The 43,665-nt window shown below is 48.9% G+C and carries 33 protein-coding genes (1 of these 33 cut by a window edge); 13 read left to right on the top strand and 20 right to left on the bottom strand.

Translation table 11 applies throughout. The annotated features are described in order from the left end of the window. From IQ268_RS15435 to IQ268_RS15425, 3 genes are all read right to left on the bottom strand, one after another. The coding region (locus tag IQ268_RS15435; protein WP_193880611.1) for a DUF4347 domain-containing protein at window positions 1-3,259 on the bottom strand (3,259 nt) is incomplete at its 3' end. A gap of 405 nt (window positions 3,260-3,664) precedes the next feature. After that, a complete protein-coding gene (locus IQ268_RS15430) occupies window positions 3,665-4,444 on the bottom strand; it encodes a peptidylprolyl isomerase (protein WP_193880607.1) in 780 nt (259 codons plus the stop codon). Window positions 4,445-4,496: 52 nt separating this feature from the next. Continuing rightward, entirely contained in the window at window positions 4,497-5,276 is a 780-nt protein-coding gene (locus tag IQ268_RS15425; protein ID WP_193880604.1) for a peptidyl-prolyl cis-trans isomerase, read from the bottom strand. A gap of 637 nt (window positions 5,277-5,913) precedes the next feature. Between IQ268_RS15425 and IQ268_RS15420 the strand changes: the two genes are divergently transcribed. Continuing rightward, window positions 5,914-12,531 (top strand): DUF4347 domain-containing protein, encoded by a 6,618-nt coding sequence (locus tag IQ268_RS15420; protein WP_228035400.1) that lies wholly within the window; start codon window positions 5,914-5,916, stop codon window positions 12,529-12,531. Window positions 12,532-12,781: 250 nt separating this feature from the next. Here IQ268_RS15420 and IQ268_RS15415 read toward each other — a convergent pair whose 3' ends face one another. Further along, entirely contained in the window at window positions 12,782-13,654 is an 873-nt protein-coding gene (locus tag IQ268_RS15415) for an ImmA/IrrE family metallo-endopeptidase (RefSeq protein WP_193880598.1), read from the bottom strand. A gap of 244 nt (window positions 13,655-13,898) precedes the next feature. Continuing rightward, window positions 13,899-14,267, bottom strand: a complete 369-nt coding sequence (locus tag IQ268_RS15410; protein WP_193880595.1) for a helix-turn-helix transcriptional regulator — start codon at window positions 14,265-14,267, stop codon at window positions 13,899-13,901. A gap of 243 nt (window positions 14,268-14,510) precedes the next feature. Here IQ268_RS15410 and IQ268_RS32920 point away from each other — a divergent pair, with 243 nt between their 5' ends. Both IQ268_RS32920 and IQ268_RS15405 read left to right on the top strand, forming a co-directional pair. Then, window positions 14,511-14,645, top strand: a complete 135-nt coding sequence (locus tag IQ268_RS32920; RefSeq protein ID WP_255527202.1) for a hypothetical protein — start codon at window positions 14,511-14,513, stop codon at window positions 14,643-14,645. A 115-nt stretch (window positions 14,646-14,760) separates the two neighbouring features. Beyond that, window positions 14,761-15,075: a hypothetical protein gene (locus IQ268_RS15405; RefSeq protein ID WP_193880592.1), complete on the top strand. Its 315-nt coding sequence runs from the start codon at window positions 14,761-14,763 to the stop codon at window positions 15,073-15,075. A 251-nt stretch (window positions 15,076-15,326) separates the two neighbouring features. On the opposite strand, the gene IQ268_RS15400 is transcribed toward IQ268_RS15405, so the two are convergent. The 3 genes from IQ268_RS15400 to IQ268_RS15390 form a co-directional block, all read right to left on the bottom strand. Then, window positions 15,327-15,530, bottom strand: coding sequence for a hypothetical protein (locus IQ268_RS15400; RefSeq protein ID WP_193880589.1), 204 nt, complete (start codon window positions 15,528-15,530; stop codon window positions 15,327-15,329). 191 nt (window positions 15,531-15,721) lie between these two features. Further along, window positions 15,722-18,931, bottom strand: coding sequence for an efflux RND transporter permease subunit (locus IQ268_RS15395; RefSeq protein ID WP_193880586.1), 3,210 nt, complete (start codon window positions 18,929-18,931; stop codon window positions 15,722-15,724). 38 nt (window positions 18,932-18,969) lie between these two features. Next, a complete protein-coding gene (locus IQ268_RS15390; RefSeq protein ID WP_193880582.1) occupies window positions 18,970-20,412 on the bottom strand; it encodes an efflux RND transporter periplasmic adaptor subunit in 1,443 nt (480 codons plus the stop codon). 975 nt (window positions 20,413-21,387) lie between these two features. Between IQ268_RS15390 and IQ268_RS15385 the strand changes: the two genes are divergently transcribed. Beyond that, a complete protein-coding gene (locus IQ268_RS15385) occupies window positions 21,388-21,663 on the top strand; it encodes a hypothetical protein (RefSeq protein ID WP_228035399.1) in 276 nt (91 codons plus the stop codon). 98 nt (window positions 21,664-21,761) lie between these two features. Here IQ268_RS15385 and IQ268_RS15380 read toward each other — a convergent pair whose 3' ends face one another. After that, window positions 21,762-22,451, bottom strand: coding sequence for a hypothetical protein (locus IQ268_RS15380; RefSeq protein ID WP_228035397.1), 690 nt, complete (start codon window positions 22,449-22,451; stop codon window positions 21,762-21,764). A gap of 76 nt (window positions 22,452-22,527) precedes the next feature. Then, on the bottom strand, window positions 22,528-23,715 hold the full coding sequence (locus IQ268_RS15375; RefSeq protein WP_193880579.1) for an AI-2E family transporter: 1,188 nt from the start codon (window positions 23,713-23,715) through the stop codon (window positions 22,528-22,530). Between the two features lie 512 nt (window positions 23,716-24,227). Here IQ268_RS15375 and IQ268_RS15370 point away from each other — a divergent pair. From IQ268_RS15370 to IQ268_RS15360, 3 genes are all read left to right on the top strand, one after another. Next, window positions 24,228-25,049, top strand: coding sequence for a hypothetical protein (locus IQ268_RS15370; RefSeq protein ID WP_193880576.1), 822 nt, complete (start codon window positions 24,228-24,230; stop codon window positions 25,047-25,049). Between the two features lie 146 nt (window positions 25,050-25,195). After that, entirely contained in the window at window positions 25,196-25,912 is a 717-nt protein-coding gene (locus IQ268_RS15365; RefSeq protein ID WP_228035394.1) for a signal transduction histidine kinase (STHK), LytS, read from the top strand. Window positions 25,913-26,180: 268 nt separating this feature from the next. Then, complete coding sequence (locus tag IQ268_RS15360) at window positions 26,181-26,462, top strand: hypothetical protein (RefSeq protein WP_193880570.1); 282 nt, start codon at window positions 26,181-26,183, stop codon at window positions 26,460-26,462. A 110-nt stretch (window positions 26,463-26,572) separates the two neighbouring features. Here IQ268_RS15360 and IQ268_RS15355 read toward each other — a convergent pair whose 3' ends face one another. Both IQ268_RS15355 and IQ268_RS32915 read right to left on the bottom strand, forming a co-directional pair. After that, window positions 26,573-27,610, bottom strand: coding sequence for a DUF2235 domain-containing protein (locus tag IQ268_RS15355; RefSeq protein ID WP_193880567.1), 1,038 nt, complete (start codon window positions 27,608-27,610; stop codon window positions 26,573-26,575). A gap of 4 nt (window positions 27,611-27,614) precedes the next feature. Continuing rightward, window positions 27,615-27,740 (bottom strand): hypothetical protein, encoded by a 126-nt coding sequence (locus IQ268_RS32915; protein WP_255527201.1) that lies wholly within the window; start codon window positions 27,738-27,740, stop codon window positions 27,615-27,617. A gap of 168 nt (window positions 27,741-27,908) precedes the next feature. Between IQ268_RS32915 and IQ268_RS15350 the strand changes: the two genes are divergently transcribed. Both IQ268_RS15350 and cax read left to right on the top strand, forming a co-directional pair. Further along, window positions 27,909-28,175, top strand: coding sequence for a hypothetical protein (locus IQ268_RS15350; protein ID WP_193880564.1), 267 nt, complete (start codon window positions 27,909-27,911; stop codon window positions 28,173-28,175). 149 nt (window positions 28,176-28,324) lie between these two features. Further along, window positions 28,325-29,419 (top strand): calcium/proton exchanger, encoded by a 1,095-nt coding sequence (cax, locus tag IQ268_RS15345; RefSeq protein ID WP_193880561.1) that lies wholly within the window; start codon window positions 28,325-28,327, stop codon window positions 29,417-29,419. 253 nt (window positions 29,420-29,672) lie between these two features. Here the strand turns inward: cax and infC are convergent, their stop codons facing one another. Continuing rightward, window positions 29,673-30,161 carry a translation initiation factor IF-3 gene (gene infC / locus IQ268_RS15340; RefSeq protein ID WP_339383344.1) on the bottom strand — a complete coding sequence of 163 codons (489 nt, stop codon included), beginning with the start codon at window positions 30,159-30,161 and terminating at the stop codon, window positions 29,673-29,675. Between the two features lie 629 nt (window positions 30,162-30,790). On the opposite strand from infC, the gene IQ268_RS15335 reads away from it, so the two are divergent. Together IQ268_RS15335 and IQ268_RS15330 are read left to right on the top strand one after the other, a co-directional pair. Beyond that, a complete protein-coding gene (locus tag IQ268_RS15335; RefSeq protein WP_193880558.1) occupies window positions 30,791-32,074 on the top strand; it encodes an MSMEG_0569 family flavin-dependent oxidoreductase in 1,284 nt (427 codons plus the stop codon). Between the two features lie 146 nt (window positions 32,075-32,220). Then, complete coding sequence (locus IQ268_RS15330; RefSeq protein ID WP_193880555.1) at window positions 32,221-32,883, top strand: class I SAM-dependent methyltransferase; 663 nt, start codon at window positions 32,221-32,223, stop codon at window positions 32,881-32,883. Window positions 32,884-32,944: 61 nt separating this feature from the next. Here the strand turns inward: IQ268_RS15330 and IQ268_RS15325 are convergent, their stop codons facing one another. The 3 genes from IQ268_RS15325 to IQ268_RS15315 all read right to left on the bottom strand — a co-directional run bounded on the left by IQ268_RS15325 (window position 32,945) and on the right by IQ268_RS15315 (window position 38,287). After that, window positions 32,945-34,732, bottom strand: a complete 1,788-nt coding sequence (locus tag IQ268_RS15325) for a diflavin flavoprotein (protein ID WP_193880552.1) — start codon at window positions 34,730-34,732, stop codon at window positions 32,945-32,947. 281 nt (window positions 34,733-35,013) lie between these two features. Beyond that, entirely contained in the window at window positions 35,014-36,741 is a 1,728-nt protein-coding gene (locus tag IQ268_RS15320; RefSeq protein WP_193880549.1) for a diflavin flavoprotein, read from the bottom strand. A 199-nt stretch (window positions 36,742-36,940) separates the two neighbouring features. After that, a complete protein-coding gene (locus IQ268_RS15315; protein WP_193880546.1) occupies window positions 36,941-38,287 on the bottom strand; it encodes an inorganic phosphate transporter in 1,347 nt (448 codons plus the stop codon). Between the two features lie 262 nt (window positions 38,288-38,549). On the opposite strand from IQ268_RS15315, the gene IQ268_RS15310 reads away from it, so the two are divergent. Both IQ268_RS15310 and IQ268_RS15305 read left to right on the top strand, forming a co-directional pair. Beyond that, a complete protein-coding gene (locus IQ268_RS15310) occupies window positions 38,550-39,452 on the top strand; it encodes an SMP-30/gluconolactonase/LRE family protein (RefSeq protein WP_193880543.1) in 903 nt (300 codons plus the stop codon). Window positions 39,453-39,609: 157 nt separating this feature from the next. After that, window positions 39,610-40,386, top strand: a complete 777-nt coding sequence (locus IQ268_RS15305; protein WP_193880540.1) for a glutamine amidotransferase — start codon at window positions 39,610-39,612, stop codon at window positions 40,384-40,386. A gap of 9 nt (window positions 40,387-40,395) precedes the next feature. Here IQ268_RS15305 and IQ268_RS15300 read toward each other — a convergent pair whose 3' ends face one another. The 4 genes from IQ268_RS15300 to IQ268_RS15285 form a co-directional block, all read right to left on the bottom strand. Continuing rightward, a complete protein-coding gene (locus IQ268_RS15300; RefSeq protein ID WP_193880537.1) occupies window positions 40,396-41,472 on the bottom strand; it encodes a DUF3616 domain-containing protein in 1,077 nt (358 codons plus the stop codon). 189 nt (window positions 41,473-41,661) lie between these two features. Beyond that, window positions 41,662-42,318: a hypothetical protein gene (locus IQ268_RS15295; protein WP_193880534.1), complete on the bottom strand. Its 657-nt coding sequence runs from the start codon at window positions 42,316-42,318 to the stop codon at window positions 41,662-41,664. 120 nt (window positions 42,319-42,438) lie between these two features. Next, on the bottom strand, window positions 42,439-43,017 hold the full coding sequence (locus tag IQ268_RS15290; RefSeq protein WP_193880532.1) for a DUF6658 family protein: 579 nt from the start codon (window positions 43,015-43,017) through the stop codon (window positions 42,439-42,441). A 506-nt stretch (window positions 43,018-43,523) separates the two neighbouring features. Further along, window positions 43,524-43,665, bottom strand: the final stretch of a protein-coding gene (locus tag IQ268_RS15285; RefSeq protein WP_193880530.1) for a low temperature-induced protein. 239 nt of this gene lie beyond the right edge of the window; 142 of the gene's 381 nt are visible here — the last part of the coding sequence; the start codon falls outside the window, past its right edge; the stop codon is at window positions 43,524-43,526.

Here is a 43,665-nt window from a genome sequence, read left to right as displayed (position 1 = left end):
TTGCTGTTGAAGTCGCACTCAGGTTGAGAGCACCTGTGTTATTGACAGAAGTATTGAGCAGATAGGCTTTCGTATCAGCTCCACCAGAGGCACCAAAGGCATCTGCAATAGCAGGGTCACCAATCAGAGCATCAACCGTATTGAACAGGATGTTCTGTGGTTGCCAGCCAATCGTATTGAAGGCAAGGGTAGCACCGATCGCTTGATCTCCAGACTTAGTAGCATTGACAACTTCCGCTGTAATTGATGCACTATTGTCAGCCGCAACCGTCGTGTCTCCCACCAATAAGCTACTATTGCTGATGGATGCTTCAGTTCCGTTCAATACAGCGTTAGTTGCAATTAACCCATTGGCAGCAAAAGAAGTACCACTTCCGAAGGGATTTCCGCCTGCTGATGCCACTTCACTGCTCAACTTTGCACTGATATCTGCTGATCCAATGGCTTGAACAACCAATGCACCGCTACTAGTCACTTCAGCATTATTAACGCTCGCAGATGCACCACTCCGAATGTCATTAAGGCTAACTAATCCTGATGCTCCAATAGAATTTGCATTGCTGAATGGAGAAACATCATTGGTTTCAGATATAGCTTTGAGAGAGACGTCTGCACTAATGCTTACATCATCTGTACCAGTAACATTGATGCCTGCTGCGTCTATAGAACGCGATACAGAACCCGCAGAGTAATCAATCGATGCATTCGCACCACTGCTGACTTTGTTTAATGCTACAACTGCGCCAAAACTTGAACCAGATGAACTTGAAGATGAGGAATTAGAAGTCAGAGCATTTTTGACAGTTGCAGAAACATTAATTTCTGACGTAGCAGCGATCGCCAACTCACCGCTAGCAACTACGCTAGTGTCTAGCATGTATGCTTTTGTATCAGCTCCCTCCTCTACACCAAAAAATGATGTTCCCAGGAGAGCATCAACACTACTGAAGATAGAATTTGCTGGATGCCAACCAATCGAATTGAACGCCGTTGAAGTTCCTATTCCCGATCCGCTGCCGCCAGTCGCTAACATCCCAGATTCAGCAGTTGCACTAATCTGGGATGTATTTTGAGCTGTGATCGAGACATCCCCAATACCTGTGGTAGTAATATTGCTATTCGCCGTGTAAGCCGTGACTTCACCACGAATATTATTAGTTGCAAGGGTATTACCACCACTTAAGGAAAATGTGCTAATCAGTGCCTCACTGGCTGTTACAGAGGTCACTTTTGAAGTAGCCCTGACCGTTGTGTCGGCTAATGCTTGAACGTTAAGTGTACCATTAGTTACAGTTACATCAGAACTGTCAACGTAAGCTTTAACACTTCGATTCAGTTCATTGACAACCTCAGCGTTCGCCAATAACAATGCAGGGGATTGTAAACCTGGCAAAATATCATCCAAATCAACAGATAAATCTGCTGACTTTGCATTAATCTCTGATGTATCTTTTGCACTAATAGAAAGATTGCCATTTCCAGTCTTAACTGCGCTGTTGAGAAGATAAGCTTGTGCGTCACCAGAGATTACATTTTTAACAGTTTGACCGATTGAAGAGTATTTTGTAGAGGTTTGTGCATTAAGGTTGAAACTTCCTACGTTGATGGTAGCGGTCTCAATTGATGCGATCGCACTTTCGACCACACTAGTTTCAACTGAGCCAGTCTGCAAAATTGATTCAAGGTTGCCACTTGTGTATGCTGAAATTCTTAGATTACTTCCAGCAGATAAGATAGCTCCATCGTATATTTTCGCAGTTGCGATCGATTCAGAAGCAACTGTTAATTCAGCCAGTGTTTGATCAAGTTGTACAAAGTTATTATCTGTTTTTGATTCAATCAGAATATTATTGAGTGCTGTGATATTTCCAGCAATTAGTAATTCTGAGTGAACACCATTATCGGAACTTAAAGCACTTGAGAAGGCTGATCCCTTAATTGAAATATCTGTTGCAGTAATACTGCTGCCTTGAGCCAAATTAACTTTAGCAACATTCAGCATTTTAGAACCGACAGAAATCGGTTGATCCTGTGCTATGGCAGTTAGGTCTACTCGTCCAGTTGCATTGATTGTTGCACCTGAGTTGATATTAATAACTTGCGCTGTGAGTAGGAAATCATCGCCAACCAGCCCAACTCCACTTAGAAGATTAACGCCATTGGCTTCAATCGCAATGTCTTGCAACCCTTGACCACCAACGTTACCTCCAATAATGAGGTTGCCGCTGACTTTGATAGTTAAGTTATCGAGTGATCCAACTCCATCACCAAGTACTTTACCCAAATTACCGATGGTTAAGTTACCCAGGACGTTCAGAACTGCATTACCACTTACGACAATATCTTCGTTAAGGGTAGTGTTGCCTGTAAACGTCTGATTGCCTGACAGTAGGATTGCTAGTACGGAATTATAGTTGGCGATCGCGCTGGCTGAGAACGCTAGTCCCGCTTCGATACTGCCCGAATTGACTTCAAATATCCAGTCGCCGCCGAGCGCGTTGCTGCCAGTGCGGTTAGTTGAAGCGGCAATATCTGCTCCTGTTAAATCACTTAATTGCTGAATGAAGGCGGTTCCTGCTTCTCCCGCTGCCAGATCACAGCCGTAAACTAAAATATCGGCATCTTTAGCTAAAGCTGTAGACCAATCCCGCAATTCATCTGCTCGTTGCACCAATTCTGCCGAAGTTAGCTGAGTGGAACCAAGCAATAGGTTTCCATTGCTACCATGTGAAACAATGTGAATCGCAGTAATGTTGTTTCTTTGGGCCAACACCTGGCTAATCTGTTGAATGCCATCTTTTGTGGAATCTAGAAGCACTACTTCAGCAGTTGAATCTGCACCCGCAAGCAAGCTCTGATAGCCTTCAACCGTGGAATCAATAAAAATGATTTCGTGAGAAAAGCGCTGCTGAGTAGGTGACACCGCAAACAGACTGTCACCCACCAATGCATCACTCGACCACTGACCTACCCACTGCTCTGATGCCTCTTTACCCGTGAGGGAATCAGCAGGAGTAGAAGAACCCTGTGGACTTACCAACAAGGAATCCGCACCCAAAAAAGTAGGTGAGCCACTCAACAAGTTTAAGGAATCTGATAAAGCCCCTGTTTCAACCGAGGAAACAAACAAATCCTCTTTGAACTGAAGTAACTGCCCCGCTTTAAGGATCTCAGGATTTGAAGTCAAGTGAAGCGGATTGCCATCCTGTGCAGAGATAGAAGGGATCAGTTGCGGTAGGTTCACTGGATTGAAATCCACGGATCAGACTCCTTGTGAGCAAAAAGTGACGTTTGGGTAGCGCTCATACCAGATACCGCTCGTGCTGTTGTTTTGGCTGGTTTAGGGCAACAGTAGATAGCGATGCCAGTATCTATTGTCACAATTATGGCATTAGGGCAAGGAAGGCTTGACTGCCCAATATACGCAAAAGACAGGTATTTCAGTAATAGAGTTCAGTATTTTCCCCGTTCAACCTGTCTTTTTTCAAGCCTATCGCTTTCCGTACACAGGATTACCAGGCTAATTCACTGCTCTGACTGCTCGATTGCCTGTGAGAACTCTGTCATACACAAAAAGCTTCTGAGCAATCCAACCTGATTACCCAGAAGCTGAAAGTTTATCCAAATTTGCTTAAATGACTTCGAAGCAGATTTAGCCTTTTACCTAGGTCATGGCGAACGCAATTGGTGCTTGCTGGATCTTCTGGTTCAGCCATTGCTTAAAGAATTCTGTTTCAAGCTGCTGCTTCAATCCACCTTCAAGTTGAGCTTCAATCACTTCCTCGACTTTGATGACCCACCAGCCTTGATCAATCTCAACGGGTCCCACAATCGAATTGGCAACGGCTCCTTCTAGTACAGCCTGGAGTTCAGGACGAATTTGAGCGCGTCGTACCGATTCCTTCTTAAAGCTAACCGTATCAGAATGGTTGAACAGCGCTTCGTTAACGCACTCACGAGCAATGTCATCAAAATTAGCTTGTCCGGCATCCATTCGAGAACGGAACTCTTCTGCTTTTTCTTTTTCGGTCGTAACTACATACGTTAGCTTAAACTCATCCAGAGCGGTGTGTTTCTCTGCAAAGTAGCTGGTTACATTCTGCTCACTCACTGCAACTCTCAGCTTCTTCAGCTTCAAAGCCTCACTTATCTGGTTGATGAATGCAGTGTAGCTCAGTCCAGAATTGGTCAGCCATTGCTCGAACGCAGATGCCTCTTGAAGCTGATTGCGATTCCGAAAATCTCGCACAGACTCTTCTAGTTCAGTTACACCAATCTCCAAATCAGTGCGGGACTGCAATTCTTGTGACAAAAGATGCTGGCTGGCAATTTCGCTTACGATCGTATCAAGCTGACCTGAGCGTTGCAGATATTGAAGCGCCTGTGCCAGAGAAATTGCCTGACCGTTGATTGTCATGAATGAAAGAGAGTTAAAGTCCGTCATAATTTTACCTGTTGTACTCAATGAATTAGCGGTGATGTTGATTGCAAATTACTTAGCCGACGGCTAACCGAATTGGCATTTGCTGAATTCGTTCATTCAACCATTGTCTAAAAAAGTCAGCTTCTAGCTGCTGCTTCAGCTCACCTTCTAGTTGAGCAGGTTGGACATCTTCAACTTTGATAATCCACCACCGTTGCTCTACCTCAATCGGACCAACCAAATCACCAGAAGATACCTGGTCGAGTGCTTGCTTTAGCTCTTGTCGCAATTGTCCACGCCGAAGGGTTTCCTTCTTCAAGCTGAGCTGATCAGATTCATGTAAGAAAACCTGATTGATACATTCGGCAGCAATTACGTCAAAGTTTGATTTTTTACGACCAATTCGCTTACGCATTTCATCTGCCACACTTTGTTCATTCGCAACGATATAAGTTAACTTGATTTGATCAAGTGCCGCACCATTACTCTCGAAGTAGGCAGATAAATTCTGTTCGCTGATGTGTGATTTCAACTTTTCAATTTTTAGCTCATCCGCAATACGAGTACAGAACGAACCATAACTCAATCCTTGACTCATAAGCCATTGCTGGAAGCGATCGGGATCAGTCAACTGCTGATTTGCACGAAATGTTTCAACGGCCTTTTCCAGTTCTGCAACTCCAACTTCCAAATCAGTGTGGGACTGAATTTCCTCAAACACCAAATGCTGACCAACAATTTCGCTCATGAACGTCATCAGTTTGCCAGAACGTTGCAGGTAGCGCAGTGCCTGACCTAACGAAATTGATCGGTTTCCAACATTCAAGAAGGCCAGCGAATCAATATCTGTCATGGACATATTCCTCATGAACTATCTGGATAAACGCAAGCGGGCTTACTAAGTCATTTACCTGAAGTCTCGCCCAAGCTTTCTAGACAGAACTACATAATAGGAATCTAATCAAATATTTCTTAGTTCCCGTCACGTTCCTGTCTCAAACGGTTTGAACAACTTCTCTTCGGAGAATGCCCAAAAAAGTTGAAGTCGAAACAGATTGTAGTGCAATCGATAGACGTTCATGATTATGAACGAAAGGCATATCCTGAGGCTTTGAATTCAGGATTATTACTGTTGTCGTTTTTTTAATTCAGTCCCATCGGCTCGGGTTTCAATATAATTACTGCATTCACTGCCAGTACACCCCAGAATATACTGAAGTTCTTTGCTAACGGCAAAAAACAGTTCTGTTTGGTGGATGTAGTGGTTTAGCAATTACTGAAATCAATCAGCATTAACAGTGCCTTGAACTTTTGATAAAGTCCTCTGCAACAGTTCGTTTCTCAGAAGTTTAGGGAATTGATAAATCAAGTGGCAAAGGAAACCCAATAGTTACGTCTGCTGATGCCACTGTGCCGTCACTATTGACACAACTGATCAGCCGTGGGCGCTTCATCTCCAGATCCCGAAAAATATGAACTCATTACAGTGTTTGTCCCAATCTGTCGGTTCAACAATCGTTTTTGTTGATGCCAATGTCGAAAATTATGATTTCTTTGTCAGCAATGTCGGCAATTTAGCAATTGTAGAAGTTCTAGTATCTGACGAAGATGGAGTGGCTCAAATTACGCGGGCTTTGGCAGGTTATAGCCAATTTGATAGCGTACATCTAGTTTGTCACGGTGCCCCCGGGCTGCTAAAATTGGGCAACTCGGAGTTGAGTCTGGGGACACTGGAGCACTATGCTTGGGATTTGCAGTCCTGGTTTGCGGCTCACTCGGCTACTGCTTCACTTGTACTCTATAGCTGCAATGCTGCCGCTGGCGACGCTGGATCTGAGTTTGTAGAACGGCTACATCAACTGACTGGGGCAACGCTTCACGCCTCAGACAAACCTGTGGGCAATACAGCTCTAGGAGGCAGTTGGTCGCTAGATGTGAAGGTCGGTTCTCAAACTAAAGCACCTGCTGTGTTCGACGCTGAAGTTCTGGCAACCTACGCCGGAATTTTGGCGACTGGCACCGATGGCAACTATCGATACATCGACTCAAAGGAAGCAGGTGGCTTTGTTGCCTTTACCGACATCAGCACTACTGGCACCAAGTATGATCTAATTGACGATGCAGAGCAAGGCATCGACTTACCCTTCACGTTTAACTTCTACAGCACCAACTCCACATCAATCACGATCGCTGATAACGGCGGTATCGTTTTCAATACCAAGACAGGCAATCTCTCACCCAATAATGGAACGATTCCCAAAAGCAGTCTGGGTGGCACAGGAACAGTGATGGGGATTTTGCCCTTCTGGACAGACTTAGCTGGTGGCCAGCTTTACACAGCAACCTTGGGAAGTGGATCGAACCGTCGCTTCATTGTGCAATGGAATAATTTACCCCACAATGATGTCAACGATGGCGTTACGTTTCAGGTTGTTTTGTATGAAGGCAGTAACAACATCGATTTCGTTTATGCAGACACCTCATTGGGTAATCCGCAATATGATAACGGTGCCGCCGCAACTATTGGGCTTAACAAGAACGGCACGACTGCGCTTCAATATTCATCTAATACATCTAGCCTCAACGGTGTCTCCTCAATTCGGTTCTTTGCGGAACCGCGCATCGTCAACAATGCTCTGACGGTTCAAGAAGGGCAAACTGTTACACTGACCAATACCAATCTACTGGCAACCGATGTCGATAGCAGCGACCCGACAAAGATTCTTTTTGCTGTCAGTGACGTTCAAAATGGGCAATTTTTAGTCAACAATTTGCCTGGAACTAGCTTTACCCAGGCTCAAGTAAATGCAGGACAGGTAAAATTTGTCCACAATGGTGGAGAACTAGCTCCCAGCTACACTGTTACCGTTTCCGATAACTTTAATACGGCTCCTTCAAAACCAGCGACCATCGACTTCACCAACATTAACGACATTCCGGTTTTGTCAGGGTTAGTAAGTTCGGTCACATTTAGTGAGAATGCGCTCAATAGCGCAGCTACACTGCTCTATAGTAATGTTACTGTTGCTGATGTTGACTCCCCAGATTTTGAGGGCGGTAGTCTCACCATCAACTACACAGGCGGTGCGAGTGCAGCAGATCAGCTTTCTATTCAAGGTTCAGGGGCAATTAGCGTCAACAACAGGAGCATTAGCTTCAATGGTAATGCGATTGGCTCAATTGATATTACCAGCAACGGTAGCAGCGGTAAGAGCCTGTTAATCAACTTCACTAGCCCAAATGCGACGCTTGCGGCTGTGAAAGCGTTAATTGAAAGTCTTACATATCAAAACACATCTGATACTCCTGTTGCCGCTCGAAGTATTTCAGTTATCGTCAACGACGGGGACGGTGGTACGAGCAGTGCAATTTCGACAGTTATCAACGTTACTGCCAGCAATGACGCTCCATTTAATACGGTTCCTCCTGCTCAAACTATTGACGAAGATACGATTCTCACCTTTGCGAACAGCACGCTGATCGCAATTGGTGATCCTGATGCAGGCGGCAGTTCGGTTCGTGTCACCCTCACTGCAACGAATGGTGTCCTAACGCTCAGCAACACTGGTGGGCTGATTTTTTCTGAAGGAAACGGAATTGCCAATTCAACGATGACCGTGACCGGGAGTATGACCTCCATCAACACGGCTCTTAACGGTATGACGTTTACTCCTACTGCAAATTTCAATGGAGCAGCATCTGTGCGGATCTTAACAGATGATCGTGGCAATACCGGTAGTGGGGGAAGCCTATCCGCAGATAACACGGTCGATATTACAGTTGCAGCCGTGAACGATGCACCAGTTAATGCAGTTCCAGGGATTCAAAGCGTTAACGAGGACACTAATCTAGTCTTCAATTCAGGCAACGGCAACGCCATTAGCATCAGCGATATAGATGCTAATGAAGGAGACGGAACTCTCCAAATCACCCTTTCTGTGACGAAAGGTGTACTCACCCTTGCCCAAACTACTGGATTGGAGTTTTCAGAGGGCACAGGTACAAGCAACAGTATTATGACCTTCAGTGGTTCTGTTGCAGCTATCAATACGGCGCTCAGTGGATTGATCTATCGAGGCAATTTAAACTTTAACGGGGCTGACACTCTAACTGTAGTGACGAGCGATCGCGACAACACAGGCAGTGGCGGTACCAAAACAGATACAGACATTGTTAGCATCACAGTCAACCCGGTTAATGACGCTCCAGTCAACACAGTTCCCAGTAGCCAAAGCATCAATGAAGATACCAATCTAGTCTTTAACACGATCGGTGGCAATCTAATCAGCGTTAGTGATCTGGATGTGAGTGAAGGAAACGGACAAGTTCAAATTACGCTGTCCGTTAATAATGGGGTGTTGTCTTTATCGCGCACGACGGGACTAACCTTTGTCAGTGGCAATGGTAGCAACAACAAAGTGATGACCTTCAAAGGTACATTAGCAAACCTCAATGCTGCTCTAGACGGTTTAACCTACCGAGGCAACCTGAATTTTAATGGTAATGATACGCTGACTGTCACAACAAATGATTTAGGTAATTTCGGTAGCGGTGGTGCAAAGGCAGACACAGATACAATCAACATCACTGTAAATCCAGTCAACGATATTCCTGTCATTACTGAGTTAGCTGGATCGGTGACGTTCAACGAAAATGAGATCAACGATGCCTTCAAGGTAATTGATGACGTTGTCACAGTTGTGGATGTAGATTCCGCTAACTTTGAAGATGGAAATCTAACGATCAGCTATACCAGCGGTGGCGGCCCCGAAGATCAGCTCTCTGTCCGTAATCAGGGCACTGGAGCCGGACAGATCGGGTTCGATGGCACAACCATAACGTTTGCCGGAACAGCAATTGGTACAATTGATGCCATCCAAGATGGGCGTAATGGCAGTGGCTTGATGCTTCAACTCAACAGTAATGCAACGGCTGCCAATGTCAAAGCTCTGATCCAAAACCTCATCTATCAGAATATCTCAGATACGCCCATTCCCAGTCGTACGATCGCGATTACACTCAACGACGGTGATGGCGGCACAAGTAATCCCGTCAGCACTATCATCAATGTTACAGCTCAAAATGATCCGCCTGTACTAGTTAACAACAGCCTCACCATTCTGGAAGGAGAGACAGTTGTTCTAAACTCTAGCAACTTTAGCGCAACGGATGTTGACAACAACGCTGCTGATTTAATCTTCACGGTCAACAATGTTCAAAATGGCAGCTTTCGGATTAATGGAATCACTGGAACTAGCTTTACTCAAGCGCAGGTAGCAGCAGGGCAAGTACGTTTTGTTCATGACGGTGGTGAAATAGCACCTTCCTATAAAGTTAGTGTCAGCGATGGCGCAGCAACCACTACAGCTCAGGCTGCAACAGTTAATTTCACCAACGTCAACGATGCCCCAGCGATCGCAGGATTAGTCAGTTTAGTTTACTTTGCTGGTACAGAAGTCAACGCAGCTCCAGCGTTAATTGACGAAAGCGTGACGGTGACAGATGTAGACTCAGCCGACTTTGACGGGGGCAACCTCAGCATCACCTATAGCAACGGCGGCAGTGCAGAAGATCAGCTTTCATTCCGCAACCAGGGCACCGGATCGGGACAGATCAGTTTTGATGGAATCAACGTAGCCTTTGGAGGCGTAACTATCGGGATGGTCGATACCGTCAACGATGGTAGCAATGGCAAGAAACTGCTTGTCAATTTCAACAACAGTGCGACACCAGCCGCTGTTAAAGCGTTGATTCAAAATTTAACCTACCGCAATACTTCAGATGTACCAATTGGTAGTCGCACCATTTCGATCACCATTGATGACGGTGATGGTGGAATCAGCAATCCAGTCAAAACCATTATTGAAGTAGCTTCAGAAAATGATCCGCCCGAGATCACGGTTCCCAACGAACAAACTATTAATGAAGATACGCCGTTTATCTTCGATAGTAACGCACGTTTGAGTATCGCTGATCCAGATGCTGGGGACAGCCTGATTCAAGCCAAGCTGACTACAACTCAAGGGACACTAACCCTCAGTCGCACAACTGGCTTAACCTTTTCGACTGGCACTGGTACAGACGATGCAGTCATCACTTTGACGGGTAACTTAACGGATATTAATGCTGCTTTGGATGGAGCATTATTCAAACCGACCACCAACTTTAATGGTAAAGCCTCTGTTCAAATTGAAGTCAACGATCTCGGTAATAACGGGAGCGGTGGCCCTAAATCTGCAATCAATCTGGTTACCATCAATGTTGATGCGATTAATGATGCACCTGTTATCGCCAGTTCCGATACACAGACCGTTGCTGAAGATACGGTCTTGAGTTTCACTGGAAACAACCGCATTTTAATCAGCGACGTTGACGCTGGTAATAATCCGCAGCTTGTCACGCTAACGGTTAACAACGGCGTATTGACCCTGGGGAACGTAGAGGGATTAACTTTCTCTCAAGGTAGCGGCAAAGCAGACATCACGATGTCCTTCTCTGGTACTCTTGCAGCCATTAATGCTGCCCTAGAGAGTCTGGCGTATCAGGGAAATGATAACTATCATGGGCTGGACAAACTTACAGTTATTGCCAGCGATCAAGGTAACAGCGGTGCTGGAGGTACGTTAACGACAAGTAAATCTGTTGGCATCTTAGTCACAGCAGTCAACGATGCGCCTATCAACTCAGTGCCGTTGGCACAGACAGTGAATGAAGACACCGATCTGGTTTTTAGCAGTATCAAAGGGAATGCAATTAGCATTAGCGACACAGATGTTGACGAAGGTACGGGTTTAGCTGAAGTAACCCTATCGGTTGCGAAAGGAACGCTGTCTCTGGCGCAAACGACAGGATTAACCTTTACTCAAGGAACATCGTCCGCTTCAATTCTTACATTTAATGGTACGATCGCTAACATCAATGCAGCATTGAATGGCTTGGTTTACCGTGGCAACCTCAACTACAACGGTAAAGATACGCTGGTCATTACTACGAACGATCGCGGCAACGCTGGTAGTGGCGGTATCCGTTCCGACAATGATGCAATTGATATTACCGTTAATGCCGTTAATGATGCTCCTACGATTACAGGAACTCCCAAACTAAGTATCGACGAGGAATTCTCCTATGAATTCATTCCATTTGCACAGGATGTTGACAGTAGCTCACTAACCTTTTCTATTCAGAACAAACCGATTTGGGCCACATTTGATCCGGCAACTGGTAAGCTGAGCGGTACTCCAGTGCAGGGGAATGCAGGGACTACTACAGACATTGTGATTAGTGTTTCTGATGGTCTAGCAAACACTAGCTTACCCGCCTTCAACTTGACAGTCATTGCCAAAGCCATCGATGGCTCCGTTCTACCGGATCAAATTATAGGACGCGAGAAAGACGATATCATCAACGGCCTGGATGGAGATGATGTTTTAACGGGCGGTGATGGAGATGATCTAATTTATGGTGGCACAGGAAACGACATCATTTCTGGCGAAAACGGAAACGATATTTTGTATGGAGAAGACGGAAATGACACGCTCTACGGTGAAAATGGCAATGATATAATGTATGGGGGTGCAGGTAACGATAAAATCTATGGCCTTGAAGGAAGGGATAAACTCTACGGCGGCAGCGGTAACGATCGGCTCTTTGGTGGGCAAGAAAATGACGAGCTTTATGGTGAAGCCGGTGATGACAAGCTCACTGGCGACAGCGGCAACGATCTACTAGTTGGAAGTGCTGGTAACGACAAGCTGATTGGCGGTATTGGCAACGATCGCTGTCTGGGTGGGCAGGGGAACGACATCTTAGTAGGTGGTAGAGGTAATGATATTCTGGATGGTGGCAAAGGCAAAAATCAGATGAGTGGCGGTGCCGGGAAAGATGTCTTCGTTTTGAACCGTCAAGGCATTGCCTTAATTCAAGACTTTGAAGATGGAGTTGATAAACTAACACTCACCGGGGTAAACGCCAAAAAGGTTTTTGGTCAGATAGAGGTAGTTCAAAATGGCAAAAATACCCTAATTGAATTCCAGAACAAAACGGTTGCCGTGTTGATAGGAACGAACTCTAACCAAATCAGTCAGGCGGACTTTGTTAGCAGAATCTGATAGTTATCCTTGCCTGATATCTTTTACCCTTCTCAACAAGAGGCAGACAAAAGAGCAATGGCTGGAAGGGCAGAGCATTAAGTTGACCACTATTGAAACCTAGCTACTGCCAGAAACCCTTGGTTCCTCAAATTTACGCAGTGCCATCACTCTGAACTGGTAGCGACAAATACCTCATATCACACACCTCAGCCAGGATGCTATTACTTGCATCCTGGCTGGCGTTTGATGAGGCAAGAGGCAGAGATATCTAATCGTTGAGGAGATGTAACAGCGAGAGTACACAATTGCTTTCTCCCATCTGCAACCGCAGCGCTTCAACATAACAGTCAATGACAGCGGAGCCTAGATGCATTCTTTCGCGATCGCTCAATGACTGCCCGGTGTCATAAACAGTGGCAATGAGAGAATCGGACGGCACCGATTTGTCTTTGGGGATGAACCCGCCTGTCCAGCCTGCTGATTGCAACCTCCACCAGATTCGCAACTTTTTGTGGGGGCGAACGTCCAAATTACCCAAAGCCTTGACTTCAGAAGGCTTCAATGCAGAACGCCACATCACTAATGCACAATCGTTTGTAGTGTATTGCACCATTCGCATCAATGTAGCTATTAGTGAGGTTTGATAGAGCGTGGCGATCGCCCGTCCTGTATTCAATGAGATTCCTAATTCATTAACCTTTGGCATAAAGGATGATTTGGGCATCAACAAATCGGCAGATCCTTGATCGCACAATCTTTCTTTGCGCTGTACTATCTCGGCAGGAAGTTTAGTGCCTGGACTGGACTGATCCAGCCCATCAAACAACAACTCCAGTAATTCGTGGCCTTCGGTGAAGCGTTGACGCACAATGGGATCATCTTCTTTGATTAAGATAATGCCAGTACGGCTATCTACCAAAATTCCTTGCTGCTCCTCTAGAGGAACTCGCAGAGGCGTAGGAATGCCAAAGTGTAGATAAATGGGCGAAAGATCAATAGGAGGCTGATCATCTAATTGAGCTGCCTGTCGCAGAAATTCCACATATTGATACACATCCTCTTCAGACTGAACGGTGCCGTAGTGCGATAGAAACGCTGCTCCCGGATGCCGATACGGTCGAGCTGAATTGACCTGATTCATAGGATTGCGTCTCGAAACCTCAAGCTATCTCTGTAGAGGCGCGTTAATACATAGGCGTTGCTGCATGGACGGATGACTTGTTGAGCGGTCATGGCTTTGCTCGCCCCCTAAATCCCCTAGAATTAACGGACTTTAACGGGTGGAACGGTTCTCAGGATGGAGGGTTGAGGAGCGAATTCATACCGTCGTTCAGCAACGCCCATTAACACATACTCCTACAAGCCAGTCTTTGAAGACCACGGTCTTATTTTCCCACAGTCATCTTAATCACGTTATAGAGAAGTTCCCATTTTTCAGGAGTAGTGGGCTGCTGTCCTCGATACTTTAAGTGAGCCAACATCAGCACATCATCAGGTGGCAAATTTGCCGCCTTGACGAACTCGGCCAGGCTAGGAGATAGAGACAGTGCTTCTGGAGCGGAATCAGGCGAGTCTTGCTTCAAGCCTAAAACAGAGGTTAGCCGTTCCATGACATGCCACGACAGATTAGTTGCCTGCCCTCGCTCAATCTGAGACAAGTAGTTGCGCGAAATGCCAACCTGTTGAGCCAATTCCTCTTGACTCAAACCTTCTCGTAAGCGGCGATCGCGTACCTGTTTACCAAAATTATCCATATCCAATCACGAAGCTGAGGCGATAAACTGAACCGCTGTCACAGACTTGGTTCGATAAGTGTCTGTAACAACTGATCTGTTATTAGGTGTGACACTTGACAACTACAGTTTACAAATCATGTCGTTCTATCTTGCACAGAACAAAGGGGGATGGTAGAGTAGTACACGTGAACTAAATGCGAACTACAGTTTGCAAACTATTCCTACTATATCAAGCAAACCATTTAGCAAGCCAGACATTGTATGCCTTATGTTGCAGCAAAAGACAGTCAAGCAGCGCTCTGGGAAGCATTTCAGCAGATTTTGGCGAAGCGACAGACGATTAAGTCAACGATCGCCACGACGGAAGAAGCGGCAAAGAAGGCTCCGAGTCAGTAGTGACTAACCGCTGGCTCAATGAGCAGATCTGGCACGATGCGGCGATCGCCAGGGTTGATTAGACTGCCGTATCCCAAACCTGCTTTTCCTATAACCATGATTGAGGAAACATTGGATGACTAGTACAGGAATGAATCACTGGACGGACACCGCTGCACGCAACACTAAACTGGCCGGACATTGGCAGCCAATGGCGGAGCCAACTCAAGTGAATCAACACCACACTAATAGGCTATGGTTACGCATTAATCTTTGTTGGCGCAGTATCAGCCACGGCCAAACCCAATACCGCTGGAACTGGAGAGCATCCTATCAAACAGGTAAGGCTACTCCCGTCAGGCTAACGCAACGTCCTCGATCCCTGCTGACCTGTTGGAAAAGAAGCAGACGGTTGCAAAACAAAGCCATGAAGTCCAACTTTAACGGGTAGACAGAAAATCCCCATGTGCGATCGCTTTAGTTTAGTCTGTGAGGCAAGTGTGCTAGAAGAGAGCAACACGACGGCTGAGGAAGTATGGCACTCGAAGCAGGTGAGCTAAACACAGCGATCGCGCTATTGGACTGATTTTGGACTGACTTAAAGACAATTGATGGTGTGAAATTACCCTCAATTTCTGGGGCTTCAAGGCTTACGCTTGAAGCCCCAAGTTGCTATTTTTCCGGCGATCGCGATATGAGATCCTACTCAGCTTCTTCCCGGTCGAGTTGACGAATGGCTTCCTGACCAGAACCGATCGCCAATCCCAGAACCGAACCGACAATGGCATAATGCCTGGGGGCTTGAGGGTTGAGATCGCCCTGATTAATCTCGGCAACCGCAACCCCTAAAACGGCACCAATCGCACAGGTGAGAATACCGGAGCAAGCAACACATCTAACGCTCATATTTGTTCTCCTGGCCGAGGCACATCCTGCTATCGGGTTATTTTCTAAAAACTATATTCGCTTGGAAGCTCAGATGCAGGTCGGGTTCACATTTTTCTACGAAGTTTAAAAAAACGCAAAAAAAGCCCCGGATTAATCCGGGGCTTTGTGATGGAGCGAGGCAAACTTTTCAACCAGCAACCGATGGTTGGCTACTCAGGACTCCCTTCAATCCGGTAGCTGCCGGTTGGGCTTTCAACTCTGGTGAGGTTGTCTTCCACCGTTTCATCTTCAACCCGTCTGGGTCGTCTGCGAGTGGGGCGGAGGCGATCGCTAAGCGACTTGATCACGATGTACAAAATCGGGACGACAAACAGACTGAGGAACGTAGCAATGAACATACCGCCAAAGACGGCTGTACCCAGCGATTGCCGACTTCCAGCACCCGCACCAACCGCAATCACCAGTGGAAAAATACCCACCAGCGTCGAGATTGCGGTCATCAAGATGGGGCGCAGACGGAGTTCAGACGCTTCCAGTGCTGCTTCAACGATCGATCGCCCCTGCTCTCGTAATTGATTGGCAAATTCCACAATCAAAATCGAGTTCTTACTAGCTAAACCGATCAACATTACCAGACCCACCTGGCAATACACATCGTTGGGCAAGCCACGCAGCATTTGAGCGGCTAACGCTCCCATAATCGCCAACGGCACCGCCAGCATAATAATGGTCGGATCGATGTAGCTCTCATACTGAGCCGCCAGCACCAGAAACACGAGAACTAATCCTAAGCCAAAGATAATCGGAGCTTGCCCACCCGATTCGATCTCTTCCAGAGAGGTGCCTGCCCACTCGTAGCCGACGCTGGCGGGTAACACTTGTGCGGCGGCTCGTTCCATTGCTGCGATCGCCTGACCCGAACTTCGCCCCGGTGCCGGGGCACCGTTAATTTCAATGGAACGAAAGAGGTTGTAGTGGTTGATTGTTTGTGCCCCAGTGGTGGGAGTAACAGTCACCAAGTTGCTCAGGGGAATCATTTCATCCAGTTCTGAGCGCACATACAGTTGGTTAATGGCTTCTGGATTTTGCCGGAACTGCTGATCGGCCTGAACATAAACGCGATAGGTTCGTTGCCCCAGATTGAAATCATTAACGTAGCGCGACCCCAGATAGGTTTGCAGCGTACTAAAGATATCGTCAATTGGCACCTGCAACGATTTGGCACGGTTACGGTTAACTTCAATCAGCAGTTGTGGGGTATTGGCAGCATAGGTACTGAACACGCCCTGTAACTCTGGCTGTTGATTGGCAGCACCCTGAATCTGATCCTTGTAACCAACGAGGTCTTGAATATCCAGTCTCCCTTCGCGATCTTGAAGCTGAAACTGGAATCCGCCGAAACTGCCTAAACCCGGAATAGGAGGCGGGTTAACGGGAAACACATTGGCTTCAGAAATTCCCATGAACTGACCAAACAATCCACCAATGATGGCCTGAACGGGGCGATCGCGATCTTCCCAGGGATTCAGGGTTGTAAAAATGGCACCGCTGTTTGCAGTGGCACCGCTTCCCAGGCTAAAGCCACCCACCGCAAAGGTTGCCCGCACCTCAGGTAACGGCAAGATCATTTCCTCAACCTGCTGCATCACCTTGCTGGTGTAGTTTAGCGATACCCCTTCTGGAGCCTGAATGATCGTAATGAAATAACCCTGATCTTCTTCGGGCAAAAACGCAGATGGAACAGCCGTATAGAGCCATCCGGTCAAACACAGCATACCGACAAAGGCAATCAGCACGATCGCCTTAACGCGAACCAAAAAGCGGAGAGAGCGTGCGTATCGATTTCGCGTCCCGTCCAGGAAGTAATTAAACGCTCCAAAGAAGCGCCCCAACAAGCTCCGGTCTCTGCCTTTGCGACGCAGCAACAAACCCGACAGCATGGGAGTGAGCGTCAACGCCAGGAAGGTTGAAATGACAATCGAAAAGGCAATGGTTAAGGCAAACTGCCGATAGAGTGCCCCTGTCGTTCCTGGAAAGAACGCCACCGGAACAAACACGGCCATCAGCACCAACGAGGTGGCAACCACGGCTCCCATCAACTCACGCATAGCGATGATTGCCGCCTGTCGAGGTTTGAGCCGATCTTCCTGAATGCGTCTGGCAATGTCTTCTACAACTACGATCGCATCATCCACCACCATTCCAGTAGCCAACGTCAAACCAAACAGCGTCAAACTGTTGATTGAAAAGCCAAACGCATTCACAAAGGCAAAGGTGCCAACCAGCGCCAGCGGAATGGTGATAGACGGAATCAGCGCGGTTCGCCAATCTTGCAGGAAGAGAAAAATGATCGCCACCACTAACCCCACCGCAATTAGCAGGGTGATGATGACTTCTCGTAGCGATGCTTCAATGAACTCAGTTGTGTCAAATCCGATGCCGTAGCTTAGGCCGGGCGGGAAGTTTTCAGCCAGCCGCGCCATCTCTTCTTTTACACCCCGAGCCACCTCAACAGCGTTACTGTCTGGAATCTGGTTAATTCCTAAACCGATCGCTTCCTGACCGCGATAGCGCAAGAAAGAGTTGTAGTTTTCCGCCCCCAGTTCAGCCCGACCCACATCTCTCAGTCGGATCAAGCTGCCGTTGTCTGTGGTTGCAACCACGATATCTTCAAACTGAGAGACATCGTTTAGTCGGCTAACCGCACGCAGGTCAATTTGAAACTCCTGATCGTCCGGCGCAGGTTGCTGACCAATCCGTCCGGCACTGGCTTGAATGTTTTGCTCTTGCAGCGCATCAACAACATCTTGCGCGCCCAAGTTACGGCTAGCGAGTCGTCTGGGATCAAGCCACACGCGCATGGCGTAGTTGCGTTCGCCAAAGATCTGAACGTTGCCGACTCCCTCGATTCGCTTAATGGCATCAACTAGATACAGGTCGGCGTAGTTGCTCAGAAAGAGGCTGTCATACTCTCCTGGGGTTTCGGAAAATAGCGCAAACCCCATCAGCAGGCTACTCGATTCCTTGCTAACCGTTACCCCAGATTGAATCACTTCTTCTGGAAGTTGGGGTTCTGCCGCAGACACCCGGTTTTGCACATCTACCGCAGCAATATCTTGATCGCGGGAGGCATCAAAGGTAATGGTGACAGAACTGGTGCCGTCATTGCTGCTACTGGAATTCATGTAGCGCAACCCTTCGACACCATTAATTTCTCGCTCGATGATGTTGGTTACCGCACTTTCAACCGTTTGAGCATCGGCACCAATGTAATTGGTGGTGACGACCACTTGCTTGGGGCTGATATCTGGATATTGAGCAATGGGCAGAGTTGGAATGCTGATGGCTCCCATCAGTAAAACAATCAGCGCGCAAACAGTAGTGAAGACGGGTCGCTTGATAAAAAAGTCAACAGACATAAGCTTAGGCGCACGCTAGGACGAGTGGAATACAAGTCTTACTGGGGAGCCGAACCACCGGGGGCTGCTCCACCAGCTTGAGGATTCTGTCCAGAGGGATTTTCGGACTCGGGCATAATGGGCACACCATCTTGCAGGTTTAACAGCCCCGACACAACCAGTTGTTCTCCTGCTTCTACCCCTTCAATTACTTGATAGTTGTTGCCTTGAATACCACCCAACCGCACTCGTCGTTGCCGAGCAACGAGCATTGAATCGCCTTGTTCGGTTTGCTGCGTTTCGGCAACATACACAAACGTTTCACCACCTAGACGAGTAATAGAGGTGACTGGAATTAAGACACCCGATCGCGATCGCCAAATTAACCTTGCTTCAACACGCTGCTCATCCTGCAATAAATTGCTGGGGTTGTCAAAAACGGCTTTGGCTATCACTAACTGTTGGTCAACATTGACGGTGGGTGAGATGAAGCTAATCCGTCCGGTGGCAACAGAACCACCGCCCGAATTGGCAGATGCACCGCTGGCCGCACCTGCTGCCGGACTGGCGATCGCCGAAGTGTTTTGCAGGGTGGTAATTTCAACCGGAAGCCCAACGCGCAGGTCGTTCTGGCGCTCAGCCGGAACTTCAAGCTCTAGCTCTAAGAGAGAATTTTGGGTGATGCTGGTGAGCGTGTCGCCAATGGCAACGTAATCTCCTAACCGAACTGGAATGTCGCCCACCACACCCGAAATCGGTGCATTTACCAGCGTGTCGTCCAACCCAGAACGAACCGCCTCGGCATCCGCCTGCGCCTGGTTGTAGGTGGCAGTGGCTTGCTGCACAGAAGCTTGCGCGGCACTGATTCGCTCTTGGGCGGCCTGGAGAGCAGCGATCGCGTTGCTGCGATTGCGCTCCACCTGATCGAGCTGCTGTTGAGACTGCACCCCTTCTGCAACCAGATATCTAGTGCGTTCATATTCGGTGTTTTGCAGATCCACATCGGCGGCAGCGCTGGTGCGCTCGGCTTCGGCGGCTCTCACTTCGGCCTGGGCATTGGTGCGCGAAGCCAGAGCAGCATTAACATTAGCCAACGAGGCATTTAACTCCGCTCGGCTTCGCTCTGGACTGAGTTCAACAATTGGATCGCCCTGCTGTACGGTTTGCCCTTCCACAACGTAAATTTGGGTGACGCGACCTTCTACGCGTGGGCGCAACTCAATGCCTTGCTGTGCTTGCAGTGTGCCAACAAAATCTGAACTGTCTTCAACGGTGCCAGTTTCAACACGCTGCAACCGAACGGGTAGCGCCTGTGGCCCCTGTTGTGCCATTTGCGCTGGGTCTCCACCAGCGGGGTTAAAGACGCGCCACAACATGAAACCGCCACCCCCCAACAGCAACAATGAGAGCAGCAGCCACAGCCAGGTTCGGTTGCCTCGTAGTAGCGCTGCGCGCTGAGATGGACTTTCGGGAACTGAAGTTTGAGGATCGGAAGTTTCCATAACCAAAGATGATGGTACAGTCTGCTAGAACGTGGTCTTCAGAACAAGCGTGTGCCTACTATTTCACTGATTCAATGCCTTGGCGATCCAATGTTTAATACTCAATGCGGATGGCTTCATTGTGAGGGTTAGCGTTCACCTCAGAGAGAAAATTGCAGGTTGAATAGTTTGGGGTTAAGCAGCGGTTATGAAAGCAACTAGTTTAGGCTTAGAACTTTAGGCTTAGAATTTAGGCTGGAACTTTTTGAGCCAGGTTTAGAGTCTGTCAATTTAACCTGAGGAGTAATAATAGGGCTTCAATTGATGTCTTTGCTTAGGTAAAAACTTAGGTAAAAGCCATGACGCGCATTAACTGCTGTTACGTATGCTTAACAATTATAGGCACAAGAGGATTAATCTTCCGTCAAATTGATATAGGTTGCTATCTCAGTGCCCGCTCCTGATATTCAACTGAAACAGTCGTTCTGAAAAGATTTTTATCATTCTTCACATTGCGGGAACATCCCCCAGTTAGGCGAATCGATAGAGTGAAGCGTCTGATCAACTCTACGGGTAGGCTTGAAAGTGGCATGAATCGGACGATGATATCAGTGTAGAGGGATGCTGCCGATCGCTCAGGCTCTACTAAACGCCGCTGACGGGTTATCTCCTCGCCCCTTATCTGTTTTGCGGCACGTTAGCAGGGTGAAGTTCTCAGTATAAGATATTGACTCTCTTTTGCAGATACGGTAGGTTGAGATCTTATCGCGACTCAGTAGAGTGGCGATCGCACCGCCCGAAAATTTAGTCAAACGCGACCCGAAGTTGTTACGAGCAACTCCGAGCCGCTGACCCAGCCAAACTGGAGCAAGCAGTTGGTGGGCTAAGGAAGTATTTTAACTCTTCCCAGCCACCCCGATTTGCTGTGAGCATTGGCACGGGGTGGCTAAATTTTTGGGTTTTCCTGGCCTGTCTTATCAAAGGAAGTGAAAACCCATGACGCAATTATTACTGAATTCTGCTGGAGCCACCAGCGCTCCAGCAGTTTGCCATCCCTCGATCGCCCTTCCACCCGAACGTGACCCGCTTAAGCATGTGCTGATTGGCTCTCCTCGCGCTATTCGTCATACCATCCACCTGTTGCATAACCTGCATTATGTAGAGGCGGGATTGTGGAGTCCGCTGATTGCCATCCCTAACCAGCAGTTGCTCATCACTCCCAACGATGGGGACAGGATGAGCTTGCTGATGCGGCAGATTCGATTCGAGTAACCAGACAGAGGAGCGATCGCCCTTTAATTGACGAGAGGGCGATCGTTTCCCTAATTACAGCGATCGTTGAAGTGTAGCTCGATCGCCCCCTGGTGGGTTTATTCGCCTACAAACTCAAAGGAGCGAATGATCTGTTCAAAGACGGTTTGGTAAGGTGCATCGTTGACCTCATTCCCGACCTTAGCAACCTCAATGACGATCACCCTGGCTCCATCAGGGCTGGCAAAGACAACGCTTTCGTTTTCATATAAGCCGCTTGACTCAAAGGCGATCGCGTCCTGTGCGGCCACCGTTGTCTGGTTAAAGTTGCCGCTCACAATGCCAAACAAATTGCTTTGCTCCACCCAGTCCCGCAATGATAACTGCTGTGGGTTATTGCGGACAAAGATGTGGACATTGGCAGGGTATTCTGTTCCTCCGTTATAGGCTCCTGCGCGAATCTGTTGATCGTGTTTTTTGGTCCACACATCAATATCAGCCGTTGCGGCATCTGCGGTGCTAGCAGGAACGGGTGGTTCATTGTCCACTACAAACTCATCAGCAGAATAGCTGAACTGAACTCCAAGGCGATCGCTGCGATAAGTTGCCAGACTCGGTTGAGTTGGCTCCGTCCGTGGCGACTGGGATGGAGCGATCGCACCCGTGTTGTTGGACGGATTAGAAGCATCGGGAACGGCTGAGGGAGACCCCGTGCCAGGTGAGTTGGGTTGGCAGGCGATCGTTCCTCCAGCAAGAACACCAATTACAACCAGACAAAGCCGTGCTTTTAACGGTTTTTGATGCATCATTCGTATGCCCCTCCCAAACTGGTGAATCCTGCTTTAAACGAATTCAACTGTGGAGCCGTTGTTTCCGTTCAGCACGTTATGTCATGCGGGCAATTCCTTGAGCAGAGTTTGTCTGGGGTGCTATCCCTGGCTCCGCCGTGTCTTCTTCACACAACTCTGGATTAATGATGCACTGGAGTTTAGCCTCTGGTTCATCGGTGTCCATTGGATTAATGAAGAACGCACCCGTTTGTGGGGGTAAGGTTGGATCGAGCAGCAAATCTGCGATCGTCTTCACCATACCCGCCAGCGGAATCGCCAGAATGACCCCCAGCAACCCGCCAACTTTGCCACCCAGCAACAAGGCAGGCAGGACGATCGCCGGACTTAACCCAGTTAAATTACCCAATAGCCGGGGAGCGACCAGGTTGTCTTTGATCTGTTGGATGACGATCGCCGTACCAATGACCTGGATAGCCAACCACCAATTGATGAAGGCCACAAACAGGCCAACAGTAACAATTCCCAACGCTGCACCAATAAAGGGAATGACTTCCATTAACCCGATGAAGATGGCAAGCACCAGGAAGAACGGTACATGCAGCCACCAAAACGCTAATGACAACGTTGCTGCCATAAACACCCCCAACAGCAACTGTCCCGAAAAAAAACGCTGCAAATTGCGGCGTAGCGACTCGGTGAGAAAGTCTTGAATCGCCGGGGAGAAAAACCCCGTGACCCCGTCCCATAACCGCTCACCGTCCAGCAGCATATAGAACGAAATGACCAGAATTAGAATCAGATCCAGCACCCAGTTAAAGGTGCCCAACAACAAACCTAATCCACTGGTGGCGATCGTTTCTGCTTGCTGCTGTAATTCGGCCAGAATTTGCTCCTGCAATAGCGGAATAGCAAAGCGAATTTGATGATCGTTGATCCACGTTTGCAGATCTGACAGTTGTTGCTGTCCGGAGGCGATTAGCTCCGGCAAATCGGTGAGCAACTGTTGCGCTTGATATAAAACAGGAGGGGCGATCGTCACCCCAATTAACCCAACAACTGCTCCAGCTAGCAGGTATACCAAACCTGCGGCTAAGCCACGAGGAACCACCGCTTGCAGTTTTGCAACCGGATAGTTTAGCAAAAATGCAATTAGACTCGCCGTGACCAAAATGCTGATCAACTCACTGAAATAACTCAGCGTTTTCAGGCTGAGCCAGCCTGTAATCAAAATCAACACCCATGTCAGTAGAATGCGTTGCAGCGGTGTAAATAAACGATCCATTGCGCTCCAGTGGCTCTGAAACTGAACCAAATTTGTCGTTAGAGTGTATTGCTAGCCTAGCAAGCTCAACCGCTTCTGAGTTGAAGCTTAGGAGAGACTTTTACACTCATCCCGGTTGAATAAGCAGGCACAATCCCACAGATGAAGCGCATCCATACCCCATCTACCATGAACTTGATATGGCAAGTCTCCCTATTGATAGAGTTCAGGCGGGGGCATTATCGCTAAGGTTGGACGTGGTGTTGAACATATTCACGACAAAAGTGCATCAGCATTAAGTTGAGCAGCTTGAGTTGTTTTAGTGAATAAACATCGGCTTGTGTTACAGCAAGCGTCAATTAGAAGAAGCAAGAAGACAATTGCCGTTGTAGCTAATTATTTGAACAATTCATTCTGAATTCTGCTGGCGCAGTCAGGTGACTGGCATCGCCACTTTGCAAATGACAAATATTTTACACAACAACGTTAGTCGGCAGGTTGTCTTCTAAGCGACAGATGATAAGAGGTTAGCTATGAAAGAACAACACGACCCCACTATTCGGCAAAACAGCAGGAAGGGAGTAGGATTAGGAGCGATCGCCCTAAGCTTAACGGCCCTACTGCTTCCGGCCTGTAATTTAGCCGAGCCTACCGAGCAAACCACCGTAACTACTGAGGATATTGCAGAGGACACCTCAGCTCTTATTGGACAAGAGATTACGGTGAGAAACATCGTTGAAGATGTCATCGGCGAGGACGGCTTTTTAGTTGAAACGGATGCAGGTGAACCCGTTTTGGTGATCAACGCCACAGGCGCACCGTTTGAACTTCCCGACCCGGCCATTCCTATACAGGCAACAGGAACGGTTGAGGCACTCTCTGCTGATCAGGTCGAGAGTCAATACGGCCTCACTCTGGACAGAAACCTGTTTGCAGAATACGAAGGGCAGCCTGCGATCGTAGCAGCATCTATGGCTCTTGCGCCCAACCCCGAATATTTCTACGACGCTCCAGAGGGCTACTTTGGAGACCAGGCCATTGCTGTAGAAGGAGATGTTCGACTTCTAGAACAAACAGACAATGCGTTTGCATTGTTTGAAGAGGGCTGGATCAATGATGTGGGCGTGTTGGTGATTGGCGTTGATTCCGAACTGGAAGGAGTACCCATCGAAGAGGGTGAAAACGTTGCGGTGACTGGGGTAGCACGTCAGGTCAGCGAACAGCTTCTACGGGATGCCAATTTAGGTTGGGATGATAACCAGCTTCAAGAATTCTTAGCGCGATATGAGAACAGACCTGTGATTGTAGCTGACGGAGTTTATCCGTCTGCGGTTGACCCTGCCCCCGGAAATTAGGGGCTTTACGATGACGATTCTGTCTTCTCACGAACGTTGAGGAGAAGAGACTGCTTCAGTCTTTACACTGTTAAATTCAAATGAGGATAAAGATGGTTAATACAACATCAAATCAGCAAAGAGGTAATTACAAGCGCGCAGTTGGCGTGTTCAAACGACGCGAGGATGTTGAAGCCGTGCTTCGTGACCTCAAAAGCGCAAATTATGACATGAATCGAGTGTCCTTAATTGCACGGCATGTCGATAAAGTTGAGGGATCTGAAGAGGTTACAGAAAATCGAGGAGACACCGAAGCTCAAGAGGGTGCAGGAATTGGTGCATCGACTGGTACAGTTTTGGGCGGCCTTAGTGGTTTCTTGATTGGTGTGGGTGTACTAGCTATTCCAGGTGTAGGGCCTATTCTTGCTGCTGGTGCAGAGATCAATGCGTTAGCGGCAACGCTGGCAGGTGCCGGGGTTGGTGCAGCGGCTGGCGGCATTGTTGGGGCGTTGGTTGGTCTGGGTATTCCAGAAGAGCAAGCCAAATCGTACAACTCTAGTGTCAAGGCGGGTCATTATCTGTTAATGGTTAGCGGCACGGCTGATGAACTCCGTCGAGTTGAGTCGGTTCTGCGCGATCGCCACGTTGAAGATTTCAACATCTATGATGCTCCTGACCTGGCACAGACTTCAACCACGCCAACTCGCGGCAATGTTGCCTCTACTCCCAACCGGGAACAGATGGCCACTGGAGAGGTGCTAACCGAACGGCGAGAAGCCAGCCGCACGAACGCAACAGAGACTCGTGATATTGACCAGGATGGCGAACCAGAGGTCTTTATCGTTGATAAACGGAATGAAACCCAGCGGAAGCCAACCCGCTAAGTTCGAGCGGTCTGTCAATCGTTCATTTCCAAAGGGGTAACTAGCCCATTGAGAACACGAACTTGACCTGGAAAGGGCTTTGCTATAACAAGCAAAGCCCTCATTCGCATGAATGTTGCTCAAACATCGTGCGAACTGCAACGAGCAAGTATTCGGCACTCCATTGCAATGGATGCGATCGCCGCAACAAAGCTCTTATACTAAAAGCAAGTTTAATCCCAGCCTATCGACCAATGATGTGTGATAGACGATCCACCCTAACTCAGGCATGAATCAAGATCCCTTTAATAACTCAAACTCTGGATTCACCGAGAATTTGAACAACGGCAAACATTTGGAACAGGTGACTCATTCCGATCCAGAAGTAGAGCTACCGCCCAAATCGGTTGAAGACGTAAGAGCCGTAAACCGAAGTTTGAAGCGTCTTTATCTCATTCTTTTAACGGTCGGCATTGCGCTGGGTGCAGTGATTTCTGTGGGTGTGGTTACTCTGCTCAACCGTTTTGAACTGACTGCCCCTCCAACCCAGGTAGATGACACTGTTGAGTAATTCATGTGGGTTCACTACTGGTTAACCCACATCATGACAGCAGAGCGATGAAGGGAGTCCTCAACGCTTAACGTTGTAGATTGATGTTGCAGATCAATTGGCTTGCACTCCTAAGAACTGCTCTCATCGTGAATGTAGGCATCCAGCAAATCCCGCACGGCTGAAAGGTTCAAGGGACGATAATCGCTGCGCTTATACCAACGAATTTTGACACTATCATGCAGTTCTTCAATGCCAACAATTCCCTGGCGCGGCAGAGTTCCCGCGAATCGATAAAACCCTAAGCTACTGTTGAAATTGCTGACCGGGTCTGGAGTAATTCCTCCCTCTATACGAGCCGGATCAAAGTCTAACTTTAAGTTGAGACGACCAATCTCATCCATCATCCACTGCAACGCTCCATCCGATAAGCCACGATGATAGTCTGTGCCACCCCCCACACAGCCATGCACTCCCGGAAACCACACCTGGTGTAGCCTTTGCTCTGGATTGTCAGGGTTTTTCTGCATGGGGGTAATTTCAAACGGTTTACGCAGTTCATCAATGGCAACCGCGTGCAGAGCGTTTTGAATAATGGAACTCAAGCAAGTGTTGTGAAACTTATACTTGGCGTTGAGGAAACTGTTAACGGGCAGGATAGGGATGACATCCGGAATGCCCAATGACCCTACCGTGTCCCAACAGCCCAGGAGAGTAATGGGAACGCGATCGCCATAGTTTTTGCGAAATTCCACAGCGATCGCATGTGCCGGTTTAATGTTGGGATCTCGGTACAATCGGTATGCTTCGGGGGCTTTGCAAATATGAGGACGCGACAATAACCCAGAGCAATAAATTAAGCCAGCGAGGCTCCGTACCGTGTAGGCTCCACGGCTGAAGCCAAACAAGTAAATTTCGTCACCCGGCATATAGTTGAGGCAAAGAAAACGGTAGGCGTGCTGGATGTTTTGATCAATCCCCCATCCCAGCGCTCCTCCGGGCAGCTTATCGTACCATTTGGTGCCCAAGCCCTCTTCATAAAAGGCGATTTGATGAACTCCATCACTGGCAACAGGTTTAATCGCCTGAGCAATTTTGATGACATTGGTTGGGCAGGGTGTATCTAGTTGATTCCAGGTTCCATCACAACAAACGATCAACCGCTTCACTGTGCTATTCTCCGTAAAACTCAAATAGAGTGCGATCGCATAACCCTACACAGCACTCTACCGTACTCCATACGACCACGGTATAAATTAAACGATTCTTCTTACAGCAGTTTTCAATCGAGTCAGCCACAGTCTCGCCAAGATGGGTGTGGAGTGTATGGTTTGAGGTGTAGTGAATGCAAATGAAAATGGCTGTAATACCGATTAATCCCGACGGTGAACCCGTGAGGATAGAGCGCGATCGCGCTTCCCGCTACAATGAAATGAGTTTGAGTCCGCTATCGCCATAGTTAGCACAATGTTCAAAGTGGTTGCTCCTGAGTTTTCTGAAGAATTTGAGCGGTGGACAGATGCGCTCAACACAGCTAAATCCCTGATTCCCCAATGCAAAGGCTGGACTCAAGATATTCGCATTTTTCTGTTGAATGAACTGGTGTGGGTTTACAGCAGAAGCCACAAGTACCCGCAATATATTGGCGCAGGCATGTACGATCGCCTTGCTAGACTGTTCGTGCAAGAAGCGATAGAGGCAGAACAGGCCAACGTTGATGCAACCGATGACTGAAGGCGATCGGTGACTGAGGGCATCGATGTAAGGAACCTGACCAGGGCACGAAGCGGGAGTAGCGTAGGAGTAGTGTAAGGTGGCAGTTGACCCCATACCTTAGCACTAGTAACCGCTTAAGGGTGAACCTGACCCTGGCATCATCTGTTATGGCACTTAAAACGCTCATTCCGCTCATTTTATTGCTGTTTGTTCCCGTCTCAATTGCGGCTGAACAACTCCACTGGGGAGAGACGGCTGTTTTTGTCACGTCTGCGCTGGCGATCGTGCCTCTCTCGATTTGGTTGACTACAGCAACCGAAAAAATTGCAGTAGTTACAGGTCCCACATTTGGCGGGCTGATGAATGCTGTTTTTAGCAATGCCACTGAACTGATCATTGCGCTGGTGGCGCTCAGGGCAGGGTTGGTTGATATTGTTGAAGCCAGCATTACCGGAAGTATTATTGGTGCCCTCCTGCTGCTGTTAGGAATGGGGATGTTTGCAGGGGGGCTACGGTACAAGGAGCAAGAATTTAAGCCAATCCTGGCGCGAGTCAATGGATCATCGATGACGCTGGCTGTAGTAGCGATCGCCCTGCCCACCCTGGTGATCAACACCTCTAACATGGTCAATTCGGCCTCCATCCGCAACATTTCCCTGATTACGGCAGGTGTCCTCATTGTGGTGTACGGACTAACGTTGCTCTTCTCTTTAAAGACGCACAACTTTCTCTACGAAGTTGGATTAACCGAAGAAGAGACATCGGACTCTGGGGCAAAGGAAGATGCTCCAGCCGGAATGCGTAAATTGCTGCTTTGGGTTGGCGTATTGCTAATATCCACGATCGCCGTTGCCTTTGAATCCGACTTGTTTGTGGGTGTAGTGGCGCAAGAAACCTCTCGCTTGGGGCTTACCCCCCTGTTCACGGGAGTGATTTTGCTGCCGTTAATTAGCGATGTTGCCGGATATGTATTGGTGGTGCGGCTAGCGCTAAAAAATCAGATGGATCTCGCTGTAGCCACGGTCACCGGAGACAGTCTGCTGATTGCGCTATTTGTCGCACCCATCCTCATTTTTGTAGGGCAGGCAATGGGGCAACCGATCGACCTTAACTTCAACACGTTTGAAGTGATTGCGCTCGCAATTACCGTTATTGTCACTAATTTAATTATGTCGGGCGGTCGCTCTAACTGGTTAGACGGCATGTTTCTGTTAGCGACCTATTTTCTGCTTAGCGTTGCCTTTTATTACCATCCAGCCTAGATTGAGCCAGTCTGGATTAGGCAAGAGGCAGACAAAAAAGACACCAGGCTCTAACGTAGATTGAGCCTGGTGTCTGATGGGACAAAAAACTGGATCTGCGATCGCATCATTGAGTAACCCTATTGGTTAACCAACCCAGTTAACCAGGCGGCATATTACTCTGAAGCGATATGCGATCGCAGAAGCCAGACCGTGATGATTGGAAAGATCGTTGACATCCGGAAACCCCTAGCGCGATCCCCGGATGGCGTATCTAAGCAGGAATCACTTGAACAATTAACGAACGTTTGTCAAGCGACTGGACTTTACCCACCTGGCTTAAGTCACTTGCAATCCGATCGAGCAGATCGCCAGCGCGATCGCGGTATTGATGTTCTCGACCCCGTAACCGAATTAAAAACTTAACGGAATCGCCCTTACTCAACCACTCAATGGCTCGATCAATTCGGATCTGATAATCAGACACACCCACGTTAGGACGAAGCCTCACTTCCTTAACGGTTGGTCTGGCACTTTGAGTTTGGCGTTTCTTTTGCTGATACTGGAGCTTGCCGTAGTTCAAAATCTTGGCGACCGGGGCATCTTCTCCCTGGGAGACTACCACCAAGTCAAGCCCTTCACTTTCAGCGATTTGTAGAGCCTCGTAGGTGTCTATCAAACCACGTTTGTTGTTTTCGTGGTCAATCAGAAAGACTTGAGGCGCTTTGATTTGACGGTTGATTAGTTGCTTTTGGGCTGCGATAATGCTTTCCTCTTATATTGTTCGACAATTTTGCTAATGGACAACAGCTTATATAGCTGTTGTTCCCATAGCATGTATTGTTAGGGTAGCACAGCGTTCACTCGATTTGCCGAGGTTGGCGATCGCCTCTACGGATTGGGCAACCCCTCACAGAATTTGGCAACTGGCGCTCAGTATTAGGAACGATTTGAAGCTGTTTGAAACGGCTCAAATATCTGCTGAAAGGGGGCAGCATTCGGCAAATAGCCCTTAAAACAGACCCAGACGGATTAGCCCATAGCGTGTTTTTTCACAGGGTATGGTGTGCCCCTGACTGTATTGGGCTGCAAAATTGAGCTGCAAATAAGACCTTTAGAGCATACTGTTAAGAATTAAGTGAGCTTATCGGTACTCGACGGGTTCATCTCAACCAAAAGGCCGAGTTTCAACCCTAATTACACGCTACCTGTTCATTTAAACAGGTATCAAATGGTGATTTTGAATTATGGTAGACATCGTCGTTATGCTCCCTGCCCTTAGTGTTAAACTTGGAACCCTTTGTATCTCTTTGTATTGAGAAATACAAAACTTGTTGACTGCCACACGCAATCATTGCAGCACATTCGAGCCAGACAGCGGGAAGTGAACCAATGACTTATCATTATTCCGTCATCGTTGTAGGAGGAGGACAAGCCGGACTGTCCATAAGCTACTGCTTAAAGGAGAGAGGCTTGGATCACATTGTTTTTGAAAAGAACAAGATTGGGTATTCGTGGCGTTCCAAACGCTGGGATTCTTTTTGTTTGGTTACGCCCAACTGGCAATGTCAACTGCCTGGATACCCTTACGCAGGGGACGATCTGCATGGATTCATGAAGAAGAATGAGATCGTTCAATACATCGAAGCCTATGCGGCATCGTTTGATCCTCCGGTCAAAGAAGGCGTTGAAGTGCTGAGCGTTCGCAAGAACAGTACTCAGGGTGTCTTTGAACTCACAACGTCCGTTGGAGACTATACCGCCGATCAGGTGGTCATTGCGGCAGGTAGTTACCATTTACCCAGGGTGCCCGCCCTGGCTGAACGGCTGCCCGAGTCGATTGTGCAAATCCACTCCTCAGACTATAAGTCGCCTCAGGCATTACCCGACAAAAGCGTACTGGTGGTGGGTACCGGGCAGTCCGGTTGTCAAATTGCCGAAGATTTGCACCTGGCGGGTAAGAAAGTTCACTTGTGCGTGGGTAGCGCTCCGCGATCGCCACGACGCTATCGCGGCAAGGATGTGGTTGATTGGCTCGATCAGATGGGGTACTACGACTTATCGATCGATGAACATCCCCAAAAAGAGAAAGTCCGCACTAAAGCAAATCACTATGTGACTGGTCGCGATGGCGGGCGTGAAATTGACCTGCGACAGTTTGCGCTGGAAGGAATGCAACTGCACGGCAAACTCAAGGACATTCGCGGCGGCAAACTCGAATTTGTGAGCAACCTGAAACACAATCTGGATCAAGCTGATGCAGTAGCCGAAAGCATCAAAAAGACCATCGATAGTTTCATCGAAAAGAATCAAATTCAAGCCCCAACAGAACCGCCTTACCAGCCAGTCTGGCAACCTGAAGCAGAAATGCTCTCGCTGGATTATGAACAGGCCGACATTGGTGCGGTGGTGTGGTGTACTGGCTATCAGCCTGACTTCAGTTGGGTTGAAATTCCAGTGTTTGATGGCAAAGGATATCCCGGCCACGACCGGGGCGTAACCGAAGTCTGGGGATTGTACTTTCTGGGGCTACCGTGGTTGTATACCTGGGGTTCAGGGCGGTTCTCAGGAATTGCTCGAGATGCAAGCTATCTGGCCGATCACATCACGGCACGCAAAAAGGTGGCACATTCAAATGCGTGGAGCATTGTGAATGAGTTTTTGCTTGGCTCATAGCTGCCGTTGATGCCGCAGTAGTTTCAGGGGGTTGGGCTGTTGCTGGTTGGGTCGTGCTTGAGGGCGATCGCTGTCCCTACTCTGCACCCTCAGTCTGCAACAATGAAGGGGGTTAGAGATCCAGCAACAGCACACGTCCAGTGAGGTTGAGCATCAATTATCAAACCTGTCCATTGTGCCAGTCAACGCAGGGACGCGAATTTTATCACGACGATCGCCGTAACTACTTTCGTTGCCAAACGTGCCACCTGTCGTTTGTGCCATCGTCGCAGTTTTTATCGGCCAGTGCTGAACAGGCTGAATACGATCTGCACCAGAATTCTCCTGCTGATCAGCGGTATCGCAAATTTTTGAGCCGTCTGTTTACTCCCCTGGCGGCACGGTTACCGTCTGGCAGTTGTGGGCTTGACTTTGGCTCTGGCCCTGGCCCGACCCTTTCGGTCATGTTTGAAGAGATTGGTCATGTTGTGGCAATCTATGACATTTTTTACGCTAAAGATGAGTCTGTCTTTGAGCAGCAATATGATTTCATTACCGCCACTGAAGTTGTAGAACATCTACATCACCCTCGAGAAGAACTGGAGCGATTATGGATTTGCCTGAAGCCGGGCGGTACGTTGGCTGTTATGACCAAACTGGCACGCGATCGGGAAGCGTTTGCCCGCTGGCATTACAAAGACGATTTGTCGCACGTCTGCTTTTTTTCTCAGCCAACCTTTCACTGGCTAGCGGCTCACTGGCAAGCGACGCTGACGTTTGTGAATCAAGATGTGGTTTTCCTGGTTAAGTCGTTCGTTGGGCAGTGCTGAATCGCGGTGTGCATTCGCTCCATCCCTCTATGCTGCAACGCCACTCATTGCTAAAGAGTCGTTAATAGTAACTGCCCGACTTGCGGTGGTTTACAGCCGTGATTCCGGTGGGTTCCAACACCTTACCCCGATCGACCGTGGCATAAAGCAAACAGTGATCGCCACACTCTATCCAACTCTGTACAGTACATTCCAGGTAGGACAGGGCTTCTGTCAGAATTAAACATCCGTTGGCGGCATCTGTGGTTTCCACATCCGCAAACCGATCTGCTCTGGCAGACTGAGTTTTGAGAAAATGACGATGCAGATTCTTGCCTTCCTTCAGCACATTCAGCACAAAGGGGGTTCCGGGCTGCGCCAGAATTTCAGCTTCGCGGTCTTTGGCAACGGCGATCGTCAACCCCGGCGGACTGAAGCTCGCTTGCGACACCCAGGACGTGAGAAACCCATGATCGGTGTTTCCCCATTTGGCGGTCACCACACAGAGCGACCCAATCACCCGACCCACTGCCTGCCCGGTGCGATCGACCTGCGCTTCGGTCGCGGTTTGACGCGGCGCGCGTAGCTTCATTGCTTTCCGTAATGCCTGCGCGAAAGCGGTTCCGGCAGCTTCACACTGCTGAAGCGTCTCTTCGGTGGGCTTAAACTTGACGCGAATGGTTTCAAACCCAAACGGATAGCCAGAGTCTTCTAATTTGCTTTCAATGATGTCTACCGCTTCACCGCTCCAGCCATAGGAGCCAAATACTCCAGCTACACGCGTTTTAGGAACCGTGGATAAGACGATACCTAACGCCGTTTGAATTTGAACGGGAGCATGACCTCCCAGCGTTGGAGAACCGACAATAAACCCGTCACATTGGCTGACGGCGCGGGTGATCTCTTCTGGGGAGGCCGATTCGCAGTTAATTGCCTGCACCGATACCCCAGCTTGAGTAATGCCCTGGGCGATCGCATCTGCCATCATCCCAGTATTGCCATAGGCCGAGGTATAAAGCAGAACGACGCGCAACTCCCTGGATTGCTGTTGCTGACACCACTGATGATAGTCGAGCGTAAATCGGCTCAAGCTATGCCGCACAATAGGCCCATGACCCGGCGCATACGTAGTTGCCTCAAACGCGTCTAGCTTGGCTAGCGCGGCCTTGACCTGCTGCACCTGCACCGCATGAACGCACTCAAAAAAGTGCCGCCGATCGTCGTCTAACTGCCGCCAATGTTCGTCAAACACTGGCTCATCGCAAACGTGGGCGCTAAACAGCTTGTCTGTAAACAGAATGTGAGTGGCGCGATCGTATGTACACAGCGCATCAGGATGGCGTGGTGTAGGCACAAAGCGAAACTGCAACTCGTGCCCATTCCCCAGATCTAGCACCTCTTCATCGCGCACCACGTGCAGTTTGAACGTCCTGTCTTCATATTCAATGCCAAAATCGATCGCCTCATCGTCTCGGTGCGTCCAGGTCTCAAGCGGCTGATTGGCAAACGCTGCCCGTAGAGCGATCGCTCCAGGCTTAGAGCAAATCACGGTGGCGTAGGGAGCCAGCTCCAGCAATCGCTTCAGCGTTGTAATTCGATTCTGGTTAACATGGCTCAGGATGATATAGTCCAGGCGTTGGAAGTACTGATGCTGCTGAAGTTCGTCCAGAAAAATGTCAATGAACGACTCGCCCGGTGGATCAATTAAGGCAGAGTCCTGTGCCTGGATCAGGTAAGCATTCGCTGTGGTGCCACGCTGCCGAGCATATTCTGTCTCAAATTTGAGCCGCTCCCAGGTACGCGATCGCAACACAGTCGTGTCTGCACCAATTTGGGCCACTTGAACATCACGGGGCTTCGTTTTTGTCATAACTGTCTAACCTCTACGGCATCTTGCACCAACCCAAGCAGTAGGGAGGATCGCCCACCCCACCTAAGAGGATGTTTGAAAAGTAGCAAATGTACTGCATTTGCCCCCTAAATCCCCCAAGGTTGGGGGACTTCCGAGCCAGTTCTATTTCAAAGTCCCCGTTCGGCTGAGCGCTCACGTCGAAGCCAGAATTGGGGGATTTAGGGGGCGGTTCAGGTGACATCCAGCACTGATCAAACATCCTCTAAGACCTTACATGCCCTCCGGTTCAATTCGTCAGGTTAGTAATGATTTCCCACCTTACGATGGTGAACAGCGGTGAGCGAGTCTGTGTTAGCGAGCCGTCCGGCATCCACTGTGCTGTAAACTACCCAGTGATCGCTGGTTTCCATGCGGCTCACCACTTCACATTCCAGATAGGCCAGAGCCTCAGCCAGAATGGGACAGCCGCTGGACGATGAATAGATTTTGATCCCAGCAAACCGATCGGCACCGGGCGGAAAACGTTTCAGGAAATGTCTCATTAGCGGCTGATAGTTGCCCTCTTCTAAAACGTTGAGAACAAAGCGATCGCCCACATGCATGAACGATTCAATTGCCCGGTCTTTGGCAACGGCGATAGTAATACCCAACGGTTCAAAGCTTGCCTGGGTCACCCAGGAGGCCAGCATAGCGCTAGAGGCTTCGCCCTTTTTCGCAGTGATGATGTAAAGTCCACCGCTCAAACGTCCCAGAGCTTTATCCAGGTCGCCATCTAGAGACTTCATCTGTTTGATGCTGCGATCGCGGGTCAGCCATTGCCCCAGGTCTGTTCCGGCTTCGTTGCAAAGCTGGTAGGTTGCTTCGGTGGGCGTTTCTTTAATCAAGATGGGAGCAAATGCTTCCCGTACTCCCGTTTCTTGCAGCTTGTTTCGCAATAAATAGACCGATTCATCGTCTCCCCCACCCGATTCAAACAAACCAAACGTTTGCTTGCTGTGGCTTGCCGCCAAAATTGTATTTAGCAACGCCTGAGTGTGAGCTGCATCTGCTCCAGACTGAGACGGCATTCCGATGACAATGCCCGCTGCCAGACCCATCACCTCACGAATTTCTTGGATATCGGTAACGCGCAGATCAACTAGCTCTACCATGACCCCTGTCTTGCCGATGCCGTTGGCGATCGCCTGCGCCAAGCGATCGCTGTCGCCATATTCCGGCAGGTAAAATAGCGCCACAGTGGTTTCTGCTTTAGCTTGAGCCTGGCTCCATTTCCGGTAGCGCTCGACCAATTCATCCTTGTGGCGTTGCAGCAAAGGTCCATGCCCGGTGGCAATGGTGGTAACAGGAGGCAAAGCGCTCATTCGCTTCAGTGCCGACAGCACAGCACGGGCGTTTGGCCCCATCAGGCAGTCATAGTAAAGCTTGTAGTCTGGCTCAATCAGGCTGAGATTCTCGTCGTAGGTGTAGTCGTCGCAGTAGTGCAAACCAAACACATCGCAAGTGTAGAGCGTCTGCGTTTTGTGGTCGTAGGTCAGCATTGTGTCAGGCCAGTGCAGGTTGGGGGTAGACACAAACTCCAGTTCGTGACCGTTCCCCAGATCGAGGCGATCGCCGCTCTTAACGATCTGGCGCTTAAACGGCTGGTTGACCAGTTCTTCTAGAAACTGAATAGCTACCTTAGAGGCAACCACCGTAATTTGAGGAGCCAGATGCAGCAGATCTTTCACCAAACCGCTGTGGTCGGGTTCGGTATGGCTTACCACCAGGTAATCAATTTGGGTTGGGTCGATCAGTCCGCTCAGGGTATCTAGATACAGTTGGCGGAATTTTTCGTGGGACGTATCGACCAGCGCCACTTTCTGGCTTTGAATCAGGAAAGAGTTATAGGTTGTGCCATTTTCAATCACAAATTCAATATCAAAGCGATCGCGATCCCAGTCTAGAGAGCGGATAGCGGTTGTCTCCGGTGCAATCTCAACGGTTTGAATCGTTAAGCGGGATTGAACCCGTTCCGTTAGCGCAACCATAAACAGCCTCCTTACCAGACTACTGATTGAAATAGTGTCACTCTCTTATTATCAACTGGCTGATCCCAATTTTGTAACGATTCGCTAAGCAAATCTACTTATTTCTTAAATTGGTTTGGTTGATGAGTCCGGTATTGCCGATAAATTGCGGATAAAAATGCTCTCAGATGGATGGCGATCGCCCACACGATTCGCAACCTTAAAAAATGGCATTAGCCACGCTAAACAGAGCCGCCGCTAACCCAGCCGCAATGGGCAACGTCACCAGCCATGCCAGAGCAATTTGCTGCAATGTTTTGACTTGAATCACCTGATCGAGACGGTTCGATCGCCACTGTTGCACCAACCCAATGCCAACAACCGCACCCACCAGCGCATGAGAGGTTGAAACAGGCAGTCCGGCTCGGCTGGCGAGTAACACCGTGGTTGCTGCCGCAAGTTCTGCACAGAATCCGCCGCTTGGTTGCAGGGCAATAATTTTTTCGCCAATTGTCTTGATCACATTTTTGCCTAGCACCGCCAGACCAGAGACAATCCCCAAACCGCCCAACACCAAGATCCAGGTGGGAATGCCAAATTCATCGGGCGGTACCGTGCCCGTGCGGTGAATGTAGGCGATCGCTGCCAGGGGAGCCACACCGTTACCCACATCATTAGACCCGTGGGCAAACGCCACAAAGCAGGCACTCAATATTTGAAACCGAGCCAAGAACGGTTCAACTACTGCGGTGTGCATCCCAGAGGGTTGAGTACTGGAATGGGGCAATGCCGCTGCCTGTCTTCCGGTTTCATCCATCGACTGGTCATAGTCTTGCTGTTGGTTATGGTCTTGCTGTTGAAGAATGTAACCTAAGCGTCGCCAGTGGAAGAGCGTTAAGGTAACAGCAGCGATCGCCCCCAGGCTCAAAAACACGTCATGGTCGGGCAGCGGAATCGCTTCAAGCTGGCTGGGGGGTAAGATAAACGGCAACACAATAAACCCAAACACGCTCACCAGTGCCGTGCTCAGCCAGGGAATCCATTCGTAAAGCTGCTGTACCGGGTTGGGGCGATCGAGAATCCATTGTCGGATGCCGCTGTAAAACAGGGCAGCGATCGCGCCGCTCAGCAGCGGAGTCAAAATCCAGGTAACCGAGATCAAGCCAATCACCGACCAGGCCACAGCTTGCCTGCCCACTGCAACCCACCCAAACCCTGCTAACGCACCCACAACGGCATGGGACGACGCAACAGGCACCCCAAAGGCAGTGGCAACCTGAAGCCACGCACCGCAGGCCATTAGAACCGATACCATGCCCAGCACCAAGGTTTGAGGCTGGAGGGCAAAAAAAGCCGGATCAACAATTTCGGTGGCCAGGGTTGATGAGACACGGTGCCCAAACAGTACCGCTCCAGAAAATTCCAGAATACCTGCGATCGCCAACGCCTGCCGCAGCGTTACGGCTTTGGAGCCAACTGATGTCCCCATAGAGTTGGCAACATCATTCGCCCCTAAATTCCAGGTAACGTAAAAGGCAAGAGCAGCCGTAAGAACCAGAAAAAGCATTACTTTATCGAACCGAATTTAAGCCTGAGGAGGGTTCCCAAGATGATTTCACTCAGGAATAGTGGATACCAACGTACAAGTTTGTACCAGATATTAACCTTGCTAAAGGCGACTGGCACTGACTTAAGAATTGCAGCTTCAGAGATCTTCAAGAATCCATCGAGAAGAATCCACGCTGCACACGTATCCCCTGGGTCGATCGATGGGCGAGATTCATGTGTTTGGCACATTAGTTAGTGAACGTTGTAGACCAGTTTAATCAATGCACTCAAATCATCTCACCACCCCAACGCCTTATCAGGAAACTCTGTCGATCGCGGCGGATTGTCAATGTCTCAATGCAGAAGGGCCCATATGGCACGTTGTTGAGCAGCGGCTGTATTGGACAGATATCCCGGCAGGACGATTGTTTCGCTATGACCCGATCGCCAAAACCCACGAGCAAATTTACTCCGGGGAATCGGTTGGAGGATTCACGATTCAACAAGACGGTTCGTTGCTGTTGTTCAAGGCGCGTGGCGCGATCGAACGCTGGCAAGAGGGACAGATTACCCCTATCCTGGCAGAGATTCCAGAGGAGCGGGAAAGCCGATTCAATGATGTGATTGCTGACCCATCTGGTCGAGTGTTTTGTGGCACCATGCCCAGCGACAATCACCCTGGCAGCCTGTATCGATTGGAATTAGATGGTTCCTTAACCACTGTAATGGAAGGCATGGGACAACCTAACGGTATGGGTTTTAGTCCCGATCGCACTCAGTTCTATTGCACCGAATCGCTGGGGGGAAAGATCTATCAGTTTGATTACGATCGGGCGAGTGGTGATTTGAGCAACCAACGAATCATCATCTCAGTACCGGAAGAGGAGGGCATTCCCGATGGTATGACCGTCGATGCAGAAGGTTATCTGTGGTCTGCCCGGTGGGAGGGGAGCCATTTGTTTCGCTATGCGCCAGATGGTACTGAAGTGCTGCGGATTCCGTTTCCAGCCCGCAAGGTAAGCAGTGTCACGTTCGGCGGTTCCCACTATACCGATATGTATGTCACCAGTGCAGGTGGCAACAACCGGGAAGAGGATGGAGCCGCAGCCGGAGCCGTTTTCTACCTCAATCTTGGCGTTCAGGGTGTGCCTGAATTTGTCTCTGCTGTGCAGGTTGCGGTGTAAAGGGCACATTAGATTGGCTGTGCGGGTTGCCGTATTATTTGCAACAGCATCCGGTTGCCAAATTCGGTAACAATAGGACAATACCCTATCGATTCCAGAAGGCTTGCGCTCCCGGTTCAGCATTGCCCTTCGTGCCGTGATTTCCTATTAGTTGCCCATGACATCTACTCCCATCCACTCACCTGTGACGAACCCTTTGCCCCATGCAGCCACAGGTGCTTCAGATCAACAGATTTTGTTAATCGTGCATCAAGAACATTCCTCTCCGGGTTTGGTAGGTCAGCTATTGCAAACCAGAGGGTATACGCTAGACATTCGTCGTCCTTGTTTGGGCGATGCGTTGCCAGACACAATGGACGCTCACGCAGCGGCCATTATTTTTGGTGGCCCCATGAGCGCTAACGATAGTGAAACATTGCCATTTATTCGAGCTGAGTTAGATTGGGTTCCTGTCAGCGTAGAGTCGGGAAAACCCTTTTTAGGGATTTGTCTGGGAGCGCAACTGTTGGCGCGATCGCTCGGTGCTACCGTTGCACCCCATCCTCAAGGTGTTAAAGAAGTGGGGTATGTTCCAATCAGCCCCACGGTTGCAGGCAAAGCTGCTTTCGGTGATTTAACCCATGTCTATCACTGGCATGGCGAAGGCTTCGAACTGCCCCAGGAGGCCGTGCTGCTAGCCACAGGGGACGACTTTGAAAACCAGGCATTTCGCTATGGTAAGACGGCCTACGGCGTTCAGTTTCATCCTGAAATTACAGCCGAGATGATTGAATTTTGGACGGCTAAAGCCACCGAACTAGCGGAATTGCCCGACAGCCAACCCCTGGATAAACAGTTGCAGCACCACGCCTGCTATAGCGCTACGGTTGAACGTTGGCTCGATCGCTTTTTGCAGGATTGGTTGCAGGTGCCCAGCCCAACGGCTGTGAGATAAAAGCCAGCCTCACTTTAATCTGAAGACATCCATCAAAACGGCGGCAGGTTCTATGCGTCTAGCTTGATCGGGCGCATCATAAACGACCAACAGCGCATTGGATTGTCCTAAACACTTAAACAGTGCCAGCCCTTCGGCGTGATCACTGCCAATGGTAAACGGCAGATCAAACAACGACTTTAAATCGCCTGAATCGGCACTGGCGATCGTATCTCCATCGCGGTTGAACGCTTTTTTGAGCTTGAATATTTCCATTTTTCCCTCAAGCACCATGGTGGGGCCAGCGAGAATGATCAGATCATCTTGGTACAAGCACAGTTCTCGAATCCCTAGCCCATTTAAGTTGACAAAGTGTTTTTTGTAATAACGGTTGTCTGGCCCGATGCGTTTGAGTGATAGCAATCCGGGTTCTAATTCGTTCATTTCCAGTTCTAGAATGATGGCCCATCCTCCTAACACGGGGCCACGCAGCCCTAAGAAGATGCGGTTTCCCCGAACGGTTAAGCCTTCCACATCAAAACCATTGTCTTTAGATGCCAACTGAGTTGACATGTAAACTCCTAAATGAGGGTCGTCTTTTAGGGCATCTGTCAACAGGTTTCCGGTTTCGGTGGTTTGTAGATAGGCGGCAGTCAGAGTTTTCTCGGGATGATTTGGATCACTGGCAGATTGTACAAGCTCACCGTCAATTACCGGGATGCGGGCAATCATGTAACGATTCAGCTCCACCTCAATAGTGGCTAGCTTTTGAATGTCTTTGTCAGGTTTCTTGCCCTTGGCTTTCTTGCGTTTGCTGCTGTGCGATCCGGTAAACCACAAGTAGGAATCGGAATAGTCTAGCCCTTCGATATCAATTTCACCATCAGGATTGGCGAGCTTGACAAAGTTGCTAACAGCAAAGGGTTGATGGTTTCCGTAGACGTATGGCTCAACGGCAGTAAGCCGTTCAATAGACGCTAATTCATCAGAGCCAACCCACAAACTGCCATCCGGTGTAAAGGCTGCGGCTGAAACCTCGTTCAGTAAATTGCTTTCTTCTGAATCAAACCGCAACAAAACTCGGCTGAGCAGAAATGGATGTGGCATAGTTGTTCCTTCAGTCAAGATGTCGTTTAGCTGACTAAGCTGTAATTAAGCATAGAGCACCCCGAGGAAGGCGATCGCCCTCCTCAATGAATCAATACCAAAACAATAAGGGGCTTAGCATCGCTAAACCCCCATTCCTGCTGCATTACCTATTTGGTATGAGCAAATAATTTCAACGCGTAACGAACCTTATGCAGGGTTCCGAAGCGAGTCAGATGCATTCTCTGCGGCTCGGCCAGTGGCTTTTGCTGTATCGCGTGCCCGATCTTGAGCATAATCAGAGGCATCTTCTACAGCACGCTGGGTGTTTCTGAGGACGTTACGACCCGTTGCACTGGCATTGTTTTGAGCATTATCCGCTGCACGCTCTGCATTACGGCCAATTTCGCCCGAAGCATTACGCACCTTCCGCGCGCCTTCTTGAGAGCCTTGAGTGATATCCTCTTTCACATCTTCAGCCGCTTCGCCTACCCCTTGAGTGATATTGCGAACTCGTTCGCCCAGGGGAGCCCCTTCCCGATAGCTCTTAGCAAAATCTCCAGGATTTTGCACCTTTTGAATGTTCTGCTCGGCTTCACGGCTCAAAGCGCGAGCCTTTGTTTCAGCACGGCTAGTGTCCCGACGTGGATCGGTGTCGGTATAGTTGTTCATGCCTCCCTGAGGCTCTTGGATCGGACGATACAGCTCAGTTTCCTGGCTCACACGTTCGTTATAGGTGCCTTCTCCCGAAACCCGAGGGGAACTGGGGTTACAAGCTGTATTAAGCAGCAGTAAAGCGCCTGCAAAAAGAGCAACGACTACTCGGGTAAGCCGAATTCGTTTGAAAAAGGAAATTACATTGTCCATAGGAATACTCCATTAGAGTGTTTGTATGATTGGAAAGGTGAAAAAAGAACCGTTTGCAGCAGTAACATCAGCAGACAAAATGGGTGAACTAGTAACAGGCACCCTGTAAGCTCTGCTAAGTTATTTGCCTACGGATGGGTTGAGTTGCTGATAGTCCGCTGGGTGCTCCTGAACGTCTTCAAAGGTGTCTTTGATAAACTCAGACGCATCCTTAAACGCTTCTCCAGTTTTTTCTAGAATTCTAGTGTTCGGATCAGAGCGATCGACCATTGGCTGCGGTTGCGCCGGAATTTGACGAGCATCCTTAGCAAAGTCCTGCTGTCCTCTGGGGCCAAAATCAGGGGTGCGGGTGCTGGTTGCATCTTCACCGGGATACAGGATGTCAGAGGCGCTGCTTTCAACCGGACGGTTCGCAATTAACCGATCAAAATCCACCGTTAAGCTGGCGCGATCCTGGCTACTGCGCTTTGGATTGACTACATTAGGGTCAGTTGTAGCTTTGTATTCGGAGTAGCCGTCTCCTCCCATCTTGTGAGGATTGTTCTGGCCACCCATTTGTACGGGTGGAACCTCTGGACGGGCACCCTGCACGTTGCCACTGTTGCAGGCCGTAGTCAGCATTAGCGCCAATCCTGCAACAAAAACAGCTAGTACCTTAGCCAGTCGTAAATTTTGGAAAAATGAGATGAGTTGTTTCATAAGGATATCTTTGCCCCTTGAGCAAGCCCAATGCTTTGGTGTTCGTCTTGCGTTTCTGTAGAATCAGATACGGTTTGACGACTGCTCGTCAAGCTTAAGAAGAAAGGTGTTGCTTCTCCCTCTAACGCAAGGCTCATTATGTACAAAGCCAATTGTTTTTTTTCTCTAACTCCAGAGAGATTTGCGATCGCCCCTATTATTACTCTTACATTTGTTCAGCAATGCCAAGGTATTGATTCAGACTAGCTGACAGCCATTAAACGAATGTCTCGTTTGTTTAATTTTGCTGAATGAGGCTGCTAAATAAAGCCTGAATGTAGTACCAGAATCAGTTTCTGAATGCCTTTCGCTGCTTTTTTGTTGTAGAACAAAAACGAATTCAGTTAACAATTAGAAAGACGATCGCCTTGTCTACGCATAGGAGCGATCGCCTTCAAAAAACCTGGATCAACTGCTAGCTATTTGGAATTCAACAACCGCAGAAATTCAGGGCACCAATTCATTGATTAGCGGTCGAGCAGCTTTCTCAAACCACGCTCTGTTGACTGCTCAGCAGACTTGGCGTGCTGAGTATCTTCGGGTGAATACATCTTGTCAATGTCAGCGGTTCCTTGATCCACGTTCAGTCCACCGTTTGACTGCTCTGCT

Source organism: Oculatella sp. LEGE 06141 (genome assembly GCF_015207605.1).
Taxonomy (GTDB): domain Bacteria; phylum Cyanobacteriota; class Cyanobacteriia; order Elainellales; family Elainellaceae; genus Oculatella.
This window is presented reverse-complemented; position numbering and strand designations above follow the sequence as displayed.

Excerpts from the sequence above, each read along its gene's own strand:
- IQ268_RS15430 (WP_193880607.1), bottom strand. The coding sequence starts at position 4,444 with ATGACGGACTTTAACTCTCTTTCATTCATGACAATCAACGGTCAGGCA.
- IQ268_RS15425 (WP_193880604.1), bottom strand. The coding sequence starts at position 5,276 with ATGACAGATATTGATTCGCTGGCCTTCTTGAATGTTGGAAACCGATCA.
- IQ268_RS15415 (WP_193880598.1), bottom strand. The coding sequence starts at position 13,654 with ATGAATCAGGTCAATTCAGCTCGACCGTATCGGCATCCGGGAGCAGCG.
- IQ268_RS15410 (WP_193880595.1), bottom strand. The coding sequence starts at position 14,267 with ATGGATAATTTTGGTAAACAGGTACGCGATCGCCGCTTACGAGAAGGT.
- IQ268_RS32920 (WP_255527202.1), top strand. The coding sequence starts at position 14,511 with ATGCCTTATGTTGCAGCAAAAGACAGTCAAGCAGCGCTCTGGGAAGCA.
- IQ268_RS15405 (WP_193880592.1), top strand. The coding sequence starts at position 14,761 with ATGACTAGTACAGGAATGAATCACTGGACGGACACCGCTGCACGCAAC.
- IQ268_RS15400 (WP_193880589.1), bottom strand. The coding sequence starts at position 15,530 with ATGAGCGTTAGATGTGTTGCTTGCTCCGGTATTCTCACCTGTGCGATT.
- IQ268_RS15395 (WP_193880586.1), bottom strand. The coding sequence starts at position 18,931 with ATGTCTGTTGACTTTTTTATCAAGCGACCCGTCTTCACTACTGTTTGC.
- IQ268_RS15390 (WP_193880582.1), bottom strand. The coding sequence starts at position 20,412 with ATGGAAACTTCCGATCCTCAAACTTCAGTTCCCGAAAGTCCATCTCAG.
- IQ268_RS15385 (WP_228035399.1), top strand. The coding sequence starts at position 21,388 with ATGACGCAATTATTACTGAATTCTGCTGGAGCCACCAGCGCTCCAGCA.
- IQ268_RS15380 (WP_228035397.1), bottom strand. The coding sequence starts at position 22,451 with ATGATGCATCAAAAACCGTTAAAAGCACGGCTTTGTCTGGTTGTAATT.
- IQ268_RS15375 (WP_193880579.1), bottom strand. The coding sequence starts at position 23,715 with ATGGATCGTTTATTTACACCGCTGCAACGCATTCTACTGACATGGGTG.
- IQ268_RS15370 (WP_193880576.1), top strand. The coding sequence starts at position 24,228 with ATGAAAGAACAACACGACCCCACTATTCGGCAAAACAGCAGGAAGGGA.
- IQ268_RS15360 (WP_193880570.1), top strand. The coding sequence starts at position 26,181 with ATGAATCAAGATCCCTTTAATAACTCAAACTCTGGATTCACCGAGAAT.
- IQ268_RS15350 (WP_193880564.1), top strand. The coding sequence starts at position 27,909 with ATGTTCAAAGTGGTTGCTCCTGAGTTTTCTGAAGAATTTGAGCGGTGG.
- cax (WP_193880561.1), top strand. The coding sequence starts at position 28,325 with ATGGCACTTAAAACGCTCATTCCGCTCATTTTATTGCTGTTTGTTCCC.
- IQ268_RS15335 (WP_193880558.1), top strand. The coding sequence starts at position 30,791 with ATGACTTATCATTATTCCGTCATCGTTGTAGGAGGAGGACAAGCCGGA.
- IQ268_RS15325 (WP_193880552.1), bottom strand. The coding sequence starts at position 34,732 with ATGACAAAAACGAAGCCCCGTGATGTTCAAGTGGCCCAAATTGGTGCA.
- IQ268_RS15320 (WP_193880549.1), bottom strand. The coding sequence starts at position 36,741 with ATGGTTGCGCTAACGGAACGGGTTCAATCCCGCTTAACGATTCAAACC.
- IQ268_RS15315 (WP_193880546.1), bottom strand. The coding sequence starts at position 38,287 with ATGCTTTTTCTGGTTCTTACGGCTGCTCTTGCCTTTTACGTTACCTGG.
- IQ268_RS15310 (WP_193880543.1), top strand. The coding sequence starts at position 38,550 with ATGCACTCAAATCATCTCACCACCCCAACGCCTTATCAGGAAACTCTG.
- IQ268_RS15305 (WP_193880540.1), top strand. The coding sequence starts at position 39,610 with ATGACATCTACTCCCATCCACTCACCTGTGACGAACCCTTTGCCCCAT.
- IQ268_RS15300 (WP_193880537.1), bottom strand. The coding sequence starts at position 41,472 with ATGCCACATCCATTTCTGCTCAGCCGAGTTTTGTTGCGGTTTGATTCA.
- IQ268_RS15295 (WP_193880534.1), bottom strand. The coding sequence starts at position 42,318 with ATGGACAATGTAATTTCCTTTTTCAAACGAATTCGGCTTACCCGAGTA.
- IQ268_RS15290 (WP_193880532.1), bottom strand. The coding sequence starts at position 43,017 with ATGAAACAACTCATCTCATTTTTCCAAAATTTACGACTGGCTAAGGTA.